General features: G+C 58.1%; 50 protein-coding genes (1 of these 50 running past the window's edge). 33 read left to right on the top strand and 17 right to left on the bottom strand.

What is annotated here, in order from left to right; translation table 11 throughout:
* Nucleotides 1-182 carry the 5' end (the start) of an RNA 2',3'-cyclic phosphodiesterase gene (gene thpR / locus F3J41_RS11460; RefSeq protein WP_058770594.1) on the bottom strand. 358 nt of this gene lie to the left of the window's left edge, so 182 of the gene's 540 nt are visible here — the first part of the coding sequence; the start codon lies at nt 180-182; the stop codon falls past the left edge of the window.
* A gap of 35 nt (nt 183-217) precedes the next feature.
* Here thpR and hrpB point away from each other — a divergent pair, with 35 nt between their 5' ends.
* From hrpB to fhuB, 6 genes are all read left to right on the top strand, one after another.
* Nucleotides 218-2,695, top strand: a complete 2,478-nt coding sequence (hrpB, locus tag F3J41_RS11455; protein WP_166711206.1) for an ATP-dependent helicase HrpB — start codon at nt 218-220, stop codon at nt 2,693-2,695.
* A gap of 98 nt (nt 2,696-2,793) precedes the next feature.
* Nucleotides 2,794-5,322, top strand: a complete 2,529-nt coding sequence (gene mrcB, locus F3J41_RS11450; RefSeq protein ID WP_104188135.1) for a bifunctional glycosyl transferase/transpeptidase — start codon at nt 2,794-2,796, stop codon at nt 5,320-5,322.
* Nucleotides 5,323-5,650: 328 nt separating this feature from the next.
* Nucleotides 5,651-7,858 carry a ferrichrome porin FhuA gene (fhuA, locus tag F3J41_RS11445; RefSeq protein WP_166711204.1) on the top strand — a complete coding sequence of 736 codons (2,208 nt, stop codon included), beginning with the start codon at nt 5,651-5,653 and terminating at the stop codon, nt 7,856-7,858.
* Nucleotides 7,859-7,902: 44 nt separating this feature from the next.
* Nucleotides 7,903-8,697 (top strand): Fe3+-hydroxamate ABC transporter ATP-binding protein FhuC, encoded by a 795-nt coding sequence (gene fhuC, locus F3J41_RS11440; protein ID WP_088516628.1) that lies wholly within the window; start codon nt 7,903-7,905, stop codon nt 8,695-8,697.
* A 9-nt stretch (nt 8,698-8,706) separates the two neighbouring features.
* Nucleotides 8,707-9,585, top strand: a complete 879-nt coding sequence (gene fhuD, locus F3J41_RS11435) for a Fe(3+)-hydroxamate ABC transporter substrate-binding protein FhuD (protein ID WP_059010407.1) — start codon at nt 8,707-8,709, stop codon at nt 9,583-9,585.
* The gene (gene fhuB / locus F3J41_RS11430; protein WP_166711202.1) at nt 9,585-11,561 is read left to right on the top strand and encodes a Fe(3+)-hydroxamate ABC transporter permease FhuB; all 1,977 of its coding nucleotides are present in this window, start codon (nt 9,585-9,587) and stop codon (nt 11,559-11,561) included. Before fhuD ends, fhuB begins: the two co-directional genes overlap by 1 nt.
* 35 nt (nt 11,562-11,596) lie before the next feature.
* Here the strand turns inward: fhuB and hemL are convergent, their stop codons facing one another.
* On the bottom strand, nt 11,597-12,877 hold the full coding sequence (gene hemL / locus F3J41_RS11425) for a glutamate-1-semialdehyde 2,1-aminomutase (protein ID WP_166711200.1): 1,281 nt from the start codon (nt 12,875-12,877) through the stop codon (nt 11,597-11,599).
* A 221-nt stretch (nt 12,878-13,098) separates the two neighbouring features.
* On the opposite strand from hemL, the gene erpA reads away from it, so the two are divergent.
* Nucleotides 13,099-13,446: an iron-sulfur cluster insertion protein ErpA gene (gene erpA, locus F3J41_RS11420; RefSeq protein ID WP_021507501.1), complete on the top strand. Its 348-nt coding sequence runs from the start codon at nt 13,099-13,101 to the stop codon at nt 13,444-13,446.
* A gap of 33 nt (nt 13,447-13,479) precedes the next feature.
* Here erpA and F3J41_RS11415 read toward each other — a convergent pair whose 3' ends face one another.
* The 3 genes from F3J41_RS11415 to mtnN form a co-directional block, all read right to left on the bottom strand.
* Nucleotides 13,480-13,731 (bottom strand): hypothetical protein, encoded by a 252-nt coding sequence (locus tag F3J41_RS11415; protein WP_021507500.1) that lies wholly within the window; start codon nt 13,729-13,731, stop codon nt 13,480-13,482.
* Nucleotides 13,732-13,837: 106 nt separating this feature from the next.
* Complete coding sequence (gene btuF, locus F3J41_RS11410; protein ID WP_058774800.1) at nt 13,838-14,644, bottom strand: vitamin B12 ABC transporter substrate-binding protein BtuF; 807 nt, start codon at nt 14,642-14,644, stop codon at nt 13,838-13,840.
* Nucleotides 14,637-15,335 carry a 5'-methylthioadenosine/S-adenosylhomocysteine nucleosidase gene (gene mtnN, locus F3J41_RS11405; RefSeq protein WP_021507498.1) on the bottom strand — a complete coding sequence of 233 codons (699 nt, stop codon included), beginning with the start codon at nt 15,333-15,335 and terminating at the stop codon, nt 14,637-14,639. Before mtnN ends, btuF begins: the two co-directional genes overlap by 8 nt.
* 98 nt (nt 15,336-15,433) lie before the next feature.
* Between mtnN and dgt the strand changes: the two genes are divergently transcribed.
* The 3 genes from dgt to F3J41_RS11390 all read left to right on the top strand — a co-directional run bounded on the left by dgt (nt 15,434) and on the right by F3J41_RS11390 (nt 19,861).
* Nucleotides 15,434-16,927 carry a dGTPase gene (gene dgt, locus F3J41_RS11400; protein ID WP_058770587.1) on the top strand — a complete coding sequence of 498 codons (1,494 nt, stop codon included), beginning with the start codon at nt 15,434-15,436 and terminating at the stop codon, nt 16,925-16,927.
* A gap of 136 nt (nt 16,928-17,063) precedes the next feature.
* On the top strand, nt 17,064-18,503 hold the full coding sequence (gene degP, locus F3J41_RS11395) for a serine endoprotease DegP (protein ID WP_058759526.1): 1,440 nt from the start codon (nt 17,064-17,066) through the stop codon (nt 18,501-18,503).
* Nucleotides 18,504-18,703: 200 nt separating this feature from the next.
* Nucleotides 18,704-19,861, top strand: a complete 1,158-nt coding sequence (locus F3J41_RS11390; protein WP_021507495.1) for a CdaR family transcriptional regulator — start codon at nt 18,704-18,706, stop codon at nt 19,859-19,861.
* 38 nt (nt 19,862-19,899) lie between these two features.
* Here the strand turns inward: F3J41_RS11390 and F3J41_RS11385 are convergent, their stop codons facing one another.
* The 4 genes from F3J41_RS11385 to map form a co-directional block, all read right to left on the bottom strand.
* Nucleotides 19,900-20,292: a DUF3461 family protein gene (locus F3J41_RS11385; RefSeq protein ID WP_010616197.1), complete on the bottom strand. Its 393-nt coding sequence runs from the start codon at nt 20,290-20,292 to the stop codon at nt 19,900-19,902.
* A 294-nt stretch (nt 20,293-20,586) separates the two neighbouring features.
* Nucleotides 20,587-21,411, bottom strand: coding sequence for a 2,3,4,5-tetrahydropyridine-2,6-dicarboxylate N-succinyltransferase (dapD, locus tag F3J41_RS11380; RefSeq protein WP_021507493.1), 825 nt, complete (start codon nt 21,409-21,411; stop codon nt 20,587-20,589).
* A gap of 172 nt (nt 21,412-21,583) precedes the next feature.
* A complete protein-coding gene (gene glnD / locus F3J41_RS11375; RefSeq protein WP_021507492.1) occupies nt 21,584-24,238 on the bottom strand; it encodes a bifunctional uridylyltransferase/uridylyl-removing protein GlnD in 2,655 nt (884 codons plus the stop codon).
* 197 nt (nt 24,239-24,435) lie between these two features.
* Entirely contained in the window at nt 24,436-25,230 is a 795-nt protein-coding gene (map, locus tag F3J41_RS11370) for a type I methionyl aminopeptidase (RefSeq protein WP_021507491.1), read from the bottom strand.
* A gap of 317 nt (nt 25,231-25,547) precedes the next feature.
* Here map and rpsB point away from each other — a divergent pair, with 317 nt between their 5' ends.
* The 21 genes from rpsB (at nt 25,548) to F3J41_RS11265 (ending at nt 49,842) form a co-directional block, all read left to right on the top strand.
* Nucleotides 25,548-26,267 (top strand): 30S ribosomal protein S2, encoded by a 720-nt coding sequence (gene rpsB / locus F3J41_RS11365; RefSeq protein ID WP_031279692.1) that lies wholly within the window; start codon nt 25,548-25,550, stop codon nt 26,265-26,267.
* A 180-nt stretch (nt 26,268-26,447) separates the two neighbouring features.
* Complete coding sequence (gene tsf, locus F3J41_RS11360) at nt 26,448-27,299, top strand: translation elongation factor Ts (RefSeq protein WP_058780470.1); 852 nt, start codon at nt 26,448-26,450, stop codon at nt 27,297-27,299.
* 153 nt (nt 27,300-27,452) lie between these two features.
* Nucleotides 27,453-28,178, top strand: coding sequence for a UMP kinase (pyrH, locus tag F3J41_RS11355; protein ID WP_010616191.1), 726 nt, complete (start codon nt 27,453-27,455; stop codon nt 28,176-28,178).
* Nucleotides 28,179-28,326: 148 nt separating this feature from the next.
* On the top strand, nt 28,327-28,884 hold the full coding sequence (gene frr, locus F3J41_RS11350; RefSeq protein ID WP_021507488.1) for a ribosome recycling factor: 558 nt from the start codon (nt 28,327-28,329) through the stop codon (nt 28,882-28,884).
* Between the two features lie 115 nt (nt 28,885-28,999).
* Nucleotides 29,000-30,202 (top strand): 1-deoxy-D-xylulose-5-phosphate reductoisomerase, encoded by a 1,203-nt coding sequence (ispC, locus tag F3J41_RS11345; RefSeq protein WP_058774798.1) that lies wholly within the window; start codon nt 29,000-29,002, stop codon nt 30,200-30,202.
* Between the two features lie 165 nt (nt 30,203-30,367).
* Nucleotides 30,368-31,120, top strand: coding sequence for a (2E,6E)-farnesyl-diphosphate-specific ditrans,polycis-undecaprenyl-diphosphate synthase (gene ispU, locus F3J41_RS11340; protein ID WP_058759529.1), 753 nt, complete (start codon nt 30,368-30,370; stop codon nt 31,118-31,120).
* Between the two features lie 18 nt (nt 31,121-31,138).
* Nucleotides 31,139-31,996 (top strand): phosphatidate cytidylyltransferase, encoded by an 858-nt coding sequence (cdsA, locus tag F3J41_RS11335; protein ID WP_010616187.1) that lies wholly within the window; start codon nt 31,139-31,141, stop codon nt 31,994-31,996.
* Between the two features lie 12 nt (nt 31,997-32,008).
* Entirely contained in the window at nt 32,009-33,358 is a 1,350-nt protein-coding gene (rseP, locus tag F3J41_RS11330) for a sigma E protease regulator RseP (RefSeq protein ID WP_058759530.1), read from the top strand.
* Between the two features lie 51 nt (nt 33,359-33,409).
* Nucleotides 33,410-35,821 (top strand): outer membrane protein assembly factor BamA, encoded by a 2,412-nt coding sequence (gene bamA / locus F3J41_RS11325; protein WP_021507483.1) that lies wholly within the window; start codon nt 33,410-33,412, stop codon nt 35,819-35,821.
* Nucleotides 35,822-35,934: 113 nt separating this feature from the next.
* Nucleotides 35,935-36,432, top strand: coding sequence for a molecular chaperone Skp (gene skp / locus F3J41_RS11320; protein ID WP_021507482.1), 498 nt, complete (start codon nt 35,935-35,937; stop codon nt 36,430-36,432).
* A gap of 3 nt (nt 36,433-36,435) precedes the next feature.
* Nucleotides 36,436-37,461: a UDP-3-O-(3-hydroxymyristoyl)glucosamine N-acyltransferase gene (lpxD, locus tag F3J41_RS11315; protein ID WP_021507481.1), complete on the top strand. Its 1,026-nt coding sequence runs from the start codon at nt 36,436-36,438 to the stop codon at nt 37,459-37,461.
* Between the two features lie 194 nt (nt 37,462-37,655).
* Entirely contained in the window at nt 37,656-38,111 is a 456-nt protein-coding gene (gene fabZ, locus F3J41_RS11310; protein WP_013507953.1) for a 3-hydroxyacyl-ACP dehydratase FabZ, read from the top strand.
* Between the two features lie 3 nt (nt 38,112-38,114).
* Entirely contained in the window at nt 38,115-38,903 is a 789-nt protein-coding gene (gene lpxA / locus F3J41_RS11305) for an acyl-ACP--UDP-N-acetylglucosamine O-acyltransferase (protein ID WP_021507480.1), read from the top strand.
* Nucleotides 38,904-38,906: 3 nt separating this feature from the next.
* Nucleotides 38,907-40,055: a lipid-A-disaccharide synthase gene (lpxB, locus tag F3J41_RS11300; protein ID WP_058759532.1), complete on the top strand. Its 1,149-nt coding sequence runs from the start codon at nt 38,907-38,909 to the stop codon at nt 40,053-40,055.
* Nucleotides 40,048-40,674, top strand: coding sequence for a ribonuclease HII (rnhB, locus tag F3J41_RS11295; protein WP_058759533.1), 627 nt, complete (start codon nt 40,048-40,050; stop codon nt 40,672-40,674). The genes lpxB and rnhB overlap by 8 nt, the downstream gene beginning before the upstream one ends.
* A gap of 31 nt (nt 40,675-40,705) precedes the next feature.
* Nucleotides 40,706-44,188, top strand: a complete 3,483-nt coding sequence (gene dnaE, locus F3J41_RS11290) for a DNA polymerase III subunit alpha (RefSeq protein WP_058759534.1) — start codon at nt 40,706-40,708, stop codon at nt 44,186-44,188.
* 12 nt (nt 44,189-44,200) lie between these two features.
* On the top strand, nt 44,201-45,160 hold the full coding sequence (gene accA / locus F3J41_RS11285) for an acetyl-CoA carboxylase carboxyl transferase subunit alpha (protein WP_021507476.1): 960 nt from the start codon (nt 44,201-44,203) through the stop codon (nt 45,158-45,160).
* Nucleotides 45,161-45,549: 389 nt separating this feature from the next.
* Nucleotides 45,550-47,700 carry a lysine decarboxylase LdcC gene (locus tag F3J41_RS11280; RefSeq protein ID WP_166711198.1) on the top strand — a complete coding sequence of 717 codons (2,151 nt, stop codon included), beginning with the start codon at nt 45,550-45,552 and terminating at the stop codon, nt 47,698-47,700.
* Between the two features lie 75 nt (nt 47,701-47,775).
* Nucleotides 47,776-48,165 carry a VOC family protein gene (locus F3J41_RS11275; protein WP_021507474.1) on the top strand — a complete coding sequence of 130 codons (390 nt, stop codon included), beginning with the start codon at nt 47,776-47,778 and terminating at the stop codon, nt 48,163-48,165.
* Between the two features lie 54 nt (nt 48,166-48,219).
* Nucleotides 48,220-49,518, top strand: coding sequence for a tRNA lysidine(34) synthetase TilS (tilS, locus tag F3J41_RS11270; protein ID WP_166711196.1), 1,299 nt, complete (start codon nt 48,220-48,222; stop codon nt 49,516-49,518).
* 15 nt (nt 49,519-49,533) lie between these two features.
* Nucleotides 49,534-49,842 (top strand): cytochrome c, encoded by a 309-nt coding sequence (locus tag F3J41_RS11265; protein WP_058780481.1) that lies wholly within the window; start codon nt 49,534-49,536, stop codon nt 49,840-49,842.
* 39 nt (nt 49,843-49,881) lie between these two features.
* Here F3J41_RS11265 and rof read toward each other — a convergent pair whose 3' ends face one another.
* Complete coding sequence (gene rof / locus F3J41_RS11260) at nt 49,882-50,145, bottom strand: Rho-binding antiterminator (protein ID WP_021507471.1); 264 nt, start codon at nt 50,143-50,145, stop codon at nt 49,882-49,884.
* Nucleotides 50,132-50,332, bottom strand: a complete 201-nt coding sequence (locus F3J41_RS11255; RefSeq protein WP_021507470.1) for a YaeP family protein — start codon at nt 50,330-50,332, stop codon at nt 50,132-50,134. Before F3J41_RS11255 ends, rof begins: the two co-directional genes overlap by 14 nt.
* Nucleotides 50,333-50,548: 216 nt before the next feature.
* Here F3J41_RS11255 and arfB point away from each other — a divergent pair, with 216 nt between their 5' ends.
* Nucleotides 50,549-50,959 carry an alternative ribosome rescue aminoacyl-tRNA hydrolase ArfB gene (arfB, locus tag F3J41_RS11250; RefSeq protein WP_021507469.1) on the top strand — a complete coding sequence of 137 codons (411 nt, stop codon included), beginning with the start codon at nt 50,549-50,551 and terminating at the stop codon, nt 50,957-50,959.
* Between the two features lie 32 nt (nt 50,960-50,991).
* On the opposite strand, the gene proS is transcribed toward arfB, so the two are convergent.
* The 6 genes from proS to metN all read right to left on the bottom strand — a co-directional run bounded on the left by proS (nt 50,992) and on the right by metN (nt 56,565).
* Nucleotides 50,992-52,710, bottom strand: coding sequence for a proline--tRNA ligase (gene proS / locus F3J41_RS11245; RefSeq protein ID WP_058759538.1), 1,719 nt, complete (start codon nt 52,708-52,710; stop codon nt 50,992-50,994).
* Between the two features lie 91 nt (nt 52,711-52,801).
* Nucleotides 52,802-53,509 carry a tRNA (N6-threonylcarbamoyladenosine(37)-N6)-methyltransferase TrmO gene (tsaA, locus tag F3J41_RS11240; protein ID WP_059012941.1) on the bottom strand — a complete coding sequence of 236 codons (708 nt, stop codon included), beginning with the start codon at nt 53,507-53,509 and terminating at the stop codon, nt 52,802-52,804.
* Entirely contained in the window at nt 53,506-53,907 is a 402-nt protein-coding gene (gene rcsF, locus F3J41_RS11235; RefSeq protein WP_021507466.1) for an Rcs stress response system protein RcsF, read from the bottom strand. The genes tsaA and rcsF overlap by 4 nt, the downstream gene beginning before the upstream one ends.
* 127 nt (nt 53,908-54,034) lie before the next feature.
* The gene (locus F3J41_RS11230; protein WP_021507465.1) at nt 54,035-54,850 is read right to left on the bottom strand and encodes a MetQ/NlpA family lipoprotein; all 816 of its coding nucleotides are present in this window, start codon (nt 54,848-54,850) and stop codon (nt 54,035-54,037) included.
* A gap of 37 nt (nt 54,851-54,887) precedes the next feature.
* Complete coding sequence (locus F3J41_RS11225; RefSeq protein WP_021507464.1) at nt 54,888-55,541, bottom strand: methionine ABC transporter permease MetI; 654 nt, start codon at nt 55,539-55,541, stop codon at nt 54,888-54,890.
* Nucleotides 55,534-56,565: a methionine ABC transporter ATP-binding protein MetN gene (gene metN / locus F3J41_RS11220; protein WP_021507463.1), complete on the bottom strand. Its 1,032-nt coding sequence runs from the start codon at nt 56,563-56,565 to the stop codon at nt 55,534-55,536. The genes F3J41_RS11225 and metN overlap by 8 nt, the downstream gene beginning before the upstream one ends.
* Before the next feature lie 188 nt (nt 56,566-56,753).
* Here metN and gmhB point away from each other — a divergent pair, with 188 nt between their 5' ends.
* Nucleotides 56,754-57,314, top strand: coding sequence for a D-glycero-beta-D-manno-heptose 1,7-bisphosphate 7-phosphatase (gmhB, locus tag F3J41_RS11215; RefSeq protein WP_021507462.1), 561 nt, complete (start codon nt 56,754-56,756; stop codon nt 57,312-57,314).
* Nucleotides 57,315-57,671: the final 357 nt, after the last annotated feature.

Genomic DNA, 57,671 nt, shown 5'->3' with positions numbered 1-57,671 from the left:
TGCTGCAGCTGCTCCGCCGTTTCCGTGCTGACCTCACCGAGAAACGCCAGCGTCAGGTGCAGATTCGCCGCCGCCACCGGTTTACCCGCGTCTGCGGCGAAGCAATCGGCCCGCCATTGCACCAGCTGTTGCTGGAGGGCATCAGGCAATTCGAGGGCAAAAAACAGTCGTTGCGTGGCCATGCTGAACTCCGGTATTCGGCGCCGGGTGGTGTACAATGCGCGCCATCTTAGCACAGGCAGAGTGGGAGTTGAGTGTGAGTGAGTTACCGGTAAGCGAGGTACTGCCTGCATTGCTGGCCGCGCTGGCGCAGTCGCCACAGGTGCTGCTGGCGGCCCCGACCGGCGCCGGGAAATCCACCTGGCTGCCGCTACAGCTGCTGCAACAGGCGCAGCTGCCAGGGCAAATCATCATGCTGGAGCCGCGCCGGCTGGCGGCACGCAACGTGGCACAGCGGCTGGCGGAACAGCTGGGTGAACAGCCGGGCGGGACGGTAGGTTATCGGCTGCGCGGGGAAAACTGCAGCAGCGCAGCGACGCGTCTGCTGGTGGTCACCGAAGGCATTCTGACGCGCATGCTGCAACGCGATCCGCTGCTGGAGGGCGTATCGCTGGTGATCCTCGACGAATTCCATGAGCGCAGCCTGCAGGCTGACCTGGCGCTGGCGCTGCTGCTTGATGTGCAGCAGGGATTGCGCGACGACCTGAAAATTCTGCTGATGTCGGCAACGCTGGATAATCAGCAGCTACGCAAGCTATTGCCCGACGCGCCGTTTATTGCGTCACAGGGGCGCAGCTTTCCGGTGATCCGACGTTACGCTTCGCTCAATCCGCAGCAGCGGTTTGAAGAGGCAGTGGCGCGCGAGGTGGCACAGTTGCTGCGGGATGAGCCCGGTTCGCTGCTGCTGTTTCTGCCCGGCGTGGCGGAGATTGAACGGGTGAAGCGTGAACTGGCGTCGCGCGTCAGTGATGAGGTGGATTTATCTCCTTTATATGGTGCGCTGTCGCTGGAGGCGCAGCGGCGGGCCATCCTGCCGGCCGCGCCGGGCCGGCGTAAAGTGGTGCTCGCCACCAATATCGCCGAGACCAGCCTGACGATTGAAGGCATCCGCCTGGTGGTGGACAGCGCGCTGGAGCGCGCGGCGCAGTTTGACGTGCGCAGCGGCGTGACGCGTTTGCTGACCCAGCGCATCAGCCAGGCATCGATGACGCAGCGCGCTGGCCGCGCCGGTCGCCTGGCGCCGGGGATCTGCCTGCATCTGCTGCCGCAGGAGCAGGCGCTGCGTGCGGCGGCGCAGAGTGAGCCGGAGATACTCACCAGCGATCTGGCCTCGCTGCAGCTGGATTTACTGCAGTGGGGCTGTCAGGACGCGGCTCAGCTGCAATGGCTGGATAGTCCACCGGCGCGCAGCCTGCAGGCGGCACGTCAACAGCTGCAGCGGCTCGGCGCGCTGGATAGCGAAGGACGGCTCAGCGCGCGCGGCCGTAAAATGGCGCAGCTCGGCAGCGATCCGCGTCTCACGGCGATGCTGTGCGCCGCCGGCGATGATGTGCACGCCATCGCCAGCGCGGCGCTGCTGGTGGCGATTCTGGAGGATCCACCGCGCAGCGGCAGTGTCGATCTGCGTGATGCGCTCAACCAGCCACAGCCGCAGTGGCTGCGGCGCGCGCGCCACTGGCAGCAGCGCCTGAATGCAGGTCAGGGGCGCGTTGACGCCGATCGCTTCCCGGCGCTGCTGGCCGCCGGATTTGCTGACCGGCTGGCGCAGCGTCGCGGTCACAGCGCGCGCTATCAGCTCGCCAATGGTATCGGCGCAATGCTGGATGAGCACGACGGCCTGAGCCGCTATGAGTGGCTGATTGCACCGAGCCTGCTGCAGGGGGCCAGCAGTGCCGATGCGCGCATGCTGCTGGCGCTGCCGGTAGAGATGGATGCGCTGCGCCAGCAGTGCCCGCAGCTGGTGGAGCAGCGCACCGATGTGGACTGGGATGACGACAAAGGCACGCTGCGCGCGTGGAAGCGGGAAGCGATTGGCGCGCTGATCCTGCGGGCCCAGCCGCAGGCGCGGCCCGAGCCGGAGATCCTGCATCCGGCGATGCTGCGCTGGATCCGCGAAAAAGGGCTGGCGGTGCTCGGCTGGACGCCAGAGGCAGAGCAGCTGCGTGTGCGCCTGCAGTGCGCCGCGCAGTGGCTGCCGGAAGAGGCGTGGCCGACGCTGGATGATGACACGCTGCTGGCCTCGCTGGAGCACTGGCTGCTGCCGGAGATGGGCAAAGTACGCGATTTAAAAGGGCTGCAGAGCGTTAATCTTGTCAGCGCTTTATTACATTTGCTGACATGGTCACAGCGGCAGCGGCTGGATACTGTGCTGCCAACTCATTACACTGTGCCGACCGGAAGTCGCCTGCCGATTCGCTACGACGCGGAAAAGCCCCCCGCGCTGGCGGTACGTATGCAGGAGATGTTTGGCGAGGCACAGAACCCGGCGGTTGCCGATGGACGCGTTCCGCTGGTGCTGGAGCTGCTTTCGCCGGCGCACCGTCCGCTGCAGATCACCCGCGACCTCGCGGCGTTCTGGCGCGGTGCGTATCCTGAAGTGCAGAAAGAGATGAAAGGGCGCTATCCCAAACATCCGTGGCCGGACGATCCGGCCAGCGCCTTGCCGACGAGGCGCACCAAAAAATATTCCTCGTAGCCCGCAGTGGATCGAATTCAGAGGGTTCTGCCATGCGCGGCACGAGAAAGCAGTTAGAGTAGCGGCGCTGCCGTAGCTATGCCTGGAGAAAACAAAGCATGTCTGGGAACGATCGCGAACCTATTGGGCGCAAAGGAAAAGCGCCAAAGCCGCCGCGTAACGTTACGCGCCGGGGTCGCCGCAGGGAGCCTGAAGATGATATCGATCAGGACGATTTTGACGAAGATGATGAGGAGAGTGCGCCGGTGCCACCCAAAGGTAAAGGAAAACGACCCGCGCGTGGCAAACGCCGCTGGTTAGGCTGGTTGATTAAACTCTTCCTGGTGTTTGTCGTGGTGATGGCCGCCTGGGGCGTCTATCTCGATTCGGAAATCCGCAGCCGCATTGACGGTAAAGTGTGGCAGCTGCCAGCGGCCGTGTACGGGCGCATGGTCAGCCTCGAACCGGGCATGGCTTACGACAAGAAAGAGATGATTGCGCTGCTGGAAGGCACGCAGTATCGCGAAGTGTCGCGCATTACCCGTCCGGGTGAGTTCAGCGTGAAAGGCAACACCATCGACCTGCTGCGCCGTCCGTTTGATTTTCCGGACAGCAAAGAGGGCCAGATTAACGCGCGTCTCACCTTCAGCAACAACGAGCTGAGCGAGATTAAAAATCTCGATACCGGACGCGACTTTGGCTTCTTCCGCCTCGATCCGCGGCTGATCACCATGTTGCAGTCGCCAAACGGCGAGCAGCGTCTGTTTGTGCCGCGCGCCGGGTTCCCGGATCTGCTGGTCGATACGCTGATCGCCACCGAAGACCGCCACTTCTACGAGCATGACGGCATCAGCCCGTACTCGATTGGTCGCGCCTTCCTCGCCAATATCACCGCCGGTAAAGCGGTGCAGGGCGGCAGTACGCTGACGCAGCAACTGGTGAAAAACCTGTTCCTCACCAACGAACGCTCGCTGTGGCGTAAAGCGCGTGAAGCCTACATGGCGGTGATCATGGATGCGCGCTACAGCAAAGATCGCATTCTTGAGCTCTACCTGAACGAGGTATATCTCGGCCAGGCGGGCAACGACCAAATCCGCGGTTTCCCGCTGGCCAGCCTGTACTACTTTGGCCGCCCGGTGGACGAACTGAGCCTTGATCAGCAGGCGATGCTGGTCGGCATGGTTAAAGGTGCGTCGCTGTACAATCCGTGGCGTAATCCGCAGCTGGCGCTGGAGCGACGTAACCTGGTGCTGCGTCTGCTGCAACAGCAGAAAGTGATCGACCAGGAGCTATACGACATGCTGTCGGCGAGGCCGCTTGGTGTCCAGCCGAAAGGTGGGGTGATCACGCCGCAGCCGGCGTTTATGCAGATGGTGCGTAATGAGCTGCAGGCGAAGCTGGGCGATAAGGTCAAAGACCTCTCCGGCGTGAAGATCTTCACCACGCTCGATCCGATTTCGCAGGATGCGGCGGAAAAAGCGGTTGAAGACGGCATTCCCACGCTGAAGAAACAGCGCGGGCTGAAAGATCTGGAAACCGCGATGGTGGTGGTCGACCGCTTCAGTGGTGAAGTGCGCGCCATGGTCGGCGGTGCCGATCCGCAGTTTGCCGGCTATAACCGCGCGCTGCAGGCGCGTCGCTCGATTGGTTCACTGGCAAAACCGGCGACCTATCTGACCGCCCTCAGCCAGCCAAACAGCTACCGCCTGAACAGCTGGATCGCCGACGAGCCGATCGCGCTGAAACAGCCAAACGGTTCGGTGTGGAAGCCGATGAACGACGATCGTCGCTTCAGCGGTAAAGTGATGCTGGTGGATGCGTTAACTAACTCGATGAACGTGCCAACCGTTAACCTCGGTATGACGCTGGGACTCGACGCGGTAGTGGATACCTGGACCAAACTGGGCGTGCCAAAAGATCAGCTGCATCCGGTACCGGCGATGCTGCTGGGGGCGCTTAACCTGACGCCGATTGAAGTGGCGCAGGCGTTCCAGTCAATTGCCAGCGGCGGTAACCGCGCTGCGCTGTCGGCGGTGCGCTCGGTGATTGCGGAAGATGGCACGGTGCTGTATCAGAGCTTCCCGCAGGCGCAGCGCGTTGAGCCGGCGCAGGCGGCGTATCTGACGCTGTATACCATGCAGCAGGTGGCCGATCACGGTACGGCGCGGGCGCTTGGCGCACGCTTCCCGGGTGCGCATCTGGCGGCGAAAACCGGTACCACCAATGACCTGATCGACAGCTGGTTTGCCGGTATTGATGGCAAAGAAGTGGCGATCACCTGGGTTGGCCGCGACAACAACCAGACCTCGAAGCTGTACGGTGCCAGCGGTGCGATGCAGATCTATCGTCGCTACCTTGACAACCAGGCGCCGATGCCACTGGTCCTGACGCCACCGGAAGATATCACCCAGATGAATATCGATTCGGCCGGTAACTTTGTCTGCGGCAGCGGCAGCAGCACCTGGCGTTCGCTGCCGGTGTGGGCGCTGGATCCTAACGCGCTGTGCCAGCAGCAACAGCAGCAGATTCAGCAGCAGCAACAGCAAGAGCAGCAACAGCAACAGCAGCAACAGCAACAGCCGCAGGGCGAGCAGAAAGACTCTGACGGCGTCGCGGGCTGGATTAAAGATATGTTTGGCAGTAAATAAGCCATCCGGCACTGCACCGGCTTTATACCTTCAGAGCCTATGCAGTGCCGGCGTTTTACCACCACGTGGCGGTGCCAGATACATGGCGGCGCTCCAGCCTGAGTCTTACCTGTAAGCTGAATTTAACTCCCTCTGGCGCTGCGGCGCCTTTTTCTTTGCCCGCCATTTTTTTAGCCGCGATCATGGATATGTGCGATCCGCTGGCAAACTCACCGCCAGCAGGCATTACATCTTGCGGTGCTAGCCAGGTTTCGCCTAAAATCCGTGCGTCTAATAATCATTCTCGTTTCCATTCGCCTGCATTGTTCTATTTTCATGAGATCCCACTATGAATGCGCGAAACACTTTTCCTTGTTCTCCGCGCGCGGTGACCACCCGTCGACCGCTCGCGTTATTGATTTCCCTGACTCTGGGCACACTCAGCATGCAGGCGCTGGCCGAAGATACCGTGGTGGTGACGGCTGATGGCGGCAGCGGCGTCGCGCAGGAGAGCGCATGGGGACCGTCGCCGACCATCGCCGCTAAACACAGCGCGACCGGCACCAAAACCGATACGCCAATCGAGAAGAATCCGCAGTCGGTATCGGTGGTGACGCAGGAAGAGATGTCAATGCATGCGGTGACCAGCGTCAAAGGTGCGTTCAATTACACGCCAGGCGTGCTGACCGGTAACCGCGGCAGCTCGGACGTTATCGACGCGCTGTCGATTCGCGGCTTCAGCGAAACCAACACCAACCAGTATCTCGATGGCCTGAAGCTGCAGGGTGACAACTACTCCGAATTCGCTATCGATCCTTATTTCCTCGAGCGCGCGGAGCTGCTGCGCGGTCCGGTTTCGGTGCTGTACGGTAAGAGCAACCCGGGCGGTGTGGTGTCACTGGTGAGCAAGCGGCCGACCCAGGAGACGCTGCGTGAAGTCCAGTTCCAGATGGGCACCGACAACCTGTTCTCCACCGGCTTCGATTTTGGCGGCTCACTGGATGATGACGGCGTTTACAGCTATCGCCTGACCGGCCTGGCGCGCAGCGCCGATGCGCAACAGGAGATGAACAAAGAGAAGCGCTATACCCTTGCGCCTTCGTTCAGCTGGCGTCCGGATGCCAATACCCGCTTTGACCTGCTGACCTATTTCCAGAACGAACCGGAAACCGGCTATTACGGCTGGCTGCCGCGTGAAGGCACCGTGGTGGGCATCACCCGGCCGGACGGCAGCAGCTATAAGCTGCCCACCAATTTTGATGAAGGCGAAGACAGCAATAAGATCTCGCGCAACACCAAAATGGTTGGCTATAACTTTGAGCACAGCTTTAACGACACCTGGACGGTGCGCCAGAATCTGCGCTATGCGGAAATGCAGACCGATTATCGCAGTATTTATGGCTTCGGTTATAACCCTGAGAATCAACTGATTACCCGTAATGCCGCATTCTCAAAAGAAAAACTCAACCAGTTTGCCGTGGATACGCAAGCGCAGGCTAAATTCGCAACCGGTGATTTAGCCCATACGTTACTGCTGGGCGTTGATTTTCAGCGCACCCGTAACGATATTGATGGTCAGTTCGGCACCGCCACCGGCCTGAGTCCATTCAATCCGCAATATGGCAACGACAGCTACACCCCTTATGACGATCCTTATCAGCGTTTGAACCAGCAACGCCAGACCGGTCTGTACGCGCAGGATCAAATGGAGTGGAACCGCTGGGTGCTGACGCTCGGTGGCCGCTACGACTACGCGATGAACTCCGTTACCGACCGCGTAGCGCAGAGCGTTGATCGCCAGAACGATCAGGCCTTTACCTGGCGTGGTGGCGTTAACTATGTGTTCGATAATGGCATTGCACCTTATTTCAGTTACAGCGAAGCGTTTATTCCTAATGCTGGCGCAACATGGGGCGGCGAAGCGTTTGATCCGTCACGCGCTAAACAATATGAAGCGGGCGTAAAATACGTTCCCAAAGATCGTCCGATTGTCATGACGGCGGCGGTCTATCAGCTGACCAAAACGAAGAACCTGACGGCCGATCCCGATGCAAGCCATCAATTTGCCAGCGTGCAAAGCGGTGAAATCCGCTCACGTGGCGTCGAGCTGGAAGCCAAAGCGGCGCTTAACGCCAACATCAACCTGACGGCGGCTTACTCATATACCGATGCGGAATACACCGAAGACACCTTGCTGAAAGGCCGTACGCCGGTGCAGGTGCCGAAGCATATGGCTTCGCTGTGGGGTGATTACACCTTCCACGAAACCGCACTGTCGGGCTTCACCGTGGGTGCCGGGGTGCGCTACGTGGGTGAAAGCAAAGGCCTGTACGCCAGCGGCCCAAATGCCAACCAGAACTTTGACGTCGCCGCGTACACCACTGTAGATGCCGCACTGAAATACGATCTGGGCCGCTTCGGCTTGCCGGGCTCAACCGTCGGCGTCAACATCAACAACCTGTTCGATCGCGAATACGTTGCCAGCTGCTACCGCGACTACGCCTGCTACTGGGGCGCAGAGCGCCAGATCGTCGGTACCGCCACCTTCCGCTTCTGATACTGAACACAGGGCGCTGCGGCGCCCGTTAACCAGGGATTATCATGCAGCATCCGCACCACGCAGAAACCACCTTTTCACTGGAAAACGTCAGCTTCCGTGTGCCCGGCCGCACGCTGCTGCATCCGCTGTCGCTGACTTTCGCCCCGGGTAAAGTCACCGCGCTGATCGGGCATAACGGTTCCGGTAAATCCACGCTGCTGAAGATGCTCGGCCGTCACCATGCAGCCAGCGAAGGGCGCGTGATGCTGAACGGTGAAGCGGTTGATACCTGGAGCAGTAAAGCTTTTGCACGTCAGGTAGCCTATCTGCCGCAGCAGCTGCCCGCGGCAGAGGGCATGACGGTGCGCGAGCTGGTGGCGATTGGGCGCTATCCGTGGCACGGTGCGCTGGGGCGCTACGGCCAGGAAGATCGCGATCGGGTAGACGAGGCGATTGCGCTGGTTGGACTGAAACCCTTCGCCGGGCGGCTGGTGGACAGCCTGTCCGGCGGCGAGCGGCAGCGTGCGTGGCTGGCAATGCTGGTGGCGCAGAACAGCCGCTGCCTGCTGCTGGACGAACCCACGTCTGCGCTGGATATCGCCCATCAGGTTGATGTGCTGGCGCTGATTCAGCGCCTCAGCCACGAACGCGGCCTGACGGTGATAGCGGTACTGCACGATCTCAACATGGCGGCTCGCTACTGTGACCGGCTGGTGGCGCTGCGCGCGGGCGAAGTGATCGCGCAAGGCGGACCGGAAGCGATTATGCAGGCCGGGGTGCTGGGTGATATTTATGGCATTCCGATGGGCATTCTGCCGCATCCGCAGGGCGGCGCGCCCGTCAGCTTTGTCTACTGAGGCCTCGTGATGTTCGACATTTCCCGTCGCCGTCTGCTGACCGCGCTGGCGCTCTCACCGCTGATGAACCTTGCACCGCTGCGCGCCGCGCCGCCGGACAGCCAGCGCATCCTGGCGCTGGAGTGGCTGCCGGTGGAGCTGCTGATGGCGCTCGGCGTCGCCCCGCTCGGCGTGGCCGATCTGCATAACTACGCCATCTGGGTGGGCGACCCGGTCTTGCCGGCCGGCACCCTCGATCTCGGCTTACGCACCGAACCCAATCTGGAACTGATGACCCAGCTGGCACCGTCACTGATCCTGCACTCCAACGGTTACGGCCCGGCGGTCGACAAGCTGGAGCACATTGCGCCGACGATGGGCTTTGACCTCAACAGCGGCGATGGCAAACCGTTCACCACCGCGCGCACATCGCTGCATGCGCTGGCTGCCCGGCTTGGCCTTGAAGCGCAGGCACAGGCCCATTTGCACTGGGTGGATGGTGAAGTGGCGGCCGCGCGTGAGCGGTTACGTCCGTGGGCGCAGCGTCCGCTGCTGCTGATGTCGCTGATGGATCCGCGTCACGCCATTACCTTCGGTAAAGGCAGCCTGTTCCTCGAAGTGATGGAGCAGCTTGGCCTGCGCAATGCCTGGCAGGGCGAAACCAACTTCTGGGGCAGTGCGGTGGTCGGGCTGGAGCGGCTGGCGGAGGTCGGTGACGTTGAGGTGATCTGCTTCGATCACGATAACGAACGCGATATGCAGCAGGTGACGCAAAGCGCACTGTGGCAGGCGCTGCCGTTTGTCCGTTCCGGCCGTTTCCGGCGGGTGCCGGCGGTGTGGTATTACGGTGCCACTTACTCAGCCATCAAATTTATTCGCGTGCTGGAACGCGCGCTGGAGTCGCACTGATGCGCAACCGTCTGTTTCCCGTCGCGCTGCTCAGCGTGCTCAGTTTACTGGCGCTGGCGCTCACGTTTATCAACCTGCGCCAGGCGCTGCCATTGGCGCAGTGGCAGCAGGCGATGTTCGCGCCGGATATCGATAACATCCGTCAGGTGGTGTTCCACTACAGCCTGCTGTCGCGGCTGGCGCTGGCGCTGCTGGTCGGGGCCGGACTTGGCCTCGCGGGCCTGCTGTTTCAGCAGGTGCTGCGCAATCCGCTGGCGGAGCCGACCACGCTGGGCGTCTCTTCCGGCGCGCAGCTTGGCCTGACCGTCGCCACTCTGTGGCAGCTGCCGGGCGGGGAGCTGACGCAGCAGTTTGCCGCGATGGGCGGGGCGGTGCTGGTCGGCGTGCTGGTGTTTGGCATCGCCTGGGGCAAGCGTCTGTCGCCGGTGACGCTGATCCTGGCCGGTCTGGTACTGAGCCTGTATGCCGGCGCGGTTAATCAAATCTTTGCCATCTTCAATCACGATCAGCTGCAAAACATGTTTCTGTGGAGCACCGGCGCGCTGAACCAGCTCGACGGCCACAACGTGGCGCTGCTGTGGCCGCGCCTGCTGCTGGCGTTCGCACTGGCGCTGGCGCTGTTGCGTCCGCTGACGTTGATGGGGCTGGATGATGGCGTGGCAAAAAACCTCGGTCTTGCGCTGTCGGCGGCGCGCATTGCCGCGCTGGCGCTGGCGATCCTGCTCAGTGCGCAGCTGGTTAACGTCGCCGGTATTATCGGCTTTATCGGGCTGTTCGCGCCGCTGCTGGCGAAGATGCTGGGGGCGCGTCGTCTGCTTAGCCGCTTGCTGTTGGCGCCGCTGATTGGCGCACTGCTGCTGTGGCTGGCCGATCAGTGCGTGCTGTGGCTGACCGCGCACTGGCGTGAAGTATCAACCGGGACGGCTACCGCGCTGATTGGCGTGCCGATTCTGCTGTGGCTGCTGCCGCGTCTGCGCACTGGCACTGTGCCACCGGCGATGAATGCCGGCGACACAGTGCCGCAGGAGCGGCAGGCCGTGCTGCGCTGGTGTCTGGCGGGCGTGATGATTCTGGCGCTGTGCAGTCTGGCGGGCATCGCGTTTGGGCGCGACGCGCACGGCTGGACGTGGGTCAGCGGCGATATGCTGCAACAGCTGCTGCCGTGGCGCGTGCCGCGCGTGCTGGCGGCGCTGGTGGTCGGCACGATGCTGGGCGTCGCCGGGGTGCTGATTCAGCGCCTGACCGGTAATCCGATGGCCAGTCCGGAAGTGCTGGGCATCAGCTCCGGAGCGGCCTGCGGGGTGGTGGTCATGTTGTTCTTTGTGCCCGGCAACGCGGTCGCCTGGCTGCTGCCGGCCGGCGTGCTGGGTGCCGCGCTGACGCTGCTGGTGATTATGCTGGTGGCCAGCCGCGGCGGTTTTGCACCGGAGCGCATGCTGCTGGCCGGAATGGCGCTGAACAGTGCGTTTGTCACGTTACTGATGGTGTTGCTGGCGAGCGGCGATCCGCGCATGGCCGGGCTGCTGAGCTGGATTTCCGGCTCGACGTACAACATCTCAATGACGCAGGCGCAGCAGAGTGCTGTTGTGGGCATGATACTGGTGGCGCTGGCACCGCTGGCCAGCCGCTGGCTGACGCTGCTGCCGCTCGGCAGTGCCACGGCGCGCTCAGCCGGCATGGCGCTGAACCGATCGCGCTTCGGCCTGCTGTTGCTGGCGGCCGCGCTGACCGCCACCGCGACGCTCACTATCGGTCCGCTGAGTTTTATTGGCCTGATGGCGCCACATATTGTGCGCATGCTCGGCTTCCGTCGCGCGCTGCCGCAATTGCTGATGGCTGGCCTGCTCGGTGGGTGCCTGCTGGTGTTCGCCGACTGGTGCGGCCGCATGCTGGCCTTCCCGGATCAAATCCCGGCAGGCCTGATGGCGACCTTCTTCGGCGCGCCGTATTTTATCTGGTTACTAAGGCGCGCTTAGTGAAGCGGGGCGCTATGAATGGCGCCCCGGCAGGTTTACAGCTGCGCGAAGCAGCGGCGGGCGGCATCGACGGTGCGCTGAATATCTTCCTGGCTGTGCGCCAGTGACATAAAGCCGGCCTCATAGGCCGATGGCGCGAGGTAAACACCTTCCTGCAGCATCAGATGGAAGAAACGCTTAAAGCGCTCCACATCGCACTTCGTCACGTCGGCGTAGCAGGTCACGCTGTCGGCGTCGGTGAAGAAAATACCGAACATGCCACCGACGTGGTTCACCACCAGCGGGATATTTTCCGCCTCTGCCGCCGCCAGCAGGCCAGCACACAGCTGGTCGGTGAGTGCGGTTAAGGTCGCATGGGTGCCAGGCTGCGCAATCTGCGACAGGCAGGCAAAACCGGCAGCCATGGCAATCGGGTTTCCGGACAGCGTACCCGCCTGATACACCGGGCCGGTGGGAGCCAGCGCGGCCATCACTTCGCGGCGGCCGCCAAAGGCACCAACCGGCATACCGCCGCCGATGATCTTGCCGAGACAGGTCAGATCTGGCATCACGTCGTAATAAGCCTGGGCACCGCCCAGCGCCACGCGGAAGCCGGTCATCACTTCGTCGATAATCAGCAGCGCGCCAAACTCATCGCACAGCGCACGCAGGCCCGGCAGAAATTCCGGCTGCGGCGGGATGCAGTTCATGTTGCCTGCCACCGGTTCGACGATGATACAGGCGATCTCTTGCGGATACTGCTCAAACGCCGCGCGCACCGAGTCGAGATCGTTATAGGTGCAGGTCAGGGTATGACGGGCGAAATCCGCCGGCACGCCCGGCGAGTTGGGCTGGCCGAGGGTCAGCGCACCGGAACCGGCTTTCACCAGCAGGCAGTCAGCATGGCCGTGGTAGCAGCCCTCAAATTTGATGATCTTGTCACGCTGGGTGAAACCGCGCGCCAGGCGGATGGCGCTCATGGTGGCTTCAGTGCCGGAGTTAACCATACGCACCATATCCATGCTTGGCACCAGCTCGCACACCAGCTCGGCCATCTTCACTTCCATCTCGGTCGGCGCGCCAAAACTCAGGCCGCGCGTGGCGGCTTCGATCACCGCATTGCGAATGGTGGCGTTATTGTGGCCCAGCACCATCGGCCCCCAGGAGCCGACGTAATCAATATAGGCTTTGCCATCGGCATCATACAGATAGGCACCGTCGGCGCGTTCGATGAACAGCGGCACGCCGCCCACGCCGGTAAAGGCACGCACCGGGGAGTTCACGCCGCCCGGGATCAGGCGTTGTGCTTCGGCATACAGGTTTTCTGACTTACTCATGGTTCGGCTCCTGCTGTTCTGGAAAAAATCTGGCGCCATTCTACGGAAGAGCGGCCGGTGAAGAAAGGCGCGCGGCCGCTTGCGCCTGCGACATTGCTATACTTTATGCCATAACTGGCGGCACACAGTGTCAAGGGCGCTACTTGATTGCACTGGACGGCTGGCAGATAATAGCGAAATTGAGGTCGTTTTCTGACCTGGACGTTTACCCGGAGTAAAAGATGAGTGACGACGTAGCCGCGCTGCCTCTGCAGTTCACCGATGCAGCAGCGAAAAAAGTAAAAAACCTGATTGCGGATGAAGAGAATCCGGCGCTGAAACTGCGCGTATATATCACCGGCGGGGGCTGCAGTGGATTCCAGTATGGTTTTACTTTTGACGATCAAATGAATGACGGCGACATGACCATCGAGAAGCAGGGTGTGGCGCTGGTGGTTGACCCGATGAGCCTGCAGTATCTGGTGGGTGGATCGGTTGACTACACCGAAGGTCTGGAAGGTTCGCGCTTTATCGTGACCAATCCCAACGCCAAAACCACCTGCGGCTGCGGTTCCTCTTTCAGCATCTGATGCTGTGCTGGCTGCCGTTCTGGCAGCCATGATTTACCACTCAATCGTCACCAGGCGTGCCGTTTCACGGCGCAACGCATCGCGGTTCAGTACGCTTTGTGTCACGCGCGGTTGCGCGCTGAAATGCCGGCCACAGTCAACAGACGGCAGCGTCTGCTCACTCGGGCGTGAGATATCGCAGCGGGAGAAAATCGTTAGCGAGACGGCGATAGAGCCCGTGGTGGTTGCCGCACCGATCGGTGCAGCCACGATCAGCCCTATGGCCAGCAGCAGCGCTCTGGTCATGGTGAAATCCTGGTGATGTCAAAAGTGCGCTACGCGCTAAAAGGGCACAGAGCATACGTGGCCGCTGTGCCTTGTCATTTGATTTTCGACATGAATCGTCGAATCTTTAGTCTGGTAATGCTTTATTTTTCGTCGGATGTAAAGCTTCGCACAATTGCTTTGCCGCCAGCAGCAAGCGCGGACCCGGCCGGCTCAGCCAGTCATCGTTAAGCGCAATCACCGGCACGTTAAGCTGCGGCTGCCAGAAGCGCGCGACGCTGGCGGCGCGGCTGGCATCACCGCCAGTGACAATCGCCTGCGGGTGCCGCGTCAGCACCTGCTCCCGGCTCACCTGAGGCCAGCTTACGCTGCTGTCAGCAAAGATATTGCGACCGCCGCACAGGGTGATGACCTCATTCTGCAGCGTGCTGCGTGCGGCGGTAAACAGCGGCTGCTGGCCAAACTGCAGAAACAGCGGCACCGGCGTTTGCTGCTGATAGCGCTGACGCAGCGTCTGCAGCTGCTGGTGTAACGCCTGTGCGGCCGCTGTGGCACGCTGGGGCTGTGGGCTCCAGCGCTGCAGCGCCGCCAGCGCGTCAATCATCTGATCGAGTGATTGCGGATCGATCCATTCCACATGGATGCCCAGACGCTGTAGCTGCTCCACCTGGCGCAGCGGATTGCCGCCGCGCCAGGCCAGCACCACATCCGGTCTGAGCTGCACAATGCGTTCAACGCGAATGCCCTGCCAGTTCGCCACCTGCTCCAGCTGGCGAGCAGCGGCGGGATAGTCTGACCACGCACTCACCGCCACCGGCGTGATGCCGGCGGCAAACGCCAGTTCAGTGAGATGCGGCGACAGGGTAATGACGCGCGGTGCGGCCAGCAGACTGTGGCACAGCAGCCACAGCCCGAGCAGCAGATATTTAGCCACGCGCCAGCTGAGCCAGCAGGTTTTCCACCATCAGCGACGACTGTTTAGCCGCCACGCTGAGGAACTCTTCGAAACTCAGATGCGACGCTTTATCGGCCACGTCAGAAATAGCGCGTACCACCACGAACGGCACCTTAAACTGATGGCAAACGTGACCAATCGCCGTGGCTTCCATCTCTACCGCAATCGCCTGCGGGAAGGTGCTGCGGATACGCTCCAGCGGCGCGGCGCCATTGATAAAGGCGTCACCGCTGACCACCAGACCGCGCACCGCGTTGAGATCCAGCTGTTTGATCACCTGCTCTGCGGCGGCAATCAGCGCGCTGTCCGCGACAAACGCCGCCGGGCAGCCCGCCATCTGACCTGGCTCATAGCCAAAAGCGGTGACATCGGCATCGTGATAACGCACTTCATCGGACACCACGATATCGCCCACCTGCAGGGTTGGCGCCAGACCGCCTGCGGAACCGGTGTTGATCACCAGATCCGGTTTGCACAGCTCCAGCAGCAGCGTGGTACCGAGCGCCGCCGCGGTTTTGCCGATGCCCGATTTCAGCAGAGCCACCTCAACGCCGTTGAGCGTACCGGTGTAAATTTCGCAGCCGGCCAGCGTCAGCGTCTGACGGTTTTCAATTTTGTCACGCAGCAGTGTGACTTCCTGCTCCATCGCGCCAATAATGCCTGCTTTCATAAAGAATCTCGCTGTAGTTATGGATGTATAAGGCTAAAGTGAGGCATAGTCTAACATGGCTCAATGGGGATCAATTCAGGAAAAAATAAGGGGTAACAATGGCGACGATCAATTTCAGGAAGAAGATCAGTTTCACCCGCCCTTATACCAGTCGCAAAGATCCCGAAGGCGAATACTTTATTACCCGCCACTTTGAAAGCGATCGTGGACGCATTATTAATTCTGCCGCGATTCGCCGTCTGCAACAAAAAACCCAGGTGTTTCCGCTGGAGCGGAATGCGGCCGTGCGCTCGCGCCTGACCCATTCGCTTGAGGTGCAGCAAACCGGGCGTTACATCACCAAAGAGATTCTGCATACGCTGAAAACCCAGGGCGGCGGGCTGGCGGCTTACGGCCTCGATGGCTTTGAGGGCGCGGTCGAGAGCCTGGTGGAGATGGCCTGCCTGCTGCACGACGTCGGCAACCCGCCGTTTGGCCATTTTGGTGAAGCGGCGATCAATGACTGGTTTGATGACAACCTGCCGGCCGAACTGGTGGATCCGCTGGTGGCGGGCGTGGCGGATGACGCGCAGCGTGCCGATTTCGACCGGTTAAATGCAATGATTCGTCAGGATTTGTGCCATTTCGAAGGGAATGCGCAGGCCATTCGTCTGGTACATACCCTGCTGCAGCTAAATCTTAGCTATGCGCAGGTGGCGTGTATTTTAAAATACACCGCGCCGGCGTGGTGGCAGGGCGATAAGCCGGCGGAGTTCAGCGTGTTAATGAAAAAGCCGGGTTTCTATTTATCCGAGCGTGAATATGTGGCCGATCTCCGCGCGGCAACGGATATACCTGAGCACCACCGTTATCCGCTGACCTGGATAATGGAAGCGGCTGACGATATCTCCTATTGTATTGCCGACCTTGATGACGCCGTTGAAAAAGACATCTTCACCGTCGATACGCTCTATCATTCTTTGCTCAACGCCTGGGGTCCGGTGAAACCCGGCGACGCGTTCAGCCGCACCATTAATGAAGCGTGGAAAGAGGCCAATCAGAAAAAGCGTCGCAGTATTAGCGATCAATTTTTCATGTCGCTGCGGGTTAACGTCCAGAGTGTACTGGTCAGCCATGCGGTGCGCCGCTTTGTTGATAATTTACCTGCCATTTTTGCCGGCAGCTTTAACCATGCGCTGCTGGAAGATGACGGTGATGAAGGGCGTCTGTTAAAATTATTTAAAACTGTGGCGCGCCAGCAGGTGTTTAATCACCCTGAAGTTGAGCAGCTGGAATTACAGGGTTATCGGGTCATTAAAGGATTACTGGAAATTTATCAGTCGCTGATGCAGCTCGATTATGAACAGTTTACCACGTTAATGAATGAGGATTTTCTCGCGAAACATCCGATCGAAACCCGACTGTTTCATAAACTTTCCGGTAAACATCGTAAAGCTTATCAGCAACAGATGCGTAACCTGGTGGTGCAGCATAAATATCAGCGATTGTTATGGGAACGTTATTATCGCTCGCGGCTGATTCAGGACTATATCAGCGGGATGACGGACAATTACGCCTGGGATGAGTATCGTCGGTTGATGGCGGTGGAATAAGCGCAGTTTTGTAAAGACGAAGAATAAATTTTTACCTTTGCCCAATACTTTATCAGGAACTTCGCGCTAAAAACTTAATCTCATCATCACGACCACAGCAATGGTCTGCACGTTAATTTCAGAGAGACACAGACGAATGAAAAAAAGCACATTAATGTTAAGTGCGCTGGCGCTTAGTCTGGGCATGGCGTTAAGCCCTGTCAGTGTTTTCGCGGCGGAGACAGCGTCTTCCTCCAGTCAGCAATTGCCCAGCCTGGCACCCATGCTGGAAAAAGTGATGCCTTCCGTGGTCAGTATCAGCGTGGAAGGCAGCACCACGGTGAAAACCCCGCGCATGCCGCAGCAGTTCCAGCAATTCTTTGGCGATAATTCCCCGTTCTGTCAGGACGGATCGCCGTTCCAGGGTTCACCCATGTGCCAGGGCGGCGGCGGTGACGGTAGCGACGATGGCGCCAACGCGCAGAAGCAGCAGTTCCGCGCGCTGGGTTCTGGGGTAATCATCAACGCCGACAAAGGCTATGTGGTTACCAACAACCACGTGGTAGATAACGCCACCAAAATTCAGGTACAGCTGAGCGATGGCCGTCGCTACGATGCTAAGGTCATCGGCAAAGATCCGCAGTCTGACATCGCGCTGATCCAGCTGCAGGATGCGAAAAACCTGACGGCAATTAAGATCGCAGACTCCGACAATCTGCGCGTCGGTGATTACACCGTGGCCATCGGTAACCCGTACGGCCTGGGCGAAACGGTCACGTCCGGCATCGTCTCGGCGCTGGGGCGCAGCGGCCTTAACGTCGAAAATTACGAAAACTTTATCCAGACCGATGCCGCCATCAACCGCGGCAACTCCGGCGGTGCGCTGGTTAACCTGAACGGCGAGCTGATCGGTATTAACACCGCGATCCTCGCACCGGACGGTGGCAACATCGGTATCGGCTTTGCCATCCCGAGTTCCATGGTGAAAAACCTGACCGCGCAGATGGTGGAGTATGGCCAGGTGAAACGCGGCGAGCTGGGCATTATGGGCACCGAGCTCAACTCCGAGCTGGCTAAAGCGATGAAAGTGGATGCGCAGCGCGGCGCCTTTGTCAGCCAGGTGCTGCCAAACTCCGCGGCGGCGAAAGCCGGCGTGAAAGCGGGCGATGTGGTGGTCTCTATGAACGGTAAAGCGCTGACCAGCTTTGCGGCGCTGCGTGCGGAAGTCGGCTCGCTGCCGGTCGGCACCAAACTGCAGCTGGGCCTGCTGCGCGACGGCAAACCGCTCAACGTGACGGTTGAGCTGCAGCAGAGCTCACAGGATAAAGTGCAGTCCGCGACGATTTACACCGGCATTGAAGGCGCCGATCTCAGCAACGTCGACAGCAACGGCCAGAAGGGCGTGCGCGTTGACAGCGTGAAAGCCGGCAGCGCAGCGGCACGTATCGGCCTGAAGAAAGGCGATGTGATCCTCGGTGTGAACCAGCAGGCGGTAAGCAACCTTGGCGAGCTGCGTAAAATCCTCGACACCAAACCGTCGGTGCTGGCGCTCAACGTCAAGCGCGGCGACAGCAGCCTCTATCTGCTGATGCAGTAATCCTTGTATTGGTCTCTCAGGCGAGCTTCGGCTCGCCTTTTTTATTGCCTGTATGCTGCTGCGCCCCAGTCATCTGTGCCTTCCCAGTGTGACCGCTGCCGCAATTCCGGTAATCGCCCTGCGGCTATGTGCAGTTGCACAATGCCAGGGGCAATCGGGATGCGTATTCTGTCGGTTCGTCCCGAATTCTGGAGTGTTTGATGGCCACCTATCATCTTGATGCGCGACTGGCTCAGGATATCGTTGCCCGCACCATGAAAATTATCGATAGCAATGTCAATGTGATGGATGCGCGCGGCCGCATTATTGGCAGTGGCGATCGCGAGCGTATTGGCGAATTGCACGAGGGCGCGCTGCTGGTGCTGTCACAGGGCAGGGTGGTTGATATTGACGAAGCGGTGGCTAAACACCTGCACGGCGTGCGGCCGGGCATCAATTTACCGCTGCGCATTGACGGCGACATCGTCGGCGTGATTGGCCTCACCGGCCAGCCCAGCACGTTACGCCATTACGGCGAGCTGGTGTGCATGACGGCAGAGATGATGCTGGAACAGGCGCGCCTGCTGCATATGCTGGCGCAGGACAGCCGCCTGCGTGAGGAGCTGGTGCTGAACCTGATCCGCAGCGATACGCTGTCGCCAGCGCTGAACGAATGGGCGCAGCGACTGGGCATCGATCTCAATCAGCCGCGCGTGGTGGCGGTGGTGGAAGTGGACAGCGGACAGCTGGGGGTCGATAGCGCGATGTCGGAGCTGCAGCAATTACAGACGCTGCTGACCACGCCCGATCGCGACAACCTGATCGCCATTGTTTCGCTCACCGAAATGGTGGTGCTGAAGCCAGCGCTGAATGCCCATGGCCGTTACGATCAGGACGATCATCGCCGCCGCGTCGATCAATTGCTGCAGCGCATGAAAGAGAGCGGTCAGGTGCGGATGCGCATCGCGCTCGGCAATTTCTTTACCGGGCCCGGCAGCATTGCGCGCTCTTATCGCACCGCCCGCACCACCATGATGGTGGGCAAACAGCGCATGCCGCAGCAGCGGAGCTTCTTCTATCAGGATCTGGTGCTGCCTGTACTCCTGGATAGCCTGCGCGGCGGCTGGCAGGCCAGCGAGCTGGCACGTCCGCTGGCAAAGCTGAAAAGTATGGACAATAACGGTTTGCTGCGGCGCACGCTGGTTGCGTGGTTCAGTCATAACGTGCAGCCGAGCGCCACAGCGCGTGCGCTGTTTATTCATCGTAATACGCTGGAGTACCGCCTGAACCGCATCTCGGAACTGACCGGCCTCAACCTGGCGAACTTTGACGATCGGCTGCTGCTGTATGTGGCGCTGCAGCTTGATGAGCAGGCATAAAAAAGGCCAGCAATGGCTGGCCTGAGAAGTGGCGGGAATTAGCGACCGTTGCGGGTCAGCTGATCGAGATCGGATTCGATTTCCGCGATTTTGTTCGACACCACGTTCTCCAGATGGCGCAGATCGGCGAGGATTTTGCGCTTCAGATCCACTTCTACCTGATCGCGCTGGCAGATCTGATCCAGTTCGTCGATCACGTAACGCAGATTAGGGCTGATTTCCTGAATCTCTTTATAACCCTGGGTGGTGTGATCGGCCACCACGGTTTTGCGCTGACGCGGGTATTTAAACTTCACGCTTTTGGCGAAGAACTCGCCCTTGTCTTTGCGGAAGTAGATTTTCAGGATGTCGTTGTTGGCTTCCTGACGCAGGCTGTAGCGGTCAATGTCTTCAGGATTGCTGATACCTAAGCTTTTCAGGTTGTCGTACATAGCGTTTATATTCCATCTGAGAGTGAGTGAGCGCGCAGGATTATCATCATCATTCGGCTGCGTAATAAGCGCAACGAACCGAACGCTTACGGCATACTTAATCAACTGTAGACACAAAAACCGGGATGAACAGTGCGCGACCGGAGTTAACTGGCGCGGATTATGACCTGTTTGAAAAACAAACGCACCTGTTAATTCGCGGCGCGAAACAGGTAATAGCGGCAGGAGTGTAAAGAAAAAATGACGGGCCTGAATACAGGCCCGTGGGCATAAAAATAGGCGGGAAGAAAAAACTTAATCGATGGTACGCAGCAGTTCGTTGATGCCGGTTTTTGCCAGCGTTTTCGCGTCGACTTTCTTCACGATTACCGCACAGTACAGGCTGTAGCTGCCATCTTTAGACGGCAGATTACCGGAAACCACCACCGAACCTGCCGGTACGCGACCGTAGTGCACTTCACCGGTCTCACGGTCATAAATTTTGGTGCTCTGGCCGATGTAAACGCCCATAGAGATCACTGAGCCTTCTTCGACGATCACGCCTTCAACGATCTCGGAACGGGCACCGATAAAGCAGTTATCTTCGATGATGGTTGGATTAGCCTGCAGTGGTTCCAGTACGCCGCCGATGCCGACGCCGCCGGACAGGTGCACGTTTTTACCAATCTGCGCACAGGAGCCGACGGTGGCCCAGGTGTCTACCATGGTGCCTTCATCGACATACGCACCGATGTTGACATAGGACGGCATCAGCACGGTATTGCGCGCAATGAATGCACCCTGACGCACTGCGGCCGGTGGCACGACGCGGAAGCCGGCGCTTTTAAAGCGCGCTTCATCCCAGCCGGCAAATTTCATCGGCACTTTGTCGTAGAAGCGGGTTTCTGCCCCGTCGATCACCTGATTGTCGTTGATACGGAACGACAGCAGTACCGCTTTTTTCAGCCACTGATGCGTTACCCATTCGCCGTTGATCTTTTCTGACACGCGCAGTTCACCGCTGTCCAGCAGGCCAATCACCTGGTTGATCGCTTCACGGGTGGCGCTGTCTACGCTGGTCGGCGTAATGTCGGCGCGGCGTTCAAAGGCAGATTCGATAACGCTCTGTAACTGTTGCATATTTAATTCCTGAGTCTGTCATTGCGGATGCACGCCAGCTGGCGTGCAGAGTAAAATTATCGGGCAAACATCCTTCATGCTGCAGAACGGTGGCGCGCCTATCGGAGCGAGATCCACGGATGGGCCGGGTCACCAGGCCAATGCATCGGCAACGTGAAGAATGTAAGCCGGGTCACATTTTATCGTTTGGATTAAGTACCTCTGTCAACCGTTGTTGCAGCACGGAGCGCATTTCGGCATCCAGCGCACGTCGTTCGCTGTTGGCAAGGATGAACAAATCCTCCACCCGTTCGCCGATGGTACTGATGCGGGCGCCGTGCAGCGAAACACCGAGGTCAGCAAACACTTCGCCGACGCGCGCCAGCAAACCTGGCTGGTCCAGCGCCACCAGCTCCAGATAGCTGCGGCGGTCGGTATGGGTGGGCAAAAAGTTGACTTCGGTATCGACGCTGAAGTGTTTCAGACGTGACGACGGCCGGCGCGTACGCGGTGGCACCCACTGCGTTTGCGTGATCGCCTGCTCCAGCGCCTGAATAATCAGCGGATGGCGATCCGCTGCCAGCGGACTGCCGTCCGGCTCCAGCACAATAAAGGTGTCCATGGCCATGCCGTCGCGGCTGGTAAAGATCTGCGCATCGTGCACGCTCAGATTACGGCGATCGAGTTCTCCGGCTACGGCGGCAAACAGGTAAGGGCGATCCGGGCTCCAGATGAAGATCTCGGTGCCGCCGCGCGTGGCCTGCGGGCTCACCAGCACCAGCGGTTTGCTGAGGTCATGATTGATCAGATGCCGCGCGTGCCACGCCAGCTGGTTGGGCGTATGGCGCAGGAAGTAGTCGGCGCGGCAGCGGCTCCAGATATGGTGCAGGCGCTCTTCGTTGAGATTTTCCATGCGCAGTAGCGCCAGCGCCTGCAGCCGGTGATGACGCACGCGCTCGCGCAGATCCGGGCTGTTCTCCATACCGCGGCGCAGCTGTTTTTCGGTGGCGAAGAACAGCTCACGTAGCAGGCTCTGTTTCCAGCTGTTCCACAGGCTTTCATTGGTGGCACAGATGTCGGCAACCGTCAGGCAGGCCAGATAGCGCAGCCGGTTTTCATTTTGCATCACTTCAGCAAACTGCTGAATCACCGTGGGGTCCTGAATGTCGCGACGCTGAGCAGTCACCGACATCAGCAGGTGATGACGCACCAGCCACGCCACCAGCTGCATTTCGCGCGAATTGAGGCCGTGCAGCTCAGCAAAGTCCAGCGCGTCCTGCGCGCCAAGAATCGAGTGGTCGCCGCCGCGCCCTTTGGCGATATCGTGCAGCAGCGCGGCCATCAGCAGCAGCTCCGGCTGTGGCAGGCGCGGCCACAGCTCGACGCACAGCGGGTGCATCGGGCGCGTGGCTTCGTCGGCAAAACTTTCCAGCTTCTGCAACACGCGGATGGTGTGCTCATCCACGGTGTAGGCGTGAAACAGGTCGAACTGCATCTGGCCGACAATATTGCCCCACAGCGGCGTATAAGCCCACAGTACGCTGTGGCGATGCATCGGCAGCAGCGCGCGCTTTACCGCGCCTGGATGGCGCAGAATCGCCATAAAGGTGCGGCGCGCTTCGGGGATCTGACACAGCGGCTGTTGCAGATGACGGCGGGCGTAGCGCAGCTGGCGCAGCGTGGTGGAATAGATGCCGGTGATGGTTTCGTTACGCACCATCACGTAAAACATGCGCAGAATCGCCTGCGGCTCGCGCTCAAACAGCGTGGGATCGCGCAGGTCGATCAGATTACCGCGCAGCTGAAAATCCTCATCGATGCTGCGCGGCTTCTCGGTGGTCGACAGCGCCAGAATGGCTTCGTCAAATAGCTGCAGCAGCATCTGGTTTAGCTCGCCGATACGGCGCGTGACGCGATAGAAATCCTTCATCATACGCTCAACCGGCTCATTGCCTTCGCCACCATAGTTGAGGCGCTGCGCCACGTTGAGCTGGCGATCGAACAGTAAGCGGTTATCGTAGCGCGGCAGCGTCAGGTGCAGCGCGAAACGGATGCGCCAGAGAAATTCCTGGCACTCATTGATCTCATTGCGTTCGGCTTCAGTGAGAAAGCCAAAGCCGACCATCTCATCCATGGTGGTGGCGCCAAAGTGGCGGCGCGCGACCCACTGCAGAGTATGAATGTCGCGCAGCCCGCCCGGGCTGCTTTTGATATCCGGTTCGAGGTTGTAGCTGGTGCCGTGATAGCGCTGATGGCGTTCCAGCTGCTCCTCAATTTTGGCGGCGAAGAAGCGTGACGACGGCCAGAAACCGTCGCTGAAGATATTCTTTTGCAGTTCGAGAAACAGCGCCACGTCGCCGGTCAGCATGCGCGACTCAATCAGGTTGGTGGCGACGGTTAGATCCGACAAGCCCTCCAGCAGACACTCTTCCAGCGTGCGTACGCTGTGGCCGACCTCCAGCTTGAGATCCCACATCAGCGTCAGCAATTCTGAGGTGCGCTGCGCGGCAGCTTCGTCCAGTGGCTGACGGCTCAGGATCAGCACGTCGATGTCCGACAGCGGATGCAGCTCACCGCGGCCATAGCCGCCCACCGCCACCAGCGCAATCTCTTTCATCTGGTCAAAGCCAAACAGTCGCCATAGCCGGCGCAGCAGGCGATCGATAAACAGCGTGCGCGCATCAATCAGTGATTCAATATCGCTGCCGGCGTCAAAAGCGCTGCCCAGATGCTGCTGGAACTGTTCAAGATACTGTTTGAGTTTGTCGCGCGTCAGCGCGTCGTCTGGCCAGCTGGCGGGGGAATCGGTCAGGCCTTTGTGTACTGCTTCGGTCACGCTACCACTCATCAACATGCCTCTTCTGCGCCATAAAAAGCGGGCTTAACGCCGTGATGCCGTTCAGTTAGCCACCGTCCGTGACATCACCGCAGTAGCGGCGCGGGTTAACGCGCAACTGATGGCGCCGCTACGGGAGGTGCAGGGATGGGTGAACCTAAACTGACAGGCGTTCGTTTTGAGCCGGCCTGTTATCCTGATGACGAGCGTTACGCGTTGTTTTCCAGCACCGCTGGAATAGTGTCGTCGGCGCGCAGCGTCAGGATTTCACAGCCGTTTTCCGTCACCACAATAGTATGCTCATACTGTGCGGACAAGCTGCGATCTTTGGTTTTCACCGTCCAGCCATCTTTCATGGTGCGGATGCGATAATCACCGGCGTTTACCATCGGTTCGACGGTAAATGTCATGCCAGCCTGCAGCACCACGCCGCTGTCGTCGGCATCGTAATGCAGCACCTGCGGCTCTTCATGGAAGCCTTTACCGATGCCGTGTCCGCAATACTCGCGAACCACGGAAAAATCCTGTGCTTCCACGTATTTCTGAATCGCCCGGCCCAGTTCACGCAGGCGAATGCCCGGCTTCACCAGACGCAGCGCAATGTACAGGCTCTCCTGCGTAACCCGGCACAGGCGCTCACCCTGAATCGTCGGTTTGCCGACGATGAACATCTTTGACGTATCGCCATGGTACTCATCTTTGATCACCGTGACGTCGACGTTAACGATATCCCCGTCTTTCAGCACGCGATCGTCGCTGGGAATACCGTGACATACCACTTCGTTGACCGAAATACACACCGATTTCGGGAAGCCGTGGTAGCCGAGACAGGCTGAAATGGCCTGCTGCTTTTCGGTGATGTGCTGGTGGCACAGACGGTCAAGCTCGCCGGTGGTGACGCCCGGCACGACGTGTGGAGCGATCATCTCCAGCACTTCTGCAGCCAGACGGCCCGCCACGCGCATTTTTTCGATTTCTTCTGGGGTTTTGATTGAAATGGCCATTAAATAATCCGCAATCGCCGCAATTTTCGACAATAATGAGTTCTGTGGCAGTCATGTTAGCAGTCAGCAAATGGGCTGCCAAATCGGGATTACAGCCTGCCGCTCATGCTAACAACTGTTGGCGTATTCCTGCGCATTGTGGTATAAAGCGCGCCGACGATTCTCTGTCACCTCGTATGAGAGGGCAGGAAACGCATAAATCTCATTATGTGTACTAAAACACACATGTATCGACACGTACGCCGGGGTGCCTCGTAAGAGGTCGGTTGTATGGGATACATGGAGGCCCAACCCCAAACAAACTTTTAGAGGTAATCATGGCAACTGTTTCCATGCGCGACATGCTCAAGGCTGGTGTTCACTTCGGTCACCAGACCCGTTACTGGAACCCAAAAATGAAGCCATTCATTTTCGGTGCGCGTAACAAAGTTCACATCATCAACCTTGAGAAAACCGTACCAATGTTCAACGAAGCCCTGGCTGAGCTGAACAAGATCTCTTCCCGTAAAGGTAAGATTCTGTTTGTTGGTACCAAGCGCGCTGCTGCCGAAGCGGTAAAAGAGTCTGCACTGAGCTGCGACCAGTTCTTCGTTAACCACCGCTGGCTGGGTGGTATGCTGACCAACTGGAAAACCGTTCGTCAGTCAATCAAACGCCTGAAAGATCTGGAAACTCAGTCTCAGGACGGTACTTTCGACAAACTGACCAAGAAAGAAGCACTGATGCGTGCTCGTGAGCTGGCCAAGCTGGAAAACAGCCTGGGCGGTATCAAAGATATGGGCGGTCTGCCGGATGCACTGTTCGTTGTTGACGCTGACCACGAACACATCGCAATCAAAGAAGCAAACAACCTGGGTATCCCGGTATTTGCTATCGTTGATACTAACTCTGATCCAGACGGCGTTGATTTCGTTATCCCAGGTAACGACGATGCGATCCGTGCTGTAAGCCTGTACCTGACTGCCGTTGCCACTACCGTGCGCGAAGGCCGTTCACAGGACCTGGCTGAGCAGGCTGAAGAAGCTGCTGAAGCTTAATAAGGTTCGCTCTTTCTGAGAGCCCTTAGACATCAGATGTGATCTGTTAAGGGGCCGTGAAGGCCCCTTTATTTATCTCACTTAGTCACGCACCCTGTTCGGGCTGGCGGGGCAAGTAAATTTTCCGCAACAAGTTTCTGACAGTGTGAAAGCACTGCGAGACGAATCGAGGATTCTGGAATGGCTGAAATTACCGCTGCACTGGTAAAAGAACTGCGCGAGCGTACTGGCGCAGGCATGATGGACTGCAAAAAAGCGCTGACCGAAGCGAACGGCGACATTGAGCTGGCGATCGAGAACATGCGTAAGTCTGGTGCGATCAAAGCTGCTAAGAAAGCAGGCAACGTGGCTGCTGACGGCGTGATCAAAACCAAAATCGCTGACGGCTACGCCGTGATTCTGGAAGTGAACTGCCAGACTGACTTCGTGGCAAAAGATGCCGGTTTCCAGGCCTTTGCTGACAAAGTGCTGGACGCTGCTGCTGCCGGTAAAGTGACTGATGTGGAAGTTCTGAAAGCGCAGTTCGAAGAAGAGCGCGTGGCACTGGTTGCGAAAATCGGTGAGAACATCAACATCCGTCGTGTTGCTGTCCTCGAAGGTGCTGAGCTGAACGGCTATCTGCACGGCGCACGTATCGGCGTACTGGTTTCTACCACCGGTGCTGATGAAGAGCTGAGCAAGCAGATTGCTATGCACGTTGCTGCCAGCAAGCCAGAGTTCGTGAAGCCAGAAGACGTTTCTGCTGACGTGGTTGAGAAAGAGTACCAGGTTCAGCTGGACATCGCGATGCAGTCTGGCAAGCCAAAAGAGATTGCTGAGAAGATGGTTGAAGGCCGCATGAAGAAATTCACCGGCGAAGTCTCTCTGACCGGTCAGGCTTTCGTTATCGATCCGAGCAAAACTGTTGGCCAGGCGCTGAAAGAGAAAGGCGCTGACGTGATCAACTTCATCCGCTTCGAAGTGGGCGAAGGCATTGAGAAAGTCGAATCTGACTTTGCAGCCGAAGTTGCTGCCATGTCCAAACAGTCTTAATGGTTTGCAGGAACCGCCGAGAGGCGGTTCTTTTTTGTCTGCGTTTTGGCGCAGCAATTTTCAGTCTCATCCCAATAGCTTTTCTCACGCGCTAAGCGGATGATCGATCAGATTTAACTTCTCATTCATCTTATCTTCCAGGAAGAATTGACCATGGCGACCAACGCAAAACCTGTATATCAACGTATCTTACTGAAACTGAGCGGCGAAGCACTGCAGGGTGCCGAAGGTTTTGGTATCGACGCGAGCGTGCTTGACCGTATGGCGCAAGAGGTGAAAGAGCTGGTTGAGCTGGGCATTCAGGTGGGTGTGGTAATTGGTGGCGGTAACCTGTTCCGTGGCGCGGGTCTGGCGCAGGCAGGCATGAACCGCGTGGTCGGCGACCACATGGGGATGCTGGCGACCGTGATGAACGGCCTGGCAATGCGTGACGCACTGCATCGTGCGTACGTTAACGCGCGCCTGATGTCGGCGATTCCGCTGAACGGCGTGTGTGATAACTACAGCTGGGCAGAAGCCATCAGCCTGCTGCGCAATAACCGCGTGGTGATCTTCTCTGCCGGTACCGGCAACCCGTTCTTTACCACCGACTCAGCGGCCTGCCTGCGCGGCATCGAAATCGAAGCGGACGTGGTACTGAAAGCCACCAAGGTCGACGGCGTCTACTCAGCCGACCCGGTGAAAAATCCGGATGCCACGCTGTACGAACAGCTGACCTACGGTGAAGTGCTGGAAAAAGAGCTGAAAGTGATGGATCTGGCCGCCTTTACGCTGGCGCGCGACCATCAACTGCCGATCCGCGTCTTCAATATGAACAAGCCTGGCGCGCTGCGTCGCGTGGTGATGGGTGAAAAAGAAGGCACCCTGATTACGCATTAATACCCGACGCAGGATAAAATAAGGTATATTCTGTTGGCGCGCTGCACTGCTGTCGCGCAGCATTCAGGATGATCGATGTTTATCGATACCGTTTCCGTTCCGCTGCGTCCGGAAGTGGCCAGGTCAAACCGAATCCAAGGGTTTCAACGTGATTAACGATATTAAAAAAGATGCTGAAACGCGCATGGACAAATGCGTGGAAGCATTCAAAAACACCATCAGCAAAGTGCGCACCGGTCGTGCTTCGCCTTCATTGCTCGACGGCATCGTTGTGGAATATTACGGTACGCCAACGCCGCTGCGTCAGCTGGCCAGCGTCACCGTTGAAGATTCACGCACGCTGAAAATCAACGTGTTCGATCGCTCAATGGGTCCGGCAGTCGAGAAAGCCATCATGGCTTCTGACCTCGGCCTCAACCCAAGCTCAGCCGGTAGCGACATTCGTGTTCCACTGCCTGCGCTGACCGAAGAGCGTCGTAAAGATCTGATCAAGGTTGTGCGTGGCGAAGCCGAGCAGGGTCGTGTTTCCGTGCGCAACGTGCGCCGTGACGCGAACGACAAGATCAAGGCGCTGCTGAAAGACAAAGAGATCAGCGAAGACGACGAACGTCGCTCGCAGGACGAGATCCAGAAAATGACCGACGTTCGCATCAAACACGTTGATGCGGCGCTGGCCGAGAAAGAGAAGGAACTGATGGAATTCTGATTCCGTCATTTGCCTGACAAAACGCCGTTCAGAGACGTAGTACGACTCTGGCGGCGTTTTACATTGTGCCCGGCGTACGCGCGGGCGCGCACCACGACTTCACAGGGACAGCACCATGAAGCGATTAACTCTGCTGGGTTCGACCGGCTCAATTGGCACCAGCACGCTGGCGGTAGTGGCGGCGCATCCTGAGCGCTATCAGGTAACTGCGCTGGTGGCTGGTCAGAATGTGGCGCTGATGGCCGAACAGTGTCAGCAATTTAAACCGCGCTATGCGGCGATGTCCGACGACGCTTCCGCTGCGGCGCTGCGTGAACGACTGAAAGCACTCAACATCGATACGGAAGTGCTCTCCGGCGTTCAGGCCGCCTGCGAACTGGCCGCACTGGATGAGGTCGATCAGGTGATGGCCGCCATTGTGGGCGCTTCCGGTTTACAACCGACGCTGGCCGCCATTCGCGCCGGCAAAACCGTCCTGCTTGCCAATAAAGAATCGCTTGTCACATGCGGCCGTTTGTTTATGGAGGCGGTACGCCAGCATCAGGCGCAGCTGCTGCCGGTCGACAGCGAGCACAACGCCATTTTTCAGAGTTTGCCCGCTTCCATACAGCATCAGTTGGGGTACGCTGATCTGCGGGAGAATGGCATCGAGTCGATTCTCCTTACGGGATCGGGTGGTCCTTTTCGTGACACGCCATTAGCCGAGCTGGCCGCTATGTCGCCAGACCAGGCCTGTGCGCATCCGAACTGGTCAATGGGGCGTAAAATCTCCGTTGATTCGGCCACCATGATGAATAAAGGTCTTGAATACATTGAAGCCCGCTGGCTGTTTAACGCCACCGACGCACAAATGGAGGTCATCCTGCATCCGCAGTCGGTGATTCACTCCATGGTGCGATACTGCGACGGTAGCGTGCTGGCACAGCTGGGTTCACCCGATATGCGCACGCCAATCGCCCACAGCATGGCCTGGCCGGCACGTATTACCGCAGGCGTAACGCCGCTTGATTTCACCCGAATGAAGGCGCTGACGTTTGCTGAGCCGGACTACGCACGCTATCCCTGCCTGAAGCTGGCAATCGATGCATGCGCAACCGGACAGGCGGCCACCACCACGCTGAACGCAGCCAATGAAGTCGCGGTAGCGGCATTTCTGCAGCATCAGATTCGCTTTACCGATATCGCGGCCATCAACAGTGAAGTGCTGGCAACCCTGCAGTGTCAGGAGCCGGGCAGCGTGGATGACGTGATGGAGATTGATCGGATCGCACGCGTGCGGGCCACGGCGTTGCTGCCGCGCTTTCGTTTAGCCGGTTGATGGTGGCGCTATTTGTTCGCTCAGGGTGAAAATGGTATAGTCGCTCGCTCGCGTTTTACGGCCCGACATTGTTTCGATGTCATCCGGTGAGGTTACCGGCGTTTGCCGCAGGCGCAATGTATTCAGAAACCACAGCATTTCTGATGAAAGGAATTATTACGCGTTATGTCGTCCAACAATCACAATACAATCGATGACGGGTCGTACTGCACGCCACGTCACGTGGCCATCATTATGGATGGTAATGGTCGCTGGGCAAAAAATCAGGGCAAACTGCGTATTTCAGGCCACAAAGCCGGGGTAAAATCAGTACGCCGGGCCGTCAGCTTTGCGGTCAGCAACAAGCTGGAAGCGCTCACGCTCTATGCGTTCAGCAGTGAAAACTGGAGCCGACCGGTACAGGAAGTGACGGCCTTAATGGAATTGTTTGTCTGGGCGCTCGACAGCGAAGTCAAAAGCCTGCACAAGCACAATGTGCGTCTGCGCATTATTGGTGATATCAGCCGTTTCAATAACCGCATTCAGGAACGCATTCGCCGCGCCGAGGAACTGACTCAGCAAAATGATGGACTCACCCTCAACATTGCTGCCAACTATGGTGGCCGTTGGGATATTATCCAGGGTGTAAAAAAACTGGCTGAACAGGTTCAGGAAGGACTGCTACGTCCTGACCAGATAACTGAAGAAAGTCTGGCTCCGCATCTGTGTATGCAGGAGCTGGCGCCGGTGGATTTAGTGATAAGGACCGGGGGAGAGCATCGGATCAGCAACTTCCTGCTGTGGCAGATCGCCTATGCTGAGTTTTGGTTTACCGATGTTCTCTGGCCTGATTTTGATGAACACGTTTTTGAAGGTGCACTGAATGCATTCTCTCTGCGGGAGCGACGCTATGGCGGCGCTGCACCAGGCGGCGCCTGAGCAACCTGGGGGTAACCTTTGCTGAAGTCTCGTCTGATCACCGCGTTTATTCTGATTCCGCTGGTGATCGCTGCTCTGTTTTGGTTGCCGCTGTCCGGTTTTGCGATTACCACCATCATCATCTGCATGCTTGCCGCCTGGGAGTGGGGGCAGCTGGCGGGGATGGCAACGCGTCAGCAGCGTATCTGGCTGGCGGTGCTATGCGGCCTGCTGCTGGCGGTGATGCTGTTCACCCTGCAACCCTATCAACGTAATCTGCACCAGTTCCAGATGGAGAGCTCGCTCTGGGCCTCGCTGGGCTGGTGGATTGTCGCGCTGTTTCTCGTGCTGTTTTATCCGGCCTCCGCTGCGCTGTGGCGCGCATCGCGTCCGCTGCGCCTGCTGTTTGGCGTGCTGACCGTGGTGCCGTTCTTCTGGGGCATGATGGCGCTGCGCCAGTATCACTATGACACCGACCATTTCGCCGGCGCCTGGTGGCTGCTGTTCGTGATGTTCCTCGTCTGGGGCGCGGATTCCGGTGCTTACATGTTTGGTCGTCTGTTCGGCAAACATAAGCTGGCGCCGAAAGTCTCACCGGGCAAAACCTGGGAAGGATTCTTTGGCGGACTGCTGTCATCGGCGATTATCGCCTGGCTGTTTGCGCTGCTGGCCCCGCTGTCGGTGGCGCCGGGCACGCTGATTATCTGCGCCGTGATTGCCACGCTGGCCTCCGTGCTGGGCGATCTCACGGAAAGTATGTTCAAACGTGAAGCCGGTATCAAAGACAGCGGTAACCTGATTCCGGGGCACGGTGGTATCCTCGATCGCATTGATAGCCTGACAGCCGCGGTGCCGGTATTTGCCTGCCTGCTGCTGCTGGTGTTCCGCACCCTCTGAGGATAAGCGACGATGTTGAGCATACTCTGGAGTTTTGTCGCCTTTATCGTGGCGCTCGGCGTGCTGATTACGGTGCACGAGTTCGGCCACTTCTGGGTGGCGCGTCGCTGCGGTGTCAAAGTAGAACGCTTCTCGATCGGTTTCGGCAAAGCCCTGTGGCGTCGCACTGACCGCCAGGGCACGGAATACGTGATCGCGCTGATTCCGCTCGGTGGCTACGTCAAAATGCTCGACGAGCGCGTAGAGAGCGTGCCCGCTGAGCTGCGTCATCAGGCCTTCAACAATAAAACCGTGCTGCAGCGTGCCTCAATCATTGCCGCCGGTCCCATCGCCAATTTCATCTTTGCCGTATTTGCCTACTGGGTGGTGTTCATCCATGGTGTGCCGGGTGTTCGCCCGGTGGTCGGCGAAATTATGAGCGGTTCCGTCGCGGCAGAAGCGCAAATTACCTCCGGCATGGAACTTAAAGCGGTTGACGGTATCGAAACGCCTGACTGGGATGCTGTGCGCCTGGCGCTGATTGGTAAAATCGGCGACAGCAGTGCCACGCTGACCGTGTCACAGTTTGGTCAGCAGGCGACGCAGCAGAAGCAGCTCAATCTGCGTGACTGGCAATTTGAACCGGACAAACAGGACCCGGTGGTCGCTTTAGGCATTCGACCGCGCGGGCCGCAAATCGAAACCACGCTGGCAGAAGTGCAGGCGCGTTCACCGGCAAGTGCTGCCGGTTTGCAAGCCGGCGACAGGATCGTTAAAGTCGATGGTCAGCCATTAACGCAATGGCAGGTTTTTGCGGCTCAGGTTCGGGATAATCCCGGCAAAAACATGGCGCTGGAGGTTGAGCGTAACGGTGAACCGTTAACGCTGACGCTAACGCCGGAAGCGAAACCGGGCAACGCAGCGGAAGGTTTTGCCGGGGTGATCCCGCGTGTTATCCCGCTGCCGGATGAGTACAAAACGGTAAAACAGTACGGACCTTTCGCCGCGATTGGTGAAGCCGGTGTCAAAACCTGGCAACTGATGAAGCTGACGGTTTCGATGCTGGGCAAGTTGATAACCGGGGACGTCAAGCTGAATAACCTGAGCGGGCCAATTTCGATTGCGCAGGGTGCCGGATTATCAGCTGAATATGGGGTGATTTATTACCTGATGTTCCTCGCGCTGATTAGCGTCAACTTAGGGATCATCAATCTGTTCCCTCTGCCGGTTTTAGATGGTGGACATCTGCTCTTTCTGGCGATCGAAAAGATCAAAGGTGGACCGGTGTCCGAGCGAGTTCAGGACTTCAGTTATCGCATCGGCTCAATTTTGCTGGTGCTTTTAATGGGGCTTGCACTTTTCAATGATTTCTCTCGCCTGTAATCGCTGGAACGCAGACAGGCGCGGGATGTGTTAGGAAAACGCATAACAACGATGGCGATGAAAAAGTTGCTCATAGCGTCGCTGCTGTTTAGCAGCGCCACCGTTTACGGTGCAGACGATTTCGTAGTGAAGGACATTCATTTCGAAGGTCTACAGCGAGTCGCCGTCGGCGCGGCTCTGCTCAGCATGCCGGTACGCGTCGGTGATACGGTGAATGATGATGACATCAGAAACACCATTCGCTCACTGTTCGCTACCGGTAACTTTGAAGATGTCCAGGTTCTGCGTGACGGCACCACCCTGATTGTTCAGGTGAAGGAACGTCCGACCATTGCCAGCATCACCTTCTCCGGTAACAAAGCGGTGAAAGAGGATCAGCTGAAGGAGAACCTTGAGGCCTCCGGTGTGCGCGTCGGCGAAGCGCTTGACCGCACCACGCTCTCTTCCATCGAGAAGGGGCTGGAGGACTTTTACTACAGCGTCGGTAAATATACCGCCAGCGTCAAAGCCATCGCGACGCCGCTGCCGCGTAACCGTGTCGATCTGAAATTCGTCTTCCAGGAAGGCGTCTCGGCCAAGATCCAGCAGATCAACATTGTCGGCAACAAAGCGTTCAGCTCAGACGAACTGATCTCCCGCTTCCAGCTGCGCGATGAAGTGCCGTGGTGGAACGTGGTGGGCGATCGTAAATACCAGAAGCAGAAGCTGGCGGGCGATCTCGAAACCCTGCGCAGCTTCTATCTGGATCGCGGTTATGCGCGTTTCAATATTGATTCCACGCAGGTGAGCCTGACGCCGGACAAGAAAGGCATCTACATCACCGTCAACATCACTGAAGGCGATCAGTACAAGATTGCCGGCGTGATCGTCAACGGTAGCATGGCGGGTCACTCGGCGGAAATTGAGCACCTGACGCAGATTCCTAACGGTGAGCTGTATAACGGCACCAAAGTCACCCAGATGGAAGATGACATCAAGAAGCTGCTGGGCCGTTATGGCTACGCCTATCCACGTGTGGTGACGCAGCCGGAAATCAACGATGCGGATAAAACCGTTAAGCTGCACATCAACGTTGATGCCGGTAACCGTTACTACGTGCGTAAAGTGCGTTTTGAAGGTAACGACACCTCGAAAGATGCCGTACTGCGCCGCGAAATGCGTCAGATGGAAGGCGCATGGCTGGGCAGCGACCTCGTCGATCAGGGCAAAGAGCGCCTGAACCGTACCGGTTACTTCGAAACCGTGGACGTTGATACCCAGCGCGTTCCGGGCTCGCCAGACCAGGTTGACGTGGTTTACAAAGTCAAAGAGCGTAACACCGGTACCTTCAACTTTGGTGTGGGTTACGGTACTGAGAGTGGCGTCAGCTTCCAGGTTGGCGTGACCCAGGAGAACTGGCTCGGCACCGGTAATACCGTCGGCATCAGCGGTACCAAGAACGACTACCAGACTTACGCAGAATTCTCACTCACCGATCCGTACTTCACGGTGGACGGTGTGAGCCTCGGCGGCCGCCTCTTCTACAACGACTTTAAAGCGGATGATGCTGATCTCTCCGACTACACCAACAAAAGTTACGGTGTGGACGGTACGCTCGGCTTCCCGGTTAACGAAAACAACACGCTGCGCGTTGGCTTAGGTTATGTGCACAACGACCTGTCCAACATGCGTCCGCAGGTGGCGATGTGGCGTTACCTTGACTCGGTGGGTCGTCATCAGGGGCTGAATGATGACGGTGATTTCTCTGCGGATGACTTCACCTTCAACTACGGCTGGACGTACAACACGCTCGATCGTGGTTTCTTCCCGACGCGCGGTAACCGTACCAACCTGAACGGTAAAGTGACCATCCCGGGCTCTGATAACTCGTTCTACAAAGCGACGCTGGACACCCAGCAGTACGTGCCGCTGAACCGTGATGGCACCTGGGTGGTGCTGGGTCGTGGCCGTGTTGGCTACGGTGACGGACTCGGTGGCAAAGAGATGCCGTTCTATGAGAACTTCTACGCCGGTGGTTCCAGCACCGTGCGTGGCTTCCAGTCCAACACCATTGGTCCGAAAGCCGCTTACCTGAACGATCGCTCGTCGAGCTGTAATCTGACCGATCCGGACGGCATCTGTAAGTCTGACGATGCGGTGGGCGGTAACGCCATGGCGATCGCCAGCCTTGAGCTGATTACGCCAACGCCGTTCCTGAGCGAGAAATATGCAAACTCAGTACGTACCTCGGTATTTATGGATGCCGGTACCGTCTGGGATACCAAGTGGCAGAACACCGCGGAAACCCGCGCGGCCGGCATTCCGGACTACAGCGACCCGAACAACATTCGCGTCTCTGCCGGTCTTGCGCTGCAGTGGATGTCGCCACTTGGACCACTGGTGTTCTCCTACGCACAGCCAGTGAAGAAAGTCGAGGGAGACAAAGCAGAACAGTTCCAGTTTAACATCGGTAAAACCTGGTAAGGTTCTGAGCACGGAAGCAGAGTCGTAGTACGGCATCGCGCCGGCGCCAGACGGGAGCCGGACGATGCCAACACTGTGTCGCTGACACAAACGTTGATGGTAAGGAGTTTATAGTGAAAAAGTTGTTGTGTGCCGCAGGTCTGGGTCTTGCTTTAGCGGTTTCCGCGGGCGTTCAGGCTGCTGACAAAATTGCAGTGGTAAACGTGTCCAGCATTTTCCAACAGTTACCGCAACGTGCGACCGTTGCTAAACAGCTGGAAAACGAATTCAAGGGCCGTGCCACTGAGCTGCAGAGCCAGGAGCGCGATCTGCAGACTAAAATGCAGAAACTGCAGCGTGATGGTTCAACCATGAAGGCCAGCGACCGCAGCCGCATGGAAAAAGACATCATGTCACAGCGCGAAGCATTCTCGACGAAAGCGCAGGCTTTCGATCAGGATAACCGCCGTCGTCAGATGGAAGAGCGTAACAAACTGCTGAGCCGTATTCAGGACGCAGTGAAGAAAGTGGCGGACAGCGAAGGGTATGACGTGGTAATCGACGCCAATGCCGTTGCCTATGCTTCTAACGCGAAAGACATTACTGCTGACGTGCTGAAACAGGTTAAATAATCGATGTCATCAATTCGACTGGCTGATTTAGCCCAGCAGTTGGATGCAGAATTGCACGGAGATGGCGATATCGCCATCTCCGGCATTGCTTCTATGCAATCCGCCACCCCTGGTCAAATCACTTTTCTTGCCAACAGCCGCTACCGCGAGCAGCTCGCACAGGTTCAGGCCTCAGCCGTGGTGCTGACGGAAGCGGATCTGGAGTGGTGTAAAACCGCCGCGCTGGTGGTGAAAAACCCTTACCTGACTTATGCCCGCATGGCACAACTGCTGGACACCACGCCGCAGCCCGCGCAAAATATCGCGCCCAGCGCCGTGATCGATCCGAGCGCGAAGCTGGGGAACAATGTCTCGGTGGGCGCTAACGCGGTCATCGAGTCCGGCGTTGAGCTGGGTGATGACGTGGTGATTGGCGCTGGCTGCTTTGTCGGCAAGCGCACGCGCATTGGCCGTGGTTCCCGTCTGTGGGCCAACGTTACGGTTTATCATGAAATTCAGATTGGTCAGGATTGTCTGATTCAGTCTGGCACCGTGATTGGTGCCGATGGTTTCGGTTATGCTAACGACCGCGGCAACTGGGTGAAAATTCCTCAGCTGGGCACCGTGGTGATTGGCGATCGGGTAGAAATTGGTGCCTGTACCACGATCGATCGCGGTGCGCTGGATAACACTCTGATCGGCAATGGTGTTATCATAGACAACCAGTGTCAGATTGCGCATAACGTCGTGATTGGTGATAACACCGCGGTTGCCGGTGGTGTGATCATGGCGGGTAGTCTGAAGATTGGGCGTTACTGTATGATTGGCGGAGCCAGCGTCATTAACGGCCATATGGAAATCTGTGACAAAGTGACGGTAACCGGCATGGGCATGGTCATGCGTCCCATCACAGAGCCTGGGGTATACTCATCGGGTATCCCGCTGCAACCCAACAAAACCTGGCGTAAAACGGCAGCGCTGGTGATGAACATCGATGACATGAGCAAACGCTTAAAAGCCATCGAACGCAAGGTCGGCAAAGACGACTGAGCACATCCCGGCTCTACCCGCTTTCATAATAAAGCAGCGTACCTTCTTTCACCTCGGGGTTAACCAGAGTGCGGCAGCAGGTATCATGGTAAGCGAAACGCCACTGAACTGATTTGCGGCCTGCGAAAGATCATTTTGATCGGTGCAGGCCGTGTTATTGTTGCCATCAGATTTTTTAGGACAGGAAGAGTATTTTGACAACTGAAACGCATACTCTGAAAATTGAAGAGATTTTAGAACTGCTGCCGCACCGCTACCCGTTTTTGCTGGTTGACCGCGTGCTGGAATTTGAAGAGCATAAATATCTGCGTGCGGTAAAGAACGTTTCTGTTAATGAACCGTTTTTCCAGGGACACTTCCCTGGTAAACCGATTTTCCCAGGCGTTCTGATCCTGGAAGCGATGGCGCAGGCGACCGGTATTCTGGCGTTTAAAAGCGTTGGAAAACTGGAACCGGGCGAGCTGTACTATTTCGCCGGTATCGACGAAGCCCGTTTCAAGCGTCCGGTAGTGCCGGGCGACCAGATGATCATGGAAGTCACCTTCGAGAAGACCCGCCGTGGCCTGACGCGCTTTAAAGGCGTGGCAACCGTAGACGGTAAGATTGTCTGTGAAGCGACCATGATGTGTGCCCGTAGCCGGGAGGCATAATTAGTGATTGATTCAACCGCCAGCATCCATCCAACGTCCATCATTGAAGAAGGTGCGGTGATCGGCGCCAACGTCCAAATCGGTCCGTTTTGTGTTGTCGGAGCGAACGTGGAAATTGGTGAAGGCACGGTGCTGAAATCGCACGTGGTGGTGAATGGCCACACGCGTATCGGTAAAGATAACCAGATCTACCAGTTCGTTTCGATTGGCGAAGTGAATCAGGATCTGAAATATGCCGGTGAACCGACCCGCGTTGAAGTCGGCGATCGCAACCGCATCCGCGAGAGCGTCACCATTCATCGTGGCACCACGCAGGGTGGCGGCCTGACCAAAGTCGGCAGCGACAACCTGCTGATGGTCAATGCGCACATTGCTCATGACTGCGTGATCGGCAATCGCTGTATTCTGGCCAACAACGTAACGCTGGGCGGCCACGTTACCGTGGATGATTTTGCCATCATCGGCGGCGTGACGGCGGTGCACCAGTGGTGCACCATTGGTGCCCACGTGATGGTAGGCGGTTGTTCCGGCGTCGCGCAGGACGTGCCGCCGTATGTGATTGCGCAGGGCAACCATGCCACGCCGTTCGGTGTCAATATCGAAGGCCTGAAGCGTCGTGGCTTCAGCAAAGAAGCACTGCACGCCATTCGTAACGCGTACAAGCTGCTGTACCGCAGCGGTAAAACGCTGGATGAAGTGAAGCCGGAGATTGAAGAACTGGCCAAACTTCATAGCGAAGTGCAGCCTTTCTACGACTTCTTTGCCCGTTCTACCCGTGGATTGATTCGTTAATTCATGTCAGTGCGTCCCTTAACGATTGCCCTGGTCGCCGGAGAAACCTCCGGCGATATTCTTGGTGCCGGATTGATTCGTGCGCTGAAAGCGCGCCATCCTGACGCGCGCTTCGTTGGCGTTGCCGGTCCGCTGATGCAGGCCGAAGGCTGCGAAGCCTGGTACGAGATGGAAGAGCTGGCGGTAATGGGCATCGTTGAGGTGCTTGGCCGCCTGCGCCGTTTGCTGCACATCCGCAAGGATTTAACCCAGCGCTTTACCGAGCTGCGGCCGGATGTCTTCGTCGGCATCGATGCCCCGGATTTCAACATCACGCTGGAAGGCAACCTCAAGCGTGCCGGCATTCGCACCATTCATTATGTCAGTCCCTCCGTGTGGGCCTGGCGACAAAAGCGCGTGTTCAAAATTGGCCGCAACACCGATCTGGTGCTGGCGTTTCTGCCTTTTGAAAAAGCGTTTTACGATCGCTACAACGTGCCGTGCCGCTTTATCGGGCACACCATGGCCGATGCGATGCCGCTGCAGCCGGACAAACTGGCCGCGCGGCGTGAATTAGGCATCGCTGACGATGCGCTGTGCCTTGGCCTGCTGCCGGGCAGCCGTGGCGCGGAAGTGGAGATGCTCAGCGCCGATTTCCTGCGCGCTGCACAGCTGCTGCGCCAGCGCTATCCGGCGCTGGAGATCGTGGTGCCGCTGGTTAACGCGAAGCGGCGCGCGCAGTTCGAGCAGATTAAAGCCAGCGTCGCGCCGGAATTGCCGATGCACCTGCTGGATGGCAAAGGGCGCCAGGCGATGATCGCCAGCGACGCGGCGATTCTGGCTTCCGGCACTGCAGCGCTGGAGTGCATGCTGGCGAAATGCCCGATGGTGGTGGGCTATCGTATGAAGCCGTTCACCTTCTGGCTGGCGAAGCGGCTGGTGAAAACCCCGTACGTTTCGCTGCCTAACCTGCTGGCCGGCCGTGAGCTGGTGCAGGAGCTGCTGCAGGAGGAGTGCCAGCCTGCAGCGTTAGCCGCGGCGCTGGAGCCGCTGCTGCATGCCGGTCCGGAGCGTGACGCGCTGCTGGCCACTTTCACCCAATTGCATCAGCAGATTCGCTGGAACGCCGACGAACAGGCGGCGGATGCGGTACTGGAGATTGCCAATGGCTGAATTTATCTATCCTGATGCCCGGCTGATTGCCGGCGTTGATGAAGTCGGACGTGGCCCGCTGGTCGGTGCCGTGGTGACCGCCGCCGTGATCCTCGATCCAGCGCGGCCGATTGCCGGCCTGGCGGATTCCAAAAAGCTGTCTGAAAAGCGCCGCCTTGCGCTGTTTGATGAAATCAAAGAGAAAGCGCTGGCGTGGAGCCTGGGCCGCGCTGAACCGGAAGAGATTGATCAGCTGAACATCCTGCACGCCACCATGCTGGCGATGCAGCGCGCGGTTGCCGGTCTGCATATTGCACCGGATTTTGTCCTGATTGATGGCAACCGCTGTCCGGCGCTGCCGATGCCGTCGCAGGCGGTAGTGAAGGGTGATAGCCTGGTGCGGGAGATCAGCGCCGCCTCGATTATCGCCAAAGTCACGCGCGACCGCGAAATGGCCGAGCTGGACCTGCTGTTTCCGCAGTACGGTTTCGCCCAGCACAAAGGCTATCCGACCGCGCTGCACATGGAAAAACTGACGCAGTTTGGTGCCACACCTCACCACCGCCGCAGCTTTGCGCCGGTGCGTAACGCCCTGATTGATGCTGATGTGCTGGCCGCGCGCCAGCCGACTACGCTTTAATAGCCTGACGCTGTTTTAACCGGAAACTGATATGGCTGAACCTCGTTTTATACATCTGCGCGTACACAGCGATTACTCCATGGTCGATGGTCTGGCCAAGACCGGGCCGCTGGTAAAAAAGGCGGCCGCGCTCGGCATGCCCGCCATTGCCATCACCGACTACACCAACCTGTGCGGGCTGGTGCGCTTTTATGGCAGCGCGCACAGCGCCGGTATCAAACCGATCGTCGGGGCCGACTTCCAGGTGGCCAGCGATTTGATGGGCGATGAGCTGACGCAGCTCACCGTGCTGGCCGCTAATAACACCGGTTACCAGAATCTGACGCTACTGATTTCGCGCGCTTACCAGCGCGGATACGGTATCGCCGGACCGATTATCGATCGCGACTGGCTCCTGGAGCTGGGCGAAGGGTTGATTCTGCTGTCGGGCGGACGGCGCGGCGACGTCGGTCGCAGCCTGCTGCGCGGCAATAACGCGCTGGTGGCGCAGTGCCTGAGCTTCTATCAGCAGCATTTCCCTAACCGCTACTATCTGGAACTGACGCGCACCGGCCGGCCAGATGAAGAGGCCTATCTGCACGCCGCGGTTGAGCTGGCGATTGCTGAATCGGTGCCGGTGGTGGCCACCAATGAAGTCTGCTTCCTCAACGAAGAAGATTTTGATGCCCATGAAATCCGCGTGGCGATTCACGACGGCTACACGCTGGACGATCCTAAACGTCCGCGCAACTACAGTCCTCAGCAATATATGCGCAGCGAAGAGGAGATGTGCGAGCTGTTCTCGGACATCCCGGAAGCGCTGGAAAACAGCGTAGAGATTGCTAAGCGTTGTAACGTCACGGTGCGCCTCGGCGAATATTTCCTGCCGCAATTCCCGACCGGCGACATGTCGACCGAAGATTTTCTGGTGATGAAGTCGCGCGAAGGGCTGGAGGAGCGCCTGGCGTTTCTCTTCCCGGATGAGCAGGTGCGTGCCGAACGCCGGCCGGAGTATGACGAGCGTCTCGACATTGAGCTCAACGTCATCAACCAGATGGGCTTCCCCGGCTACTTCCTGATCGTGATGGAGTTTATCCAGTGGTCGAAGGACAACGGCATTCCGGTGGGGCCGGGGCGTGGTTCCGGTGCCGGTTCACTGGTGGCCTACGCGCTGAAAATTACCGATCTCGATCCGCTGGAGTTTGACCTGCTGTTCGAACGTTTCCTTAACCCGGAACGTGTCTCGATGCCCGACTTTGACGTCGACTTCTGCATGGAAAAACGTGACCAGGTGATCGATCACGTGGCTGAGATGTACGGCCGCGATGCGGTGTCGCAGATTATCACCTTCGGTACCATGGCGGCGAAAGCGGTGATTCGCGACGTTGGTCGGGTGCTGGGGCATCCGTACGGCTTTGTTGATCGCATCTCAAAACTGATCCCGCCGGATCCGGGCATGACGCTGGAAAAAGCGTTCCAGGCGGAACCGCAGCTGCCGGAGATCTACGAAGCTGACGAAGAGGTCAAAGCGCTGATCGACATGGCGCGCAAGCTGGAAGGGGTCACGCGTAACGCCGGCAAGCACGCCGGTGGCGTGGTCATTGCGCCGACCAAAATCACCGATTTTGCGCCGCTGTACTGCGATGAGAACGGCCAGTTCCCGGTCACCCAGTTCGATAAAAACGACGTGGAATACGCCGGACTGGTGAAGTTTGACTTCCTCGGCCTGCGCACGCTGACCATCATCGACTGGGCGCTGAAGATGATCAACCCGCGGCGTGAAAAGCAGGGTTTACCGCCGATCGATATCGCCGCCATCCCGCTGGATGACAAAAAAAGCTTCGACATGCTGCAGCGCTCGGAAACCACCGCGGTGTTCCAGCTTGAATCGCGCGGCATGAAAGATCTGATTAAGCGCCTGAAGCCGGACTGCTTCGAAGATATGATCGCACTGGTGGCGCTGTTCCGTCCGGGGCCGCTGCAGTCGGGCATGGTCGATAACTTTATTGACCGTAAGCACGGCCGTGAAGCCATCTCCTACCCGGACATTCAGTGGCAGCATGAGAGCCTGAAGCCGGTGCTGGAGCCGACCTACGGCATCATCCTCTATCAGGAACAGGTGATGCAGATTGCCCAGGTGCTGTCCGGCTATACGCTGGGCGGCGCGGATATGCTGCGTCGTGCCATGGGTAAAAAGAAGCCGGAGGAGATGGCCAAGCAGCGTTCGGTGTTCCAGGACGGTGCTGAGAAGATGGGCATCAACGGCGAACTGTCGATGAAAATCTTCGATCTGGTGGAGAAGTTCGCAGGCTACGGCTTTAACAAGTCGCACTCTGCTGCTTATGCGCTGGTCTCCTATCAGACGCTGTGGCTGAAAGCGCACTATCCGGCCGAGTTCATGGCGGCGGTGATGACCGCCGATATGGATAACACCGAGAAGGTGGTTGGACTGGTGGATGAGTGCTGGCGCATGGGGCTGAAAGTGCTGCCGCCAGACATTAACTCCGGGCTCTATCCGTTCCACGTTAACGATGACGGGGAGATCGTGTACGGCATCGGCGCCATCAAAGGCGTGGGTGAGGGGCCGATCGAAGCGATCCTCGAAGCGCGTAATCAGGGCGGCTACTTTAAAGAGCTGTTTGATCTCTGCGCGCGCACCGACACCAAAAAGATCAACCGTCGCGTGATGGAAAAACTGATCATGTCCGGCGCGTTCGATCGCCTTGGCCCGCACCGCGCGGCGCTGATGAGCGCGCTGGGTGACGCCCTGAAGGCGGCGGATCAGCATGCCAAAGCCGAAGCGACGGGACAGGCGGATATGTTCGGCGTGCTGGCCGAAGAGCCCGAGCAGGTTGAGCAATCTTACGCGGCCATAACGCCGTGGCCGGAACAGGTGCAGCTGGATGGCGAGCGTGAGACGCTCGGTCTGTATCTCACTGGCCATCCGATCAATCAGTATCTGAAAGAAATTGAGCGCTACGTTGGCGGCATGCGCCTGAAAGACATGCATCCAACAGAACGTGGTAAAGTGACCGTTGCGGCCGGGCTGGTGATTGCCGCCCGCGTCATGGTCACCAAGCGCGGCAACCGAATTGGTATCTGTACTCTTGACGACCGCTCTGGCCGTCTTGAGGTGATGTTATTTACCGATGCGTTAGATAAATACCAGCAGCTGCTGGAGAAGGACCGTATCCTGATCGTCAGTGGACAGGTCAGCTTTGATGACTTTAGCGGTGGGCTTAAAATGACCGCCCGGGAAGTCATGGACATCGACGAAGCGCGGGAAAAATACGCGCGCGGACTTGCTATCTCGCTGACGGACAGGCAAATTGATGACCAGCTTTTAAACCGTCTCCGCCAGTCTCTGGAGCCTCATCGCTCCGGGACCATTCCGGTGCATCTCTATTATCAGAGAGCAGATGCGCGGGCGAAGCTGCGCTTTGGTGCAGCGTGGCGTATTTCGCCCAGCGATCGTTTACTCAACGATTTGCGGTCGTTAGTAGGGTCGGAGCAGGTGGAACTGGAGTTTGACTAAAACAGGAACATTATGAGTCTTAATTACCTGGATTTTGAACAGCCAATCGCTGAACTGGAAGCGAAAATCGACTCGCTGAAATCGATTGGTCGTTCGGATGAGAAACACGATATTAATCTGGATGAAGAAGTGCAGCGTCTGCGCGAGAAAAGCGTCGAGCTGACCCGTAAAATCTTCTCCGATTTGGGTGCATGGCAGGTTGCGCAGCTGGCGCGCCATCCGCTGCGTCCTTATACGCTGGACTATGTCCGCAATGCGTTTGACGATTTTGACGAGCTGGCCGGTGATCGCGCCTATGCCGATGATAAAGCCATTGTCGGCGGCATCGCTCGTCTGGATGGGCGTCCGGTGATGGTCATTGGTCATCAGAAAGGCCGCGAAACCAAAGAGAAAATCCGGCGTAACTTCGGTATGCCAGCACCCGAGGGCTACCGTAAAGCGCTGCGTCTGATGGAGATGGCCGAGCGCTTTAAGATGCCACTGATCACCTTCATCGACACGCCGGGTGCCTATCCGGGCGTGGGCGCGGAAGAGCGCGGTCAGTCTGAAGCGATTGCCCGCAACCTGCGCGAGATGTCAGGCCTGAAGATCCCGGTGATCTGTACCGTGATCGGCGAAGGCGGCTCCGGCGGCGCGCTGGCGATTGGCGTTGGCGATAAAGTGAATATGCTGCAGTACAGCACCTATTCGGTGATCTCACCGGAAGGCTGTGCGTCAATTCTGTGGAAGAGCGCCGACAAAGCGCCACTGGCCGCAGAAGCGATGGGCATCACCGCCGGGCGTCTGAAAGAGCTGAAGCTGATCGATTCGATCATCCCGGAACCGCTGGGCGGCGCGCACCGTCATCCGGTGGACATGGCGGCAGCGCTCAAGCAGCAGCTGCTGGCCGATCTGGCCGATCTCGATGTGCTGAGCACGGAAGAGCTGCTTAACCGCCGCTATCAGCGTCTGATGAGCTACGGCTACGCGTAAGCGCCGAAGAGCCTTCACAGAAGCGGACCCCGGTCCGCTTTTTTTATGCCTGTTTTCCGCGATCAGGCTTGAGTGCCCCGCTGGGTTGTCATTTATGGCGGTGCGCATTAATGCGCACCCTACAAAATACCGACAGTGATCCTGCAGGGGCACCATTCATGGCGACCTGATAAAAACCGTGCAGTTACCCCGCAGGTGCGGCATTTATACCGGTGCGCATTAATGCGCACCCTGGGAAAAACCGGCAGTGATCCTGTAGGGTCGCCATTCATGGCGACCTGAGATGCATCGCTGGCAAACATCAGGCCAACAACGGCGCTATTCCGGAACATTCACCCGCCACTTTTCGCTATCCTTATTCCGTGCCACAACACCACAGGAGGTGAGCATTGAATATTATTGCGATCATGGGACCGCACGGCGCGTTCTACAAAGATGAACCGATTCGCGAACTGGACGCGGCGCTGAAGCTGCAGGGTTTCCAGACCGTTTATCCCAACAATGCCAGCGACCTGCTGAAACTGATTGAACACAACCCGCGCGTCTGCGGGGTGATATTTGACTGGGACGACTACAGCCTGGCGCTGTGCAGCGACATCAATCAACTCAACGAATCGCTGCCGCTGTATGCCTTCATCAACACCCATTCGCAGTTGGATGTCAGCATTAATGAAATGCGCATGGCGCTGCACTTCTTCGAATACGCGCTCAACGCCGCTGACGATATAGCGCTGCATATCCGGCAGTACACCGATGAGTACATCGACAAAATTATGCCGCCGCTGACCAAAGCGCTGTTCACCTACGTCAAAGAGGGGAAATACACCTTCTGCACGCCGGGCCACATGGGCGGCACGGCGTTTCAGAAAAGCCCGGTCGGCAGCCTGTTCTATGATTTCTTCGGCGCCAACACGCTGAAAGCGGATGTTTCGATCTCGGTCACCGAACTGGGCTCGCTGCTCGATCACACCGGTCCGCACCTCGAAGCAGAAGAGTATGTGGCGCGTACCTTTGGCGCTGAACAGAGCTATATGGTCACCAACGGCACGTCGACTTCAAATAAAATCGTCGGAATGTACGCCGCACCGGCCGGCAGCACGGTGCTGATTGACCGCAACTGCCACAAATCGCTGACTCATCTGCTGATGATGAGCGACATCATCCCCATCTGGCTCAAACCAACGCGCAACGCCCTGGGCATTTTGGGTGGCATCCCTAAGCGCGAATTCACCCGCGACAGCATCCAGCAGAAAGTTAACGACACACCGCGCGCCCGCTGGCCGGTGCATGCGGTCATCACCAACTCAACCTACGACGGTCTGCTGTATAACACGCAATACATCAAACAGACGCTGGACGTGCCGTCCATTCATTTCGATTCTGCCTGGGTGCCATACACCAATTTTCACCCTATCTACAGCGGCAAAAGCGGCATGAGCGGCGAGCGCATTCCCGGCAAAGTGATCTATGAAACCCAGTCGACCCACAAACTGCTGGCGGCGTTCTCACAGGCGTCGCTGATTCACATCAAGGGCGATTACGATCACGACACCTTCAACGAAGCCTACATGATGCACACCACCACCTCGCCGAGCTACGCGATCGTCTCTTCGATTGAGACCGCGGCGGCGATGCTGCGCGGTAATCCGGGCCGGCGGCTGATTAATCGCTCGGTGGAGCGCGCGCTGCATTTTCGCCGCGAGATCCAGCGGCTGCGCGAAGAGTCTGACGGCTGGTTCTTTGATATCTGGCAGCCGGAGCAGGTGGATGAAGCCGAATGCTGGCCGATTCAGCCGGGCGACGAGGCGTGGCACGGCTTTACCCACGCCGATCGCGATCATATGTACCTTGATCCCATCAAAGTCACCATACTTACGCCGGGCATGAGCGAACTGGGCCAGATGGCGGAAGAGGGCATTCCGGCCGCGCTGGTGGCGAAATTCCTCGACCAGCGTGGCATCGTGGTGGAGAAGACCGGACCGTATAACCTGTTGTTCCTGTTCAGCATTGGCATTGATAAAACCAAAGCAATGAGCGTGCTGCGCGGACTGACGGAGTTTAAACGCGCCTACGATCTCAATCTGCGGGTAAAAAACATGCTGCCGGATCTCTATGCTGAAGATCCTGACTTCTACCGTAACATGCGCATCCAGACGCTGGCGCAGGGCATTCATCAGCTGATCCTGCAGCACGATCTGCCGCGTCTGATGCTGCGGGCATTCGACGTTCTGCCGGAGATGAAGATGACGCCGCACCAGGCGTTTCAGCGGCAGGTGCAGGGGCAGGTGGAAACCGTGGACATTCGCGAGCTGGTTGGGCGGATTTCAGCCAACATGATCCTGCCTTATCCGCCAGGCGTGCCGCTGGTGATGCCGGGCGAGATGATTACCGAACAGAGCCGGGCGGTGCTGGATTTCCTGCTGATGCTCTGTACCATCGGGCGGCACTATCCCGGCTTTGAAACGGATATTCACGGTGCCACGCTCACCGACGACGGTCGCTATCTGGTGCGCGTGCTGCGTGACGAGCCTGTGCGCTAACTTCAGATAATTGCCTCTTTTCAGCGCCGCGCCGGGCACGTAGGCTAAGCGGCTCAGAATACTTTCGGAGCCGCTATGCTGCAGATAAAACAGATCCACCACATCGCCATTATTGCCACCGATTATCAGCGCAGTAAGGCGTTTTACTGCGACGTGCTGGGCTTTGAGCTGCTGGGCGAATACTATCGCGCTGAGCGCGACTCATGGAAAGGCGACCTTGGCCTTAATGGCGTCTATACCATTGAGCTGTTCTCGTTTCCTGCGCCGCCGCCGCGCGTCAGCGGGCCGGAAGCGTGCGGGCTGCGCCATCTGGCGTTTTGTGTGGATGATGTCGAACAGTCGGTTGCCGCGCTGGCAGAAAAGGGCGTGGTGTGCGAGCCGATCCGCATCGATGCTCTCACCGGTAAAGTCTGCACCTTCTTCCCCGATCCGGATGGTTTGCCGCTGGAGCTGTATCAGGCGTAAAATAGCGCGCGCAGTGAGCCGCAATCCGGCGGTTCACCTCAACGGAATGCGTGCATGTCCTTTTCTCATCTTGCTGCGCTGCTGCCAGCCGATGCCCGCTGCGTGCTGGCATTCAGCGGCGGGCTCGATTCCAGCGTTCTGCTGCATCAGTTAGTGAGCTGGCAACGCCAGCAGCCGCAGCTGCGCGTGCGCGCATTACACGTGCATCATGGTTTAAGCCCCAACGCCGATCGCTGGGCGGCGCACTGCCAGCAGCAGTGTCAGCAGTGGCACATTCCCTGCGAGGTGCTGCGCGTGCAGGTGGACGCTCGCGCCGGCGGTATCGAAGCCGCAGCCCGCACGGCGCGCTATCAGGCGTTATTCACTCACCTGCAACCCGGTGAGTACTTACTTACTGCTCAGCACCTCGATGACCAGGCTGAAACGCTGCTGCTGGCGCTGAAACGCGGCAGCGGTCCGGCGGGTCTGGCGGCGATGCCGCAGCAGCGGCAGGTTAACGGCCGCTGGCATCTGCGCCCGTTGCTCAACCTCAGCCGTCAGCAGCTGGAAGCTTACGCTGTCGGGCACCAGCTGGACTGGATTGACGATGAGAGCAACGCTGACCGTCGCTACGATCGCAATTTCCTGCGCCAGGACGTGCTGCCGCTGCTGCAGGCGCGCTGGCCGCACTTCAGCGCGGCCAGTGCCCGCAGCGCAGCGCTATGCGGTGAGCAGGAGCAACTGCTGGATGAGCTGCTCAGCGAGCAGCTGGCGCAGCTGACCGATGCTCAGGGCGCACTGCATTTTCCGCCGCTGCTGGCCTGTAGCGAGGCGCGGCGGCACGCGCTGCTGCGGCGCTGGATTGGCGAACGCGGTGGTGCAATGCCCGCGCGCGACGCGCTGCAGCGCATTACCGACGAGGTGATGCACAGCCGTGAAGATGCGCAGCCGTGTCTGCGCTTTGGCGCGCACGAACTGCGGCGCTACCGGGAACGGCTTTACTGGCTGCCGCGACAGCACTCGCTGAGTCAGCACTCGCTAACCTGGCAGCCGCTGACGCAGCCATTAATTTTGCCTGATGGGCTGAGTGAACTGCGCGCCAGCCTGGCGCAGGCGGAACTACGCCAGCCGGCGGGTGATGAACAGGTTATTGTGCGCTTTCAGGCCCACGGCTATCACCATATTGTCGGCCGGGCTGGTGGTCGCGAAATGAAAAAACTGTGGCAGGAGCTGGGCGTCCCGCCGTGGCAGCGCGAACGCATTCCGTTGATTTACTACAACCAGACGTTGATTGCCGCGCCCGGGCTGTTTGTCACCCGCGCAGGCGCGGCGGGCGAGACGCAAGGCTGGCAGGCGATCTGGTCAACACCCTAAAAAGGAACAGCAATGATGAAACAGTGGATTGTCGCGGCGCTACTGGCTGCTGCGCTGCCGGCGTTTGCGCAGGGCGACGTCAGGGCTGGCGCGCAGAAAGCCGCCAGCTGTATGGCATGCCATGGCGCGGAAGGTAAGAGCGCGGTGCCGCTTTACCCTAATCTGGCCGGGCAGCATGCACCTTACCTGCTGCATTCGCTGCAGGCCTACAAAAAAGGCGAGCGCAGTGGCGGTCAGGCAGAGGTGATGAAAGCCTTTGTGGCCGGGTTGAGCGATCAGGATATGGATGATTTAGCGGCGTACTACGCTTCGCTGCAGCCTTAAGCGAGGTGGGCGGGAACAGCTTTCCCGCCCGGGGAGAGATTATTCGTCTTCGCTGACGATAACGGTGCCCAGCTCAGGATGGCTGAAGCTGGCGATGTGGTCGAGACGCAGCTCGCGCGTTTCACCGGAGAGGTCGACCGCAAGATACTCGACGTTTTTACGTGAGACCATGTCCACGGCTTTCGCTTTCAGCTGGTCGCCGTTTTTGAGCTCCAGCGACAGCGTCCAGTGTTTGGTACAGGCGAGCTCGAGGTTGTCGTAGTCATCACAGTTGATGGGTTTGTAGGCTTCATTCGTCAACATAGTCGCTCACCAATAAGTTTGCAGCGGCATACGCTGCCTGTTCCCTGACAGAAGAGTTTAGCGCAGAATTAGCGGCAATATCATTGAGTGCTTTCAGTGCGCATCCGATCGCGTCTGGCACATACCCCAGGTCGCCGCTGCCAATCCCGGCATACTTCTGGCGAACTAACTCACAATACTTTTGCACATACACCTCCTCAGCAGAGCATCAATACTCTGGTTGATATGCGACTATATCACAGGGGTTCGCTGGAAATCAGCCAGGGGGCGCAGGGAAGGTGGCAAAGAAAGGGCAAAAAGTGACAGCCAGCACTGGTCTCAGCCAGACTGGCGGCGCACAAAAGGTTAAGTTGATGAACAGGTTATTTCCGGATACAACCGCGCTGATAACGGCAGGTGGCAGATGATTGTGCTGTCACGTAGTGTTTCAATTGCGGACAATGAAGTGGAGCTCAGTGCCATTCGCGCTCAGGGCGCGGGCGGCCAGCACGTCAATAAGACGTCGACCGCTATCCATCTGCGCTTCGATATTCACGCCTCGTCGCTACCGCCGTTTTATAAACAGCGGCTGCTGGAGGCGAACCACCATTTGATCAGCGCCGATGGCGTGGTGATTATCAAAGCGCAGGAGTATCGCAGCCAGGAGATGAACCGTGAAGCGGCGCTGCAGCGGCTGATCAACCTGATACGCGAGCTGACAACGGTGGAGAAAGTGCGCCGCGCGACGCGCCCGACGCGGGCGTCCAGAGAGCGGCGGCTGGAAGGTAAATCACGACGCAGCAATGTGAAGGCGCTGCGCGGCAAGCTACGCTAAAAAAAACGCCTCCGGCAGGAGGCGTCAGGGGATTACTTGTTGAGTGCGCGGCTGAGGAAGTCGACGATGTCGTGCTGCTTAATCATCTGCTTCTCGCTGGCGGCGCGGGCTTTGTACTCGATCTCCTGGTTATCCAGGTTGCGGTCGCCAATTACAATAGTGTGCGGTACGCCAATCAGTTCCATATCGGCGAACATCACGCCCGGACGCTCTTTACGATCGTCAAGAATGACGTCGATGCCTTTGGCACGCAGCTCGTTGTACAGCTGTTCCGCCAGCTCTTTCACGCGGAAGGATTTGTGCATGTTCATCGGCAGAATCGCCACTTCGAACGGTGCCAGCGCCGCTGGCCAGATAATCCCGCGCTCGTCGTGGTTCTGTTCGATAGCCGCCGCCACGACGCGGGTGATACCGATACCGTAGCAGCCCATGGTCATGATCTGGTTGCGACCATCTTCACCCTGTACCGCTGCTTTCATCGCGTCCGAATATTTGGTGCCGAGCTGGAAGATGTGGCCGACTTCAATGCCGCGCTTAATCATCAGCACGCCTTTGCCATCCGGGCTCGGATCGCCTTCTACCACGTTACGAATATCTTCTACGCGTGCTTCTGGCAGATCGCGGCCCCAGTTGATGCCGGCATAGTGCTGGCCATCAATGTTGGCACCTGCCGCGAAGTCACTCATTTTTGCCACGGTGCGGTCAGCAATCACCGGGATGGTCAGACCGACCGGACCGAGAGAACCAAAACCGGCACCGATGGCGGCGCGAATCTCTTCCTCGCTGCCCATTTCCAGTGGCGCGGCCACAATGTCCAGATGCTCGGCTTTGATTTCGTTGAGCTCGTGGTCGCCGCGTAACAGCAGCGCAACCAGCGAATGACCGCTCTCTTCGCTGGCTTTCACGATCAGCGTTTTCACCGTTTTTTCTACCGGGATCTGGTGCTGTTCGACCAGCTCGGCGATGGTTTTCGCGTTTGGCGTGGCGAACTGCGTCAGCGCCTGCGTTGCCGCCGGGCGCTCACCGGCAGGTGCCAGCGCCTCGGCTTTCTCAATGTTGGCCGCATAATCGGACTCGCTGGAGAAGATCACATCATCTTCACCGCTCTGCGCCAGCACCTGGAACTCATGCGAGCCGCTGCCGCCAATCGAACCGGTATCGGCCTGTACGGCGCGGAAATCCAGCCCCATGCGGCTGAAGCTCTGGCTGTAGGCGCGGTACATCGCATCGTAAGTTTCCTGCAGCGACTCCTGCGAGGTGTGGAACGAATACGCATCCTTCATGATGAATTCGCGCGAACGCATCACGCCAAAACGCGGGCGTACTTCATCACGGAATTTGGTCTGGATCTGATAGACGTTGAGCGGCAGCTGCTTATAGGAGCTCAGCTCGTTGCGGATCAGGTCGGTGACCACTTCTTCATGGGTCGGACCCAGCACAAACGGACGTTCGTGGCGGTCTTTAATGCGCAGCAGCTCCGGGCCGTACTGCTCCCAGCGACCGCTCTCTTCCCACAGATCGGCTGGCTGAACCACCGGCATGGAGATCTCAATCGCACCGGCGTTGTTCATCTCTTCGCGCACGATGTTTTCAACTTTTCGCAGCACGCGAATACCGGTCGGCAACCAGGTATAGAGACCGGAAGCCAGTTTGCGGATCATACCGGCGCGCAGCATCAGCTGGTGGCTGATCACTTCAGCATCGGAAGGCGTCTCCTTCAGGGTGGAGAGCAGATATTGAGTAGTACGCATTAATTTACGATTCCAGTTGTACGGAAGGATACGAACAAAAAATTTGCTGGCGGCTAGTGTACCAGCGAGATCCGTCACTCAAAAGCTTGTTTTAGCGCGGATCGAGCGCGATCACCTCGGTTCCCGCCGCGTCAATGCGCCAGCGCACATTAAAGTCGAGCAGCCAGGCGGCATATTCACGGCCGGGGCTTTCACCTTTGCGATAAGCCGGACGCGGATCCTGCGCCAGCACTTCAGTGATAAAGCGCGCCAGCTGCGGGTAATGGCGTTGCTGCTGCTGCAGCTGCTGCTGCGCCTGTGCAGAGAAACGCACCGGCATGCTGGCGTCGGGCGCGCTCTGAGCGAACCCCCCGCGCGCCTCAGGCAGCGCTTCGGCGAAGGGCAGGTAAGGCTTGATATCCACCACAGGGGTGCCGTCCACCAAATCGAGGCTGCCTAATTGCAGAATCACCTGTTGCTGCTCACAGCGGATGCCTTTGAGCTCAACCAGCGACATGCCGATAGGATTGGGGCGAAAGGTCGAGCGGGTGGCAAATACGCCCATGCGGGCATTACCGCCGAGGCGCGGCGGGCGTACGGTTGGGCGCCAGCCGCCTGCCATGGTCTGGTGAAAGACGAACAGCACCCACAGATGGCTGAATGCCTCCAGTCCACGCACCGCTTCAGGCTGATTGTACGGCGCCAGCAGATGCAGTTCGCCACCGCCGTCCTGCACCAGACCCGGCTGGCGCGGTACGGCAAATTTCTCTTTCCACGGCGAACGGATCACGCCGATTTGCGCAAAGGCAAATTCACTCATTGATTCGAAACTTTCAGCGCAGAGCCCTGGCATACGGCCTGGCGATAGCAGCCCGGTGTGCTGGAGACAATTTCACACTTGTGCAGCAGCACGGCGTTGGCTTTCATGCCAGCCGCTTTAATCTGCAGGCGTTTACGCGCGGTATTGAGGTTCGGCGGCGAGTCCTGGGTGCTGCTCTGGCAATCATCACCCGACACTTCGCCCAGATCGCGGAACGGATTGCTGACCAGATCGGTCGCATCGGTATAGATCTTCACCGGGGCTGGACGCGCAGCCGGTTTGCGCTGAGGTTCGCTGGTTGATTGCTGCGGGCGAGACGGAGCACTGCTTATTGGGTGATATTCACGCACGCACCCGGTCAGCATCAATGCCAACAAGCAGAGCGGTAAAAAACGCATGGCAACATCCTCATGTAATAAAAAGTGGCGTTATTGAAACAAGGACGACCAGAAATAACAAGTCAGCTGCCACATGCTGAAATAGAAAGGGCGGCCGAAGCCGCCCTGCACCGCATGAAAGGGATAATTACCAGCCTTTCACTGCGCCGCCGTTGAAGATTTTGTTGGCGGCTTCAGACACTTCGTCTGACTGATAAGCCTCAACAAACTTCTTCACATTCTCCGCGTCTTTGTTGTCTTCGCGGCTAACGATCAGGTTCACGTACGGCGAGTCTTTATCTTCTACGAAGATGCCGTCCTTCGCCGGGGTCAGGCCAATCTGGCTGGCGTAAGTGGTGTTGATCACCGCCAGCGCAATCTGCTGATCGTCCAGTGAACGTGGCAGCTGTGGCGCTTCCAGCTCAACAATCTTCAGGTTCTTTGGATTCTCAGTAATATCCAGTGAGGTTGGCAGCAGGCCCACACCATCTTTCAGTTTGATCAGGCCCACTTTCTGCAGCAGCAGCAGAGAACGACCGAGGTTGGTTGGATCGTTCGGGATAGCGATCTGCGCACCGTTCTGCAGCTCATCCAGCGATTTGATTTTTTTCGAGTAGCCGGCAATCGGATAAACGAAGGTGTTGCCGACCGGCACCAGTTTGTAACCGCGGTCTTTGATCTGCTGATCGAGGTACGGCTTGTGCTGGAAGGCGTTAACGTCAATATCGCCTTTGCTCAGCGCTTCGTTAGGCAGCACGTAATCGTTAAAGGTAACCAGTTCAACATCGAGACCGTATTTCTCTTTCGCGACTTTCACGGCAGTTTCCGCAACCTGCTGTTCAGCCCCGACAATCACACCCACTTTAATGTGGTTGGGATCTTTCTCTTTCTGATCGCATCCTGCCAGCGCAATCGCGCCAATCAGAGCACCCACAGCGGCAATCTTTTTAAATGTGAAAGACATATCCTTTCCTTAATAGAGGACTATTGATGTTGTTTGCTTATTTATGTGACACCGCACGCACGATGCGGTCACCACAGAACTGAATTAAATACACCAGCACCACCAGCAAAATCAGCACGGTATTCATCACGGTGGCGTTATAGCCGATGTAACCATACTGATAGCCAATCTGGCCCAGACCGCCCGCGCCCACAGCACCGCCCATGGCGGAGTAGCCCACCAGCGTAATCAGGGTAATTGTAGCGGCATTCACCAGCCCTGGCAGCGCTTCCGGCAGCAGTACTTTACGCACGATCTGCAGCGGTGTGGCACCCATGGCGCGCGAGGCTTCAATCAGTCCGGTCGGCAACTCAAGCAGCGCGTTTTCCACCATACGGGCGATAAACGGCGCCGCGCCCACGGTCAGCGGAACGATGGCCGCCTGCAGCCCAATGGAGGTGCCGACGATGGCGCGGGTAAACGGAATCATCCACACCAGCAGGATAATGAAAGGAATGGAACGGAAAATATTGACGATGGCTGACAGCACGCGATACAGCGCAGTGTTGGCCAGAATCTGCCCCGGACGGGTGACGTACAGCAGTACGCCAACCGGCAGGCCAAGCACAAAGCCAAAGAAACCAGAAACGAAGGTCATCATCAGCGTTTCCCAGACGCCACGCGTCAGTAACCACAGCATCGCTTCAGACATAACCCAGCACCTCTACTTTCACATGATTTTCTTTCAGCCAGGCAATAGCGGCTTGTGTATCTGTTTCACTGCCGTCCATTTCGGCCAGCATGATGCCGAACTTCACGCCACCGGCGTAATCCATCTGGGCACTGATAATGTTGTTATTGACGTTGAAACGGCGCGCGGCTTCTGACAGCAGCGGCGCATCCACCGATTTACCGGTGAACTCCAGCCGCAGCAGCGGCACGCTGTCGGTGCCCGCGCTCGCCTGCATGCGCTGCTGGTAATCATCCGGAATATCCAGATGCAACGTTGACTGAATAAACTGCTGGGCCAGGGGCGTTTTCGGATGCGAGAACACTTCGCTGACGCTGTCTTTTTCAATCAGTTCGCCGTTGCTGATCACCGCTACCTGATCGCAGATGCGTTTCACCACATCCATCTCGTGAGTAATCAGCAGAATAGTGATGCCGAGACGACGGTTGATGTCTTTCAGCAGCTCCAGAATCGAGCGGGTGGTGGCCGGGTCCAGTGCGCTGGTGGCTTCATCACACAGCAGGACCTTCGGATTGCTGGCCAGCGCACGGGCAATCGCGACGCGCTGTTTCTGACCGCCGGACAGATTCGCCGGCCAGCTGTCGTGTTTGTCCGCCAGACCGACCAGCTCCAGCAGTTCGCTGACGCGCTTTTTGATCGCCTCGCGTGACAGGTTACCCAGCTCAAGCGGCAGCGCAACGTTGCCCGACACGGTGCGGGAGTTCATCAGGTTGAAGTGCTGGAAGATCATGCCAATCTGGCGGCGCGCCAGCGTTAACTGCCCGGAAGAGAGCGCGGTGAGATCCTGACCGTCAACCAGCACGCGACCGGATGTCGGGCGCTCCAGCAGGTTGACGCAGCGGATGAGCGTACTTTTACCGGCACCGGATGAACCGATGACGCCATAAATTTGTCCGGCAGGCACGTGCAGGCTAACGTTTGACAACGCCTGAATAGTGCGTGAACCCTGCTGGAACACTTTGGTGATATTTTCGAGTTTAATCATTAGTTTAATTGTTATCGTGTTGCGTTGTCCGTGGTGTATCGGTCTTCGCGCCGCCGGGGCAGGCGAAATCTGGATGGATGGTAAGGCATCCAGACGGCTAAATCAATCAAAGTCATTCAATCTGCCATTCTCACGGTACGCGCAATCATGCGATACTGCGCGGCACTATTTGCAGCAGGAGTTTCTACGTGGCGAACCCAGTCCCGGCTATTTTTCTCGATCGTGATGGCACCCTGAATGTCGATCACGGCTATGTTCATGAGATCGATAATTTTCAGTTTATTGATGGCACCATTGAAGCGCTGCAGGCGTTAAAGAAGATGGGCTACGCGCTGGTGCTGGTGACCAACCAGTCTGGCATCGCGCGCGGCATGTTTACCGAAGATCAGTTTATGCAACTCACCGAGTGGATGGACTGGTCGCTGGCCGATCGCGATGTCGATCTCGACGGCATCTATTTCTGTCCGCATCTGCCTGATGCAACGGTCGTGGAGTACCGCCAGACTTGCGATTGCCGCAAGCCGCAACCGGGCATGCTGCTTTCGGCGCAGAAACACCTGAACATCGATATGGCAGCTTCTTATATGGTGGGCGATAAGCTGGAAGATATGCTGGCAGCAAAGGCGGCAGGCGTGGGAACCAAAGTGCTGGTGCGCAGCGGTAAGCCAGTCACCGCCGAAGGCGAAGCGGCCGCGGACTGGGTAATTGATAGTCTCGCAGAGCTGCCGGCGCGCATGAAAAAGGCCTGAAATCAGGCCTTCTGCACAAATCTTAAGCGAACAGTAAAAAAGTTGAAATTTGCACTTGCGCTTCCATAAGTTCGCCCTATAATGCGCCACCACTGAGACGGCAAAGCGGCAACGCAGGCGGCTCAGCAGGGCGTGAAGTGATTCACCCCGCCGGAGAAAAACGCTGAAAAAAGTGTTTGACTCTGAAGGAGGAAAGCGTAATATACGCCACCTCGCGACAGCAGGCCGAACGCCGCGTCGCACCGCTCTTTAACAATTTATCAGACAATCTGTGTGGGCACTCGCAGGATTGATATCACAAGCCTACGGGCTTTAAAAAATATCAAGTCTTTGCTGAGTGAACACGTAATTCATTAC

Source organism: Pantoea sp. Ap-870 (assembly GCF_011752515.1).
Lineage (GTDB): Bacteria > Pseudomonadota > Gammaproteobacteria > Enterobacterales > Enterobacteriaceae > Pantoea > Pantoea dispersa.
Note: the sequence above shows the minus strand (reverse complement) of the source record. Positions and strands in the feature narration are given on the sequence as shown.

What these genes read in the sequence shown, in the direction of transcription:
- map (WP_021507491.1), bottom strand. Translation starts at nt 25,230, where the DNA reads ATGGCCATTTCAATCAAAACCCCAGAAGAAATCGAAAAAATGCGCGTG.
- fhuA (WP_166711204.1), top strand. Translation starts at nt 5,651, where the DNA reads ATGAATGCGCGAAACACTTTTCCTTGTTCTCCGCGCGCGGTGACCACC.
- metN (WP_021507463.1), bottom strand. Translation starts at nt 56,565, where the DNA reads ATGATTAAACTCGAAAATATCACCAAAGTGTTCCAGCAGGGTTCACGC.
- tsf (WP_058780470.1), top strand. Translation starts at nt 26,448, where the DNA reads ATGGCTGAAATTACCGCTGCACTGGTAAAAGAACTGCGCGAGCGTACT.
- F3J41_RS11390 (WP_021507495.1), top strand. Translation starts at nt 18,704, where the DNA reads ATGGCCACCTATCATCTTGATGCGCGACTGGCTCAGGATATCGTTGCC.
- proS (WP_058759538.1), bottom strand. Translation starts at nt 52,710, where the DNA reads ATGCGTACTACTCAATATCTGCTCTCCACCCTGAAGGAGACGCCTTCC.
- dgt (WP_058770587.1), top strand. Translation starts at nt 15,434, where the DNA reads ATGGCGACGATCAATTTCAGGAAGAAGATCAGTTTCACCCGCCCTTAT.
- F3J41_RS11230 (WP_021507465.1), bottom strand. Translation starts at nt 54,850, where the DNA reads ATGTCTTTCACATTTAAAAAGATTGCCGCTGTGGGTGCTCTGATTGGC.
- tilS (WP_166711196.1), top strand. Translation starts at nt 48,220, where the DNA reads ATGTCCTTTTCTCATCTTGCTGCGCTGCTGCCAGCCGATGCCCGCTGC.
- rcsF (WP_021507466.1), bottom strand. Translation starts at nt 53,907, where the DNA reads ATGCGTTTTTTACCGCTCTGCTTGTTGGCATTGATGCTGACCGGGTGC.
- mrcB (WP_104188135.1), top strand. Translation starts at nt 2,794, where the DNA reads ATGTCTGGGAACGATCGCGAACCTATTGGGCGCAAAGGAAAAGCGCCA.
- tsaA (WP_059012941.1), bottom strand. Translation starts at nt 53,509, where the DNA reads ATGAGTGAATTTGCCTTTGCGCAAATCGGCGTGATCCGTTCGCCGTGG.
- hemL (WP_166711200.1), bottom strand. Translation starts at nt 12,877, where the DNA reads ATGAGTAAGTCAGAAAACCTGTATGCCGAAGCACAACGCCTGATCCCG.
- fhuB (WP_166711202.1), top strand. Translation starts at nt 9,585, where the DNA reads ATGCGCAACCGTCTGTTTCCCGTCGCGCTGCTCAGCGTGCTCAGTTTA.
- lpxB (WP_058759532.1), top strand. Translation starts at nt 38,907, where the DNA reads ATGTCAGTGCGTCCCTTAACGATTGCCCTGGTCGCCGGAGAAACCTCC.
- rpsB (WP_031279692.1), top strand. Translation starts at nt 25,548, where the DNA reads ATGGCAACTGTTTCCATGCGCGACATGCTCAAGGCTGGTGTTCACTTC.
- bamA (WP_021507483.1), top strand. Translation starts at nt 33,410, where the DNA reads ATGGCGATGAAAAAGTTGCTCATAGCGTCGCTGCTGTTTAGCAGCGCC.
- F3J41_RS11225 (WP_021507464.1), bottom strand. Translation starts at nt 55,541, where the DNA reads ATGTCTGAAGCGATGCTGTGGTTACTGACGCGTGGCGTCTGGGAAACG.
- fhuD (WP_059010407.1), top strand. Translation starts at nt 8,707, where the DNA reads ATGTTCGACATTTCCCGTCGCCGTCTGCTGACCGCGCTGGCGCTCTCA.
- rnhB (WP_058759533.1), top strand. Translation starts at nt 40,048, where the DNA reads ATGGCTGAATTTATCTATCCTGATGCCCGGCTGATTGCCGGCGTTGAT.
- rseP (WP_058759530.1), top strand. Translation starts at nt 32,009, where the DNA reads ATGTTGAGCATACTCTGGAGTTTTGTCGCCTTTATCGTGGCGCTCGGC.
- dapD (WP_021507493.1), bottom strand. Translation starts at nt 21,411, where the DNA reads ATGCAACAGTTACAGAGCGTTATCGAATCTGCCTTTGAACGCCGCGCC.
- lpxD (WP_021507481.1), top strand. Translation starts at nt 36,436, where the DNA reads ATGTCATCAATTCGACTGGCTGATTTAGCCCAGCAGTTGGATGCAGAA.
- F3J41_RS11385 (WP_010616197.1), bottom strand. Translation starts at nt 20,292, where the DNA reads ATGTACGACAACCTGAAAAGCTTAGGTATCAGCAATCCTGAAGACATT.
- erpA (WP_021507501.1), top strand. Translation starts at nt 13,099, where the DNA reads ATGAGTGACGACGTAGCCGCGCTGCCTCTGCAGTTCACCGATGCAGCA.
- rof (WP_021507471.1), bottom strand. Translation starts at nt 50,145, where the DNA reads ATGTTGACGAATGAAGCCTACAAACCCATCAACTGTGATGACTACGAC.
- glnD (WP_021507492.1), bottom strand. Translation starts at nt 24,238, where the DNA reads ATGAGTGGTAGCGTGACCGAAGCAGTACACAAAGGCCTGACCGATTCC.
- arfB (WP_021507469.1), top strand. Translation starts at nt 50,549, where the DNA reads ATGATTGTGCTGTCACGTAGTGTTTCAATTGCGGACAATGAAGTGGAG.
- F3J41_RS11415 (WP_021507500.1), bottom strand. Translation starts at nt 13,731, where the DNA reads ATGACCAGAGCGCTGCTGCTGGCCATAGGGCTGATCGTGGCTGCACCG.
- F3J41_RS11275 (WP_021507474.1), top strand. Translation starts at nt 47,776, where the DNA reads ATGCTGCAGATAAAACAGATCCACCACATCGCCATTATTGCCACCGAT.
- hrpB (WP_166711206.1), top strand. Translation starts at nt 218, where the DNA reads ATGCGCGCCATCTTAGCACAGGCAGAGTGGGAGTTGAGTGTGAGTGAG.
- ispC (WP_058774798.1), top strand. Translation starts at nt 29,000, where the DNA reads ATGAAGCGATTAACTCTGCTGGGTTCGACCGGCTCAATTGGCACCAGC.
- dnaE (WP_058759534.1), top strand. Translation starts at nt 40,706, where the DNA reads ATGGCTGAACCTCGTTTTATACATCTGCGCGTACACAGCGATTACTCC.
- fhuC (WP_088516628.1), top strand. Translation starts at nt 7,903, where the DNA reads ATGCAGCATCCGCACCACGCAGAAACCACCTTTTCACTGGAAAACGTC.
- mtnN (WP_021507498.1), bottom strand. Translation starts at nt 15,335, where the DNA reads ATGAAAGCAGGCATTATTGGCGCGATGGAGCAGGAAGTCACACTGCTG.
- F3J41_RS11265 (WP_058780481.1), top strand. Translation starts at nt 49,534, where the DNA reads ATGAAACAGTGGATTGTCGCGGCGCTACTGGCTGCTGCGCTGCCGGCG.
- ispU (WP_058759529.1), top strand. Translation starts at nt 30,368, where the DNA reads ATGTCGTCCAACAATCACAATACAATCGATGACGGGTCGTACTGCACG.
- pyrH (WP_010616191.1), top strand. Translation starts at nt 27,453, where the DNA reads ATGGCGACCAACGCAAAACCTGTATATCAACGTATCTTACTGAAACTG.
- accA (WP_021507476.1), top strand. Translation starts at nt 44,201, where the DNA reads ATGAGTCTTAATTACCTGGATTTTGAACAGCCAATCGCTGAACTGGAA.
- degP (WP_058759526.1), top strand. Translation starts at nt 17,064, where the DNA reads ATGAAAAAAAGCACATTAATGTTAAGTGCGCTGGCGCTTAGTCTGGGC.